At 74.4% G+C, this 54,952-nt stretch carries 54 protein-coding genes and 2 pseudogenes (2 of these 56 cut by a window edge); 26 read left to right on the plus strand and 30 right to left on the minus strand.

Annotation, left to right across the window (positions count from 1 at the left end):
* Window positions 1-160: the 5' end (the start) of a gamma carbonic anhydrase family protein gene (locus ACWDYF_RS25155; RefSeq protein ID WP_381740491.1), read on the minus strand. It extends 398 nt beyond the left edge of the window; 160 of the gene's 558 nt are visible here — the first part of the coding sequence; it begins with the start codon at window positions 158-160; its stop codon lies off the left edge, out of view.
* Between the two features lie 133 nt (window positions 161-293).
* Here ACWDYF_RS25155 and ACWDYF_RS25160 point away from each other — a divergent pair, with 133 nt between their 5' ends.
* From ACWDYF_RS25160 to ACWDYF_RS25170, 3 genes are all read left to right on the plus strand, one after another.
* Window positions 294-1,091, plus strand: coding sequence for an acyltransferase (locus ACWDYF_RS25160; RefSeq protein ID WP_381740489.1), 798 nt, complete (start codon window positions 294-296; stop codon window positions 1,089-1,091).
* 200 nt (window positions 1,092-1,291) lie between these two features.
* Window positions 1,292-1,867, plus strand: a complete 576-nt coding sequence (locus tag ACWDYF_RS25165) for a helix-turn-helix domain-containing protein (RefSeq protein ID WP_037897141.1) — start codon at window positions 1,292-1,294, stop codon at window positions 1,865-1,867.
* Window positions 1,868-1,909: 42 nt separating this feature from the next.
* Window positions 1,910-2,464, plus strand: coding sequence for a YbaK/EbsC family protein (locus ACWDYF_RS25170; protein ID WP_389471858.1), 555 nt, complete (start codon window positions 1,910-1,912; stop codon window positions 2,462-2,464).
* A 69-nt stretch (window positions 2,465-2,533) separates the two neighbouring features.
* On the opposite strand, the gene ACWDYF_RS25175 is transcribed toward ACWDYF_RS25170, so the two are convergent.
* Window positions 2,534-2,950, minus strand: a complete 417-nt coding sequence (locus ACWDYF_RS25175; protein WP_389471861.1) for a CoA-binding protein — start codon at window positions 2,948-2,950, stop codon at window positions 2,534-2,536.
* 180 nt (window positions 2,951-3,130) lie between these two features.
* Between ACWDYF_RS25175 and ACWDYF_RS25180 the strand changes: the two genes are divergently transcribed.
* The 5 genes from ACWDYF_RS25180 (at window position 3,131) to ACWDYF_RS25200 (ending at window position 9,465) form a co-directional block, all read left to right on the plus strand.
* Entirely contained in the window at window positions 3,131-3,862 is a 732-nt protein-coding gene (locus ACWDYF_RS25180; protein ID WP_389471864.1) for a hypothetical protein, read from the plus strand.
* Window positions 3,859-4,401 carry a SixA phosphatase family protein gene (locus ACWDYF_RS25185; RefSeq protein WP_018571143.1) on the plus strand — a complete coding sequence of 181 codons (543 nt, stop codon included), beginning with the start codon at window positions 3,859-3,861 and terminating at the stop codon, window positions 4,399-4,401. The genes ACWDYF_RS25180 and ACWDYF_RS25185 overlap by 4 nt, the downstream gene beginning before the upstream one ends.
* Before the next feature lie 107 nt (window positions 4,402-4,508).
* The gene (locus ACWDYF_RS25190; protein WP_381740483.1) at window positions 4,509-5,135 is read left to right on the plus strand and encodes a YigZ family protein; all 627 of its coding nucleotides are present in this window, start codon (window positions 4,509-4,511) and stop codon (window positions 5,133-5,135) included.
* 120 nt (window positions 5,136-5,255) lie between these two features.
* Window positions 5,256-6,425, plus strand: a complete 1,170-nt coding sequence (locus ACWDYF_RS25195) for an exonuclease SbcCD subunit D (protein ID WP_389471867.1) — start codon at window positions 5,256-5,258, stop codon at window positions 6,423-6,425.
* A gap of 46 nt (window positions 6,426-6,471) precedes the next feature.
* A complete protein-coding gene (locus tag ACWDYF_RS25200; RefSeq protein ID WP_389471870.1) occupies window positions 6,472-9,465 on the plus strand; it encodes an AAA family ATPase in 2,994 nt (997 codons plus the stop codon).
* A gap of 11 nt (window positions 9,466-9,476) precedes the next feature.
* On the opposite strand, the gene ACWDYF_RS25205 is transcribed toward ACWDYF_RS25200, so the two are convergent.
* The gene (locus tag ACWDYF_RS25205; protein WP_064531495.1) at window positions 9,477-9,923 is read right to left on the minus strand and encodes an Lrp/AsnC family transcriptional regulator; all 447 of its coding nucleotides are present in this window, start codon (window positions 9,921-9,923) and stop codon (window positions 9,477-9,479) included.
* A 123-nt stretch (window positions 9,924-10,046) separates the two neighbouring features.
* Here ACWDYF_RS25205 and ACWDYF_RS25210 point away from each other — a divergent pair, with 123 nt between their 5' ends.
* Window positions 10,047-10,535: a rhodanese-like domain-containing protein gene (locus ACWDYF_RS25210; protein ID WP_389471874.1), complete on the plus strand. Its 489-nt coding sequence runs from the start codon at window positions 10,047-10,049 to the stop codon at window positions 10,533-10,535.
* A 171-nt stretch (window positions 10,536-10,706) separates the two neighbouring features.
* Here ACWDYF_RS25210 and ACWDYF_RS25215 read toward each other — a convergent pair whose 3' ends face one another.
* A complete protein-coding gene (locus ACWDYF_RS25215) occupies window positions 10,707-12,398 on the minus strand; it encodes a DUF885 domain-containing protein (RefSeq protein WP_389471878.1) in 1,692 nt (563 codons plus the stop codon).
* 90 nt (window positions 12,399-12,488) lie between these two features.
* On the minus strand, window positions 12,489-12,980 hold the full coding sequence (locus ACWDYF_RS25220) for an Lrp/AsnC family transcriptional regulator (protein ID WP_018571136.1): 492 nt from the start codon (window positions 12,978-12,980) through the stop codon (window positions 12,489-12,491).
* A gap of 71 nt (window positions 12,981-13,051) precedes the next feature.
* On the opposite strand from ACWDYF_RS25220, the gene ACWDYF_RS25225 reads away from it, so the two are divergent.
* Window positions 13,052-14,269 (plus strand): trans-sulfuration enzyme family protein, encoded by a 1,218-nt coding sequence (locus tag ACWDYF_RS25225; protein ID WP_389471971.1) that lies wholly within the window; start codon window positions 13,052-13,054, stop codon window positions 14,267-14,269.
* A gap of 206 nt (window positions 14,270-14,475) precedes the next feature.
* On the opposite strand, the gene ACWDYF_RS25230 is transcribed toward ACWDYF_RS25225, so the two are convergent.
* From ACWDYF_RS25230 to pdxR, 5 genes are all read right to left on the minus strand, one after another.
* A complete protein-coding gene (locus tag ACWDYF_RS25230; RefSeq protein WP_389471882.1) occupies window positions 14,476-15,930 on the minus strand; it encodes a GNAT family N-acetyltransferase in 1,455 nt (484 codons plus the stop codon).
* A 184-nt stretch (window positions 15,931-16,114) separates the two neighbouring features.
* Window positions 16,115-18,778, minus strand: a complete 2,664-nt coding sequence (locus ACWDYF_RS25235; RefSeq protein ID WP_389471885.1) for a DUF7824 domain-containing protein — start codon at window positions 18,776-18,778, stop codon at window positions 16,115-16,117.
* Window positions 18,775-20,184, minus strand: coding sequence for an SWIM zinc finger family protein (locus ACWDYF_RS25240; RefSeq protein WP_389471888.1), 1,410 nt, complete (start codon window positions 20,182-20,184; stop codon window positions 18,775-18,777). The genes ACWDYF_RS25235 and ACWDYF_RS25240 overlap by 4 nt, the downstream gene beginning before the upstream one ends.
* Window positions 20,185-20,353: 169 nt before the next feature.
* Entirely contained in the window at window positions 20,354-21,937 is a 1,584-nt protein-coding gene (locus ACWDYF_RS25245; protein ID WP_389471891.1) for an alkaline phosphatase D family protein, read from the minus strand.
* A gap of 265 nt (window positions 21,938-22,202) precedes the next feature.
* Window positions 22,203-23,765 carry a MocR-like pyridoxine biosynthesis transcription factor PdxR gene (gene pdxR, locus ACWDYF_RS25250; protein ID WP_389471895.1) on the minus strand — a complete coding sequence of 521 codons (1,563 nt, stop codon included), beginning with the start codon at window positions 23,763-23,765 and terminating at the stop codon, window positions 22,203-22,205.
* A gap of 47 nt (window positions 23,766-23,812) precedes the next feature.
* Here pdxR and ACWDYF_RS25255 point away from each other — a divergent pair.
* Window positions 23,813-24,169 (plus strand): annotated as a pseudogene (locus ACWDYF_RS25255) (EamA family transporter); the annotation flags it as partial.
* Between the two features lie 525 nt (window positions 24,170-24,694).
* Here ACWDYF_RS25255 and ACWDYF_RS25260 read toward each other — a convergent pair.
* Window positions 24,695-25,525 (minus strand): alpha/beta fold hydrolase, encoded by an 831-nt coding sequence (locus tag ACWDYF_RS25260; protein ID WP_018571128.1) that lies wholly within the window; start codon window positions 25,523-25,525, stop codon window positions 24,695-24,697.
* 396 nt (window positions 25,526-25,921) lie between these two features.
* Here ACWDYF_RS25260 and ACWDYF_RS25265 point away from each other — a divergent pair, with 396 nt between their 5' ends.
* On the plus strand, window positions 25,922-26,683 hold the full coding sequence (locus ACWDYF_RS25265; protein WP_389471902.1) for a GntR family transcriptional regulator: 762 nt from the start codon (window positions 25,922-25,924) through the stop codon (window positions 26,681-26,683).
* A 108-nt stretch (window positions 26,684-26,791) separates the two neighbouring features.
* Here the strand turns inward: ACWDYF_RS25265 and ACWDYF_RS25270 are convergent, their stop codons facing one another.
* Entirely contained in the window at window positions 26,792-27,952 is a 1,161-nt protein-coding gene (locus ACWDYF_RS25270) for an ROK family transcriptional regulator (RefSeq protein WP_381740459.1), read from the minus strand.
* Between the two features lie 393 nt (window positions 27,953-28,345).
* Here ACWDYF_RS25270 and ACWDYF_RS25275 point away from each other — a divergent pair, with 393 nt between their 5' ends.
* Window positions 28,346-28,789 (plus strand): hypothetical protein, encoded by a 444-nt coding sequence (locus ACWDYF_RS25275; RefSeq protein WP_389471907.1) that lies wholly within the window; start codon window positions 28,346-28,348, stop codon window positions 28,787-28,789.
* A gap of 4 nt (window positions 28,790-28,793) precedes the next feature.
* On the opposite strand, the gene mug is transcribed toward ACWDYF_RS25275, so the two are convergent.
* The 7 genes from mug to ACWDYF_RS25310 all read right to left on the minus strand — a co-directional run bounded on the left by mug (window position 28,794) and on the right by ACWDYF_RS25310 (window position 35,940).
* The gene (gene mug / locus ACWDYF_RS25280; RefSeq protein ID WP_389471976.1) at window positions 28,794-29,360 is read right to left on the minus strand and encodes a G/U mismatch-specific DNA glycosylase; all 567 of its coding nucleotides are present in this window, start codon (window positions 29,358-29,360) and stop codon (window positions 28,794-28,796) included.
* Complete coding sequence (purB, locus tag ACWDYF_RS25285; protein WP_018571123.1) at window positions 29,357-30,799, minus strand: adenylosuccinate lyase; 1,443 nt, start codon at window positions 30,797-30,799, stop codon at window positions 29,357-29,359. The genes mug and purB overlap by 4 nt, the downstream gene beginning before the upstream one ends.
* Before the next feature lie 137 nt (window positions 30,800-30,936).
* Window positions 30,937-31,740, minus strand: a complete 804-nt coding sequence (locus ACWDYF_RS25290) for an SGNH/GDSL hydrolase family protein (protein ID WP_389471911.1) — start codon at window positions 31,738-31,740, stop codon at window positions 30,937-30,939.
* Between the two features lie 131 nt (window positions 31,741-31,871).
* On the minus strand, window positions 31,872-32,885 hold the full coding sequence (locus ACWDYF_RS25295; RefSeq protein ID WP_018571121.1) for a hemolysin family protein: 1,014 nt from the start codon (window positions 32,883-32,885) through the stop codon (window positions 31,872-31,874).
* On the minus strand, window positions 32,882-34,339 hold the full coding sequence (locus tag ACWDYF_RS25300; RefSeq protein ID WP_389471916.1) for a hemolysin family protein: 1,458 nt from the start codon (window positions 34,337-34,339) through the stop codon (window positions 32,882-32,884). Before ACWDYF_RS25300 ends, ACWDYF_RS25295 begins: the two co-directional genes overlap by 4 nt.
* A gap of 167 nt (window positions 34,340-34,506) precedes the next feature.
* The gene (locus tag ACWDYF_RS25305; protein ID WP_381740451.1) at window positions 34,507-34,941 is read right to left on the minus strand and encodes a GNAT family N-acetyltransferase; all 435 of its coding nucleotides are present in this window, start codon (window positions 34,939-34,941) and stop codon (window positions 34,507-34,509) included.
* A 114-nt stretch (window positions 34,942-35,055) separates the two neighbouring features.
* On the minus strand, window positions 35,056-35,940 hold the full coding sequence (locus ACWDYF_RS25310; protein ID WP_389471920.1) for an LLM class F420-dependent oxidoreductase: 885 nt from the start codon (window positions 35,938-35,940) through the stop codon (window positions 35,056-35,058).
* A gap of 185 nt (window positions 35,941-36,125) precedes the next feature.
* Between ACWDYF_RS25310 and ACWDYF_RS25315 the strand changes: the two genes are divergently transcribed.
* Window positions 36,126-36,377 (plus strand): toxin-antitoxin system HicB family antitoxin, encoded by a 252-nt coding sequence (locus ACWDYF_RS25315; protein WP_389471922.1) that lies wholly within the window; start codon window positions 36,126-36,128, stop codon window positions 36,375-36,377.
* Between the two features lie 40 nt (window positions 36,378-36,417).
* Entirely contained in the window at window positions 36,418-36,756 is a 339-nt protein-coding gene (locus tag ACWDYF_RS25320) for a fic family toxin-antitoxin system, toxin component (protein ID WP_381740553.1), read from the plus strand.
* Between the two features lie 153 nt (window positions 36,757-36,909).
* On the opposite strand, the gene bioD is transcribed toward ACWDYF_RS25320, so the two are convergent.
* The 3 genes from bioD to bioB are packed head-to-tail and all read right to left on the minus strand — an operon-like array spanning window position 36,910 to window position 40,187.
* A complete protein-coding gene (bioD, locus tag ACWDYF_RS25325; protein WP_381740447.1) occupies window positions 36,910-37,638 on the minus strand; it encodes a dethiobiotin synthase in 729 nt (242 codons plus the stop codon).
* Window position 37,639: 1 nt separating this feature from the next.
* Window positions 37,640-38,929 (minus strand): adenosylmethionine--8-amino-7-oxononanoate transaminase, encoded by a 1,290-nt coding sequence (locus tag ACWDYF_RS25330; protein ID WP_389471926.1) that lies wholly within the window; start codon window positions 38,927-38,929, stop codon window positions 37,640-37,642.
* The gene (bioB, locus tag ACWDYF_RS25335; RefSeq protein WP_389471929.1) at window positions 38,922-40,187 is read right to left on the minus strand and encodes a biotin synthase BioB; all 1,266 of its coding nucleotides are present in this window, start codon (window positions 40,185-40,187) and stop codon (window positions 38,922-38,924) included. Before bioB ends, ACWDYF_RS25330 begins: the two co-directional genes overlap by 8 nt.
* A 147-nt stretch (window positions 40,188-40,334) precedes the next feature.
* Between bioB and ACWDYF_RS25340 the strand changes: the two genes are divergently transcribed.
* Window positions 40,335-41,462 carry an 8-amino-7-oxononanoate synthase gene (locus ACWDYF_RS25340; protein WP_018571112.1) on the plus strand — a complete coding sequence of 376 codons (1,128 nt, stop codon included), beginning with the start codon at window positions 40,335-40,337 and terminating at the stop codon, window positions 41,460-41,462.
* Between the two features lie 74 nt (window positions 41,463-41,536).
* Here ACWDYF_RS25340 and ACWDYF_RS25345 read toward each other — a convergent pair whose 3' ends face one another.
* Window positions 41,537-41,767, minus strand: a complete 231-nt coding sequence (locus tag ACWDYF_RS25345) for a DUF397 domain-containing protein (protein ID WP_026253097.1) — start codon at window positions 41,765-41,767, stop codon at window positions 41,537-41,539.
* Between the two features lie 28 nt (window positions 41,768-41,795).
* Complete coding sequence (locus ACWDYF_RS25350) at window positions 41,796-42,665, minus strand: helix-turn-helix domain-containing protein (RefSeq protein ID WP_037895859.1); 870 nt, start codon at window positions 42,663-42,665, stop codon at window positions 41,796-41,798.
* Window positions 42,666-42,883: 218 nt separating this feature from the next.
* Between ACWDYF_RS25350 and ACWDYF_RS25355 the strand changes: the two genes are divergently transcribed.
* Complete coding sequence (locus ACWDYF_RS25355) at window positions 42,884-43,336, plus strand: ATP-binding protein (RefSeq protein WP_381740440.1); 453 nt, start codon at window positions 42,884-42,886, stop codon at window positions 43,334-43,336.
* A gap of 88 nt (window positions 43,337-43,424) precedes the next feature.
* On the opposite strand, the gene ACWDYF_RS25360 is transcribed toward ACWDYF_RS25355, so the two are convergent.
* Window positions 43,425-43,898, minus strand: a complete 474-nt coding sequence (locus ACWDYF_RS25360; RefSeq protein ID WP_064531467.1) for a C40 family peptidase — start codon at window positions 43,896-43,898, stop codon at window positions 43,425-43,427.
* 659 nt (window positions 43,899-44,557) lie between these two features.
* Between ACWDYF_RS25360 and ACWDYF_RS25365 the strand changes: the two genes are divergently transcribed.
* Both ACWDYF_RS25365 and ACWDYF_RS25370 read left to right on the plus strand, forming a co-directional pair.
* Window positions 44,558-44,917: an ANTAR domain-containing protein gene (locus ACWDYF_RS25365; RefSeq protein WP_018571107.1), complete on the plus strand. Its 360-nt coding sequence runs from the start codon at window positions 44,558-44,560 to the stop codon at window positions 44,915-44,917.
* A 171-nt stretch (window positions 44,918-45,088) separates the two neighbouring features.
* Window positions 45,089-46,687 carry an alpha/beta hydrolase gene (locus tag ACWDYF_RS25370; protein WP_381740439.1) on the plus strand — a complete coding sequence of 533 codons (1,599 nt, stop codon included), beginning with the start codon at window positions 45,089-45,091 and terminating at the stop codon, window positions 46,685-46,687.
* 86 nt (window positions 46,688-46,773) lie between these two features.
* Here the strand turns inward: ACWDYF_RS25370 and ACWDYF_RS25375 are convergent, their stop codons facing one another.
* Window positions 46,774-47,523 (minus strand): lysophospholipid acyltransferase family protein, encoded by a 750-nt coding sequence (locus tag ACWDYF_RS25375; RefSeq protein WP_381740438.1) that lies wholly within the window; start codon window positions 47,521-47,523, stop codon window positions 46,774-46,776.
* 193 nt (window positions 47,524-47,716) lie between these two features.
* Between ACWDYF_RS25375 and ACWDYF_RS25380 the strand changes: the two genes are divergently transcribed.
* The 4 genes and pseudogenes from ACWDYF_RS25380 to ACWDYF_RS25395 all read left to right on the plus strand — a co-directional run.
* Window positions 47,717-48,355, plus strand: coding sequence for a DedA family protein (locus tag ACWDYF_RS25380; RefSeq protein ID WP_389471937.1), 639 nt, complete (start codon window positions 47,717-47,719; stop codon window positions 48,353-48,355).
* 98 nt (window positions 48,356-48,453) lie between these two features.
* Window positions 48,454-48,888 (plus strand): DUF6153 family protein, encoded by a 435-nt coding sequence (locus tag ACWDYF_RS25385; RefSeq protein WP_389471940.1) that lies wholly within the window; start codon window positions 48,454-48,456, stop codon window positions 48,886-48,888.
* Window positions 48,889-49,012: 124 nt separating this feature from the next.
* Entirely contained in the window at window positions 49,013-49,753 is a 741-nt protein-coding gene (locus ACWDYF_RS25390; protein ID WP_389471981.1) for a DUF305 domain-containing protein, read from the plus strand.
* 221 nt (window positions 49,754-49,974) lie between these two features.
* Window positions 49,975-50,217 (plus strand): annotated as a pseudogene (locus ACWDYF_RS25395) (DUF4396 domain-containing protein); the annotation flags it as partial.
* A gap of 61 nt (window positions 50,218-50,278) precedes the next feature.
* On the opposite strand, the gene ACWDYF_RS25400 reads toward ACWDYF_RS25395, so the two are convergent.
* From ACWDYF_RS25400 to ACWDYF_RS25415, 4 genes are all read right to left on the minus strand, one after another.
* Window positions 50,279-50,584, minus strand: a complete 306-nt coding sequence (locus ACWDYF_RS25400; protein WP_018571100.1) for a hypothetical protein — start codon at window positions 50,582-50,584, stop codon at window positions 50,279-50,281.
* 199 nt (window positions 50,585-50,783) lie between these two features.
* On the minus strand, window positions 50,784-52,007 hold the full coding sequence (gene rocD, locus ACWDYF_RS25405; protein WP_037895866.1) for an ornithine--oxo-acid transaminase: 1,224 nt from the start codon (window positions 52,005-52,007) through the stop codon (window positions 50,784-50,786).
* Entirely contained in the window at window positions 52,004-52,816 is an 813-nt protein-coding gene (gene ddaH / locus ACWDYF_RS25410) for a dimethylargininase (RefSeq protein ID WP_389471944.1), read from the minus strand. The genes rocD and ddaH overlap by 4 nt, the downstream gene beginning before the upstream one ends.
* 124 nt (window positions 52,817-52,940) lie before the next feature.
* Window positions 52,941-53,444 carry an Lrp/AsnC family transcriptional regulator gene (locus ACWDYF_RS25415; RefSeq protein WP_381740429.1) on the minus strand — a complete coding sequence of 168 codons (504 nt, stop codon included), beginning with the start codon at window positions 53,442-53,444 and terminating at the stop codon, window positions 52,941-52,943.
* A gap of 78 nt (window positions 53,445-53,522) precedes the next feature.
* Between ACWDYF_RS25415 and ACWDYF_RS25420 the strand changes: the two genes are divergently transcribed.
* The 3 genes in view from ACWDYF_RS25420 to ACWDYF_RS25430 are tightly spaced (at most 15 nt apart) and all read left to right on the plus strand, a layout consistent with a single transcriptional unit that may run on beyond the window.
* Window positions 53,523-54,278 carry a LytR/AlgR family response regulator transcription factor gene (locus ACWDYF_RS25420; protein WP_389471949.1) on the plus strand — a complete coding sequence of 252 codons (756 nt, stop codon included), beginning with the start codon at window positions 53,523-53,525 and terminating at the stop codon, window positions 54,276-54,278.
* Between the two features lie 15 nt (window positions 54,279-54,293).
* Window positions 54,294-54,653 (plus strand): hypothetical protein, encoded by a 360-nt coding sequence (locus ACWDYF_RS25425; protein WP_018571095.1) that lies wholly within the window; start codon window positions 54,294-54,296, stop codon window positions 54,651-54,653.
* A gap of 13 nt (window positions 54,654-54,666) precedes the next feature.
* A protein-coding gene (locus ACWDYF_RS25430) for a sodium/solute symporter (protein WP_389471953.1) crosses the window boundary here: on the plus strand, window positions 54,667-54,952 show its 5' end (the start). It continues 1,445 nt past the right edge of the window; the window shows 286 of its 1,731 coding nt (coding positions 1-286); the start codon lies at window positions 54,667-54,669; the stop codon falls past the right edge of the window.

Consider the following 54,952-nt stretch of genomic DNA (forward strand, 5'->3'; position numbering starts at 1 on the left):
TCCGCTCCACGTCACCGCGCAGCACCGCGCCGTACCAGACACTCGCCCCCGCGCCGAGCACCACCTCACCGATCACCGACGCCGAAGGTGCCACGAACGCCTCCGCGTCCACCTGCGGCTCCCGGCCGCCGATGCCCATGACCAGCGCCTCGCGCGTCATCCTCGTCCCGCCTTCCGCTGCCGTCCGCGGCCTCCTCGGGGCCGGGTACCCGGGCACCGTACGTCATCCGGTGGGGTGAAGATCACAGGTGTCCGGCCGCGTGCGGGCGATGCGCCCTGAGTACGGTGAGCGGGTGCCTCAGCGCAAGAACACGTTCTCGTCATGGTCATCGTGGTCGTCTCGGTCTTCGTTCTGGTCGCGCCGGATCGCGCAGCGCGCCGTCCACGCGGGCTGGGCCTGGGTGCAGCGCACGGGTTCCGTCACCGCGGAGCACCCCGGCCGGCTCCGCTTCGGCGCGATGGGAACAGGTACCAGACTGGCCTTCCCGCTCGGCACGGTCTTCGGCGAACCCTGGATCCACCTCGGCGCCCACTGCATCGTCGGTGAGCAGGTCACGCTGACGGCCGGCCTGATGCCCGACCTCGACCTGGGTCCGGAGCCGATCCTGCGCATCGGCGACGGTGTCGTCCTCGGCCGCGGCAGCCATGTCATCGCCGACACCACGGTCACCATCGGCAGCGACTGCTACGTCGGCCCCTACGTCTACGTCACCTCCACGAACCACTCCTACGACGACCCGCACCAGCCCATCGGCAGGCAGTGGCCGCGGATGGAGCCGGTGGAGATCGGCCCGGGATGCTGGATCGGCACCGGTGCCGTCGTCCTGCCGGGCGCCCGGATCGGCCGGAACGTGGTGGTCGCCGCCGGGGCGGTGGTCCGCGGCGAGGTGCCCGACCACGCGGTCGTGGCCGGTGCGCCCGCCCGGGTCGTACGCCGCTGGACGCCCGCCGAGGGCTGGCAGCCGCCGCTGCGCACCCCGGCGCCCGTGCCGATACCGGACGGCGTCACTCCGGAACAGCTGCTGGCGCTGGCGTCCCTGGCGGAGGACGGCGCGGCCGGTCCGCTCGCCGGGCTGGACGCGGAGAGCTGACCGGCGGAGCGCAGGCCGGACACCGGAGAGGAGCAGGCCGGACACCGGAGAGGAGAGGGGAGCGGCCGGACGCCGGAGGGAGGCCGGACGGCCGGGAAGTGTCGTCGCGGCGGCCTCGCAGTACAGTTCGGCGGACGAGCGGGTGCACTCCACCGTAGTTCAGTGCGGAAAACCCTGACATTCATCATATTGGACGGAATGTGTCGGACCTCGAACTGCTGACCCAGTCCCTGGCGCGCAACGTCAGACGCTGGCGCGGCGAGCGCGGCTTCACCCTGGACGCCCTCGCCGCCCGCGCGGGCGTCAGTCGCGGCATGCTCATCCAGATCGAGCAGGCCCGCACCAACCCCAGCCTCGGCACCGTCGTCAAGATCGCCGACGCGATCGGGGTCAGCATCACCACCCTGCTCGACTACGAGCGGGGTCCCAAGGTCCGGATCGTCCCCGCCGACCAGGCGGTCCGGCTCTGGCACACCGAGGCGGGCAGCTACAACCGGCTGCTCGCCGGTGCCGAGGCGCCCGGCCCGCTGGAGATGTGGGAGTGGCGGCTGATGCCGGGGGAGTCCAGCGCCTCCGATCCGCATCCCGGCGGCACCGTCGAGATGGTCCATGTCACGGCGGGTGAACTGACGCTCACCGTGGACGGCACGGAGTACCGCGTGCCCGCGGGTGCGAGCGCCTCGTTCGAGGCGGGCGCCCCGCACGCGTACGCCAACACCGGTGCTGTTCCCATGGAGTTGGTGATGGTGGTGTCCGTACCGCCGCCCGCCCACTGAGACGTCCGGCGGACCGTGTCGCGCCCTTGCTAGCGTGCCGCCATGCGTGCACCCATCGGCGATTTCGACCACGCCGTCCCCGCCCCCGACTGCCTCGACGAACTGATCGGCCCTGTCGCCGACGCCGTGCGCCACTGGCGCGGCAGTGTTCCCGCCGACCAGATCGTCCACGTCGACACCGACCCGCAGTGGGCCGACACCGCCGCCTTCGTCGAGCACTACGGACGCGAGCTGCTCGAACAGTCGGCGAACTGCGTCGTGGTCGCGGGCAAACGCGGCGGCACCTCGCGGTTGGCCGCCTGCGTGGTCCTCTCCACCACCCGCGTCGACGTCAACGGCGTGGTGCGTCGTCAGCTCGACGCGCGCAAGGCGTCCTTCGCGCCGATGGACGTCGCCACCGGCGAGACCGGCATGGAGTACGGCGGCATCACCCCGCTCGGCCTGCCCGAGGACTGGCCCGTGCTGGTCGACTCGGCCGTCGTCGACCTGCCGTACGTCCTGGTCGGCAGCGGCCGGCGGCGCGGCAAGCTCCTGGTGCCGGGCAAGGCGTTCACGGAGATCCAGGGGGCCGTGGTCCTGGACGGCCTGGGCGTCTGACCGGCGGAGCCGAGGACGGCGACGGGCCGGTGCCGGGCCGCCGGGCCCGGCGCCGGGCCGCGCACGGTCCTAGCGCGCCTGCTCCAGGCGGGGGATCTCGATGGCCGGGCAGCGGTCCATCACCATCTCCAGGCCCGCGGCCCGGGTGCGCGCGTACGCGTCCTCGTCGACGACACCGAGCTGGAACCACACCGCCCGCGCGCCCTCGGCGACCGCCTCGTCGGCGACCTGCCCGGCCAGCCGGCTGTTGACGAACACATCGACGACGTCCACGTCGAAGGGAATGTCCGCCAGCCGGGCGTAGCCCTGCTCGCCGTGCACGGTCTCCGCCGCCGGGTGCACGGGGACCACCCGTTTGCCGAACCGCCGCAGCACCTCGGCGACGCCGTACGCGGCCCGGTCCCGGTTGTTCGACAGGCCCACGACGGCCCAGGTGTCACCGAGCCCGGTCAGGATCCTGCGCACCGTCTCCGCATCGCCGTACACCACTGTTCTCCTCACACCTCGGGACACCTCGGGAAGGGGCCGCTCCCGTCTCGGGGAGGACGCCACGGACGCGGCAACGCCGCGACCGGGCCGCGGATTCCCCGGCCGGGGGTGCGCCACACCGTCCGCAATGTGGGCCACATGCCTGCGCCCGGCCCCTCGGCCCCTTACGCTCGGCCCGTGCTGCGCATCACCGACGCCCGAACCGGCGAGCCCGTCGACGCCGCCCCGGCCCGCCGCGGCCTGACCCGTATCGAGGCGCACGCGTCCGGCTTCGACGCCACCGGTCTGCGCGTGCTCCTCGTCGCCGACCTGCTCGTCCGCGCCCTGGAGCTGGGCGGGACACCGGTGTGGGCGCTGCTGACCGGCGACCGGGAACAGGCGGAGCTGCGGGCGGGCGCCGCGGCCCTCGGCATCCACCCCTTCGAGGACAGCAGGGGCCTGGGCGCCGCCCTCGGCGAGTCACAGGTGGTACATGTGGCCCGCGAGGACGACCACGGCGCGACCGGCGGCGTACGGCTCGCCGTCGCCCCGGTGGACGCGGCGGTCCCCGTCACCCCCGCCCCCGACGGCGACCCCGCCGCCTGGCGTCTGGCGCTCCTCGCCCAGCCCCGCGCCCGGCGCGTACGCCTGGACGCGGACACGCCGGACGTGGCCGGTACGACCCTCGCGCGCTGGCGCGGCGCCGTCGCGGACTGGGCCCGTCGGCCCTCGCGGCCGATCCCCGACGACGTACGCGCCGAGCTGCGCGCCGCCTGGGAGGACGACCTCGACATCCCGGCGGCGCTCGGCGTACTGGAGCGGGCCGCGTCCCGCCCCGACCTGCCCGACGGCGCCCGCTTCGAGACGTACGCCTACGCCGACCGGCTGCTCGGCCTCGACCTCGCCCTCGACGTGGGGCGCGGCGCGTGATCGTCCGCCCGGCCGCCGGACCGCTGCGCCGACTGGTGGTGCTGCGGCACGCCAAGTCGGCCCGGCCCGAGGGCGTCACCGACCACGAGCGCCCGCTCGCCGCCCGGGGCCGCCGGGACGCACCGGCCGCCGGGCGCGCGCTCGCCGAGGCCGACACGCTGCCGGACCTCGCCCTGTGCTCCACCGCCCTGCGCGCCCGCAGGACCTGGGAGCTGGCCGCCGCCCAGTGGGGCACCCCGCCGCCCGTCCGCTACGACCCGAGGCTCTACGCGGGGGACGCGCCCCGCCTCCTGGAGGTGGTGCGCGAGGTGCCGCCCCATGTCGAGACGCTGCTCCTGGTCGGGCACAACCCGGGCCTGGAGGACCTGGTCCGCGACCTCGCCGGGGACGGGCTCGACGACACGCTCGACCGGCTCCGGGTGAAGTTCCCGACGTCCGCGATCGCCGTACTGTCCTGGCACGGCACGGGCTGGCCCGCGCTCGCCCCCGGAGCGGCCCTGCTGACCGCCCTGCTGGTGCCTCGCGGCACGCGGCCCTAGCCTCGGCGGCGCTCTTGCCTCGGCGGCTCCGGCCTCGGCGGCGCTCAGGCCCCGGCGGCGCTCCGCCCCGTGGCCGGGGGCGGGCGGCGTCCGCATAGGCTGGCCGGATGCAGGACGAGTACCGCACCGTCGCCCGAGCAGGCGTCCACGAGACCGAGATCAACCGCTCGCGCTTCCTGTGCGCGCTCGCCCCGGCCGCCGACGAGCGGGAGGCGCAGGAGTTCGTCGCCGCGGTCCGCAAGGAGCACGCCGACGCCACGCACAACTGCTGGGCCTATGTGATCGGGGCCGACGCCGGCACCCAGCGGGCCAGCGACGACGGCGAACCGGGCGGCACCGCGGGCGTGCCCATGCTCCAGATGCTGCTGCGCCGCGACATGCGGTACGTCGTCGCCGTGGTCACCCGCTACTACGGAGGCGTGAAGCTCGGCGCGGGCGGTCTCATCCGGGCCTACGGCGGCGCGGTGGGGGAGGCGCTGGACACCCTGGGCACCGTGACGCGCCGCCGCTTCCGGCTGGCCACGGTCACCGTCGACCACCAGCGGGCCGGCAAGGTGCAGAACGACCTGCGGGCCACCGGGCGCGCGGTGCGCGACGTGCGCTACGGCGAGGCCGTCACCATCGAGATCGGTCTGCCGGACGCCGACGTGGACGCCTTCCGGGCCTGGCTGGCGGACGCCACGGCCGGGACCGCCGGGTTCGAACTGGGCGGCGAGGCCTACGGCGACGCGTGAAAGCTCACGCGACATGGCGGGCATGTGCGGATAAAAGGGGACGAACGGTACCGGGCGTGGCGGGCCGATACGGGCGTGAGCACCCGTGCTGTCGGACCCGGCGGCTAGTCTTCGAGGATCATGAGGTTCCTGCACACTTCCGACTGGCACCTGGGCCGGGCGTTCCACCGCGTGAACATGCTCGAAGCCCAGGCCGCCTTCGTCGGCCACCTCGTGGCGACCGTGCGCGAGCGCGAGGCCGACGCGGTGGTCGTGTCGGGAGACGTCTACGACCGCGCGGTGCCGCCGCTCGCCGCCGTCGAGCTGTTCGACGACGTCCTGCACCGCCTCGCCGCCCTCGGCGTGCCCACCGTGATGATCAGCGGCAACCACGACTCCGCCCGCAGACTCGGTGTGGGCGCCGGACTGATCGGCCGCGCGGGCATCCACCTGCGCACCGAGCCCGCCGCCTGCGGCACCCCCGTGGTACTGCGGGACGCCCACGGCGACGTCGCCTTCTACGGGCTGCCGTATCTCGAACCCGCCCTGGTCAAGGACGAGTTCGGGGTCGCGAGGCCGAGCCACGAGGCCGTCCTCGCCGCCGCCATGGAGCGGGTGCGCGCCGACCTCGCGGGCCGCGCGCCCGGCACCCGCTCCGTCGTCCTCGCGCACGCCTTCGTCACCGGCGGCGAGGCCAGCGACAGCGAACGGGACATCACCGTGGGCGGCGTCGCCGCCGTCCCCGCGGGCGTCTTCGACGGCGTCGACTACGCGGCCCTCGGGCACCTGCACGGCAGCCAGGCCATCTCCGAGCGGGTGCGCTACTCCGGCTCACCCCTGCCGTACTCCTTCTCGGAGGCGGCGCACCGCAAGAGCATGTGGCTCGTCGACCTGGACGCGGCCGGGACCGTCACCGCCGAGCGTGTCGACTGCCCCGTCCCCCGCCCGCTGGCCCGGATCCGGGGGCCGCTGGAGGACCTGCTCGCCGATCCGGACCTCGCCCGCCACGAGGACTCCTGGGTCGAGGCCACCCTGACCGACGCCGTCCGCCCGGCCGACCCGATGGCCCGGCTCGCCGCGCGCTTCCCGCACACCCTCAGCCTGGTCTTCGCCCCCGAGCGGGCCCCCGACGACCCGGACGTGTCCTACGCCCGCCGCCTCGCGGGCCGCAGCGACGAGCAGATCGCGCGGGACTTCGTCGCCCATGTGCGCGGAGCGGGCCCCGACACGCACGAACAGGCGGTGCTGCGCGACGCGTTCGACGCGATGCGCGCCGACGACGCCGGACGCGAACGCGAGGCGGCACGGTGAGCCCCCGCCGCGCCCCGGGGCGCCCCGCCGGACCGGAGGGGGCCCGATGAGGCTGCACCGGCTCGACATCACCGCCTTCGGCCCCTTCGGCGACACCCAGAGCGTCGACTTCGACGCCCTGTCCGCCGCCGGGCTGTTCCTGCTGCACGGCCCCACCGGCGCCGGGAAGACCTCCGTCCTGGACGCCGTCTGCTACGCGCTGTACGGATCCGTGCCCGGAGCCCGGCAGAGCGCCCAGGGCGCCACCCTGCGCAGCGACCACGCGGCCGCGGGCACCCGCACCCAGGTCACCCTGGACGTCAGCGTCGCCGGGCGGCGCCTGGAGATCACCCGCCTGCCGCCCTGGGAGCGCCCGAAGAAGCGCGGCACCGGCACCACCGTGGACAAGGCGCAGACCTGGCTGCGCGAGTACGACGCGACGGCGGGCGCCTGGAAGGACCTCAGCCGCTCCCACCAGGAGATCGGCGAGGAGATCACCCAGCTGCTCGGCATGAGCCGCGAGCAGTTCTGCCAGGTCGTGCTGCTGCCGCAGGGCGAGTTCGCGCGGTTCCTGCGCGCCGACGCCGAGGCCCGCGGCAAGCTGCTCGGCCGCCTGTTCGACACCCAGCGGTTCGCCGACGTGGAACGGCGCCTCGCCGACCGCAGGCGCGCCACCGAGGCCCAGGTCCGCGAGGGTGACGCCGCGCTGCTCGCGGACGCGCACCGCATGCAGCAGGCGGCCGGCGACGCCATGGAACTGCCCGCACTGGCACCCGGCGACCCGGGCCTGGCCGAGGCCGTCCTGAGTGCCGCGGCCGTCGCCCGCAGCACCGCCCGGGAGCAGGCCACCGTCGCCCACTGCCGGCTCACGGCCGCCGAGACCGCGCGCGCCGCCGCCGCGCGCACCCTGGACGACGTACGCGAACGGGCCCGGCTGCAACGCAGGTTCGCCGAGGCGCGGCAGCGCGCCGAACGGCTCGGCGAGCGGGCCGGTGCCCACCGCGCGGCGCAGGAGCGGATGGAGCGGGGACGCAAGGCGGAGACCGTGGCGCCCGCCCTGGCGCTGCGCGAGGCGGCCGACGCCGAACACCGCCGGGCGACCGCCGCCGACGCACGCGCGCGTGCCCTGCTGCCCGAGGACAGCGCGCAGGCCGGTCCGGCCGGGCTCGCCGCCGCCGCGCGCCGCGCCGCCGAGGAACTGGGCGGCCTGGAGTCGGCCCGCCGCGCCGAGCGCCGCCTGACCCACCTCGCCGCCGAACGGGCCGAGGTGGACCGCCAGGCCCGCGCCGACGAGGACCAGTTGCACGACGCCGAGGGCTGGCTCGCCGGATGGGAGACGGCCCGCGCCGCCCTCCAGGCCCGTATCGAGTCCGCGCAGGAGGCGGCCGGCCGGGCCGAACAGCTCGCCGTGCGCCGGGAGTCCACGCGGACCCGGCTGGAGGCCGCCCGCACCCGCGACCGGCTGACCGGGGAGGCCGCACAGGCGCAGCGGTCCGCCCTGGACTCCGCCGAGCGCGCCGTACGGTCCCGGGACCGCTGGCTCGACCTGAAGGAACAGCGGCTGAACGGCATCGCCGCCGAACTGGCCGCCGGGCTCACCGACGGCGCGCCCTGCGCCGTGTGCGGCGCCACCGAGCACCCCGCGCCCGCGCGCAAGGTCGCCGGGCACGTCGACCGGGCGGCCGAGGAGCGCGCCCAGGCCGCCCACCAGGACGCCGAGGAACAGCGCGCGCGGGACGAGCGCCGCCTCGCCGCCGTACGCGAGGCGCTGGCCGCCGCCACCGCCGAGGCGGGTGACGCGCCCGCCGCCCAGCTCGCCGGGGAGGCCACCGAACTGGAGCGGCTGTTCACGCGTGCGCGGGGCGAGGCGTCCGCGCTGCACGCCGCGCAGGTGGAGCTGCGCACGGCCGAGGAGGAGCACGCCCGGCGCCTGGCCGTGCTGCGGCAGGCCGAGGTCCGCGCCGCCGCCCGGCAGACCCGCAGGGAGAACCTGGACCGCGAACGCGCCGCCCTCGAAGCGGAACTCGCCGAGGCCCGGGGCGGCGCGGGCAGCGTCGCCGCACGCGCCGCCGAACTGGAGCGGCACGCCGCCCGCCTCGCCGACGCCGCCGACGCGGCGCGCGCCGCCGAGGAGAGCGCCGAACGCCTCAAGGACGCCGACGGGCGGCTCGCCGAGGCCGCCTTCCGGGCGGGCTTCGAGACCCCGCGTGCCGCGTCCGACGCCCTCCTCGACGACGCCGCCCACCGCGACCTCCAGCACCGCCTGGACGCCTGGCACGCCGAGGAGGCGGCCGTCCGCGCCGTGCTCGCCGAGGCCGACACGGTGGCCGCCGCCGGACAGCCCGCCGCCGACGTCCCCGCGGCGGAGGCCACCGCGGAGACGGCCGGGCGGCGGCTGCGCGAGGCCGCCTCCGCGCGGGACGCGGCGGCCCGCCGCTGCGCCGAACTCGACCGGCTCTCCGCACGGGCGGCCACCGGCGTACGCCGGCTCGCCCCGCTGCGCACGCAGTACGACCGGGTGGCCCGGCTCGCCGCGCTCACGGCGGGCACCTCCGCCGACAACGAACGCCGGATGCGGCTGGAGTCCTACGTCCTCGCCGCCCGCCTGGAACAGGTGGCCGCCGCCGCCACCGCGCGGCTGGGGCGCATGTCCTCCGGCCGCTACACCCTGGTCCACTCCGACGACCGGGCCGGACGCGGGCGCAGCGGCCTCGGGCTGCACGTCGTGGACGCCTGGACCGGCCGCGAGCGGGACACGGCCACCCTGTCCGGCGGCGAGACGTTCTTCGCGTCCCTCGCCCTCGCCCTCGGCCTCGCCGACGTCGTCACCGACGAGGCGGGCGGGGTCCGGCTGGACACCCTCTTCATCGACGAGGGCTTCGGCAGCCTGGACGACCAGACCCTCGACGAGGTCCTCGACGTCCTCGACTCCCTGCGCGAACGCGACCGCAGCGTCGGCATCGTCAGCCATGTCGCGGACCTGCGCCGTCGCGTCCACGCGCAACTGGAGGTCGTCAAGGGGCGGTCGGGGTCGTCCGTGCGGCAGACCGGCCTCGCCTGAGCCTGCCCGGCTCAGCGGCCCAGCGGGCGGCGCGGCAGCGGCGAGGAGTACACGACGCTCGTGGTCACCGAGCCCAGGGCGCCGATGCGGCCGGTGGTCTCCTCCAGGTGGCGCATGGAGCGGGCGGTGACCTTGATGACGAAGCAGTCGTCGCCGGTCACATGGTGCGCCTCCAGGATCTCGGGGGTGGCGGCGACCAGGTCGTGGAAGGGCTTGTAGTTGCCGTGGGGGTAGCGCAGCCGGACGAAGGCGAGGATCGGCAGGCCCAGGCGCTCCGGGTCGACCACGGCCGCGTAGCCCTGGATGACGCCCGCCTCCTCCAGCCGCCGCACCCGTTCGGTGACGGCGCTCGGGGACATGGAGACGGCTCGGGCCAGCTCGGCGAAACTGGCCCGTCCGTCGCGCTGGAGGGCATCGAGGATGCGCCAGTCGGTGGCGTCCGGGGAAAACACGGTCATGAGGGGTGGATAGCAGGTGGATCCCCGGCGGATCAAGGGGAGCACCGGTGATCGCCACTTCAGGAGAGCGGTCCACGACCGTAGATTTCCGGTCGTCGGAGTGATCTGCGGAAGGACCGGACGATGACCGCCACCACTGCCCACCGGGCGCCGAACCCCGTCCTGCGGGTGCCCCCGGCGGCCCCCGCCGAGGCCGCCGCGCACTTCCGGGCGAGCCTCGCCCTCCATGCCGACGTCTCGGACGTCGCCGCCGCGCTCTTCGCCGGTGGCGACCCGGGGTTCGTGGTGGTCGACTCCCGTTCCACCGAGTCCTGGGACCAGGGCCATGTCCCCGGCGCGGTGCACCTGCCCACGGCGCTGATCCCCGGGCAGGCCCCGGCGCTGCTCGACCCGGCCGTCCCGGTCGTCACCTACTGCTGGGGCCCCGGCTGCGACGGCGCGGCCCGCGCCGCCCTCGCCCTCGCCGAACTCGGCTACGCGGTCAAGGAGATGCTCGGCGGCTTCGAGTACTGGGTGCGCGAGGGCTTCGCCTACGAGACCTGGCAGGGCGGCGAGCGCCGGAACCCCGACCCGCTCACCGCGCCGGTCGCGGGGGACGACTGCGGCTGCTGAGCGGCGGCACGGCCACAGCGGGGGGCAGGAACGCGGGCGGGGGGGGGGGGGGGGGGGGCGGGCCCGGGGGGGGGGGGGGGGGGGGGGGGGGGGGGGGGGGGGGGGGGGGGGCCCCCCCCCCCCCCCCCCCCCCCACCCCCCTTCTTTTCTCTTCTCCGTCTCAGGGACGGGTCACAGCTGGGACAGCTCGTCCAACAGGTCGTCCAGGCCCAGCGAGCCCTGCGAGAGCGCCGCCATGTGCCAGGCCTTGGCGTCGAACGCGTCGCCGTGCCGCTTCCGGGCGTTCTCCCGGCCCAGCAGCCAGGCACGCTCGCCCAGCTTGTAGCCGATGGCCTGGCCGGGCATCGACAGATAGCGGATCAGCTCGCTCGCCACGAAGTCCCGCGGACGGCTGCTGTGCGCGCCGAAGAACTCCAGGGCCAGCTCCGGCGTCCAGCGCTCGCCCGGGTGGAACGGCGAGTCCGCCGGGATCTCCAGCTCCAGGTGCATGCCGATGTCGATGATGACGCGGACGGCGCGCATCATCTGCGCGTCCAGATAGCCGAGCCGCCGCTCCGGGTCGGTGAGGAAACCGAGTTCGTCCATCAGGCGCTCCGCGTACAGCGCCCAGCCCTCGGCGTTGGCGCTGACGATGCCCACGGTCGCCTGGTAGCGCGAGAGGCTGTCCGCCACGTGCGCCCACTGCGCGAGCTGGAGGTGGTGGCCCGGCACACCCTCGTGGTACCAGGTCGAGACCAGGTCGTAGACCGGGAAGCGGCTCTGCCCCATGGTGGGCAGCCAGGTCCGGCCCGGCCGGGAGAAGTCGGCGGACGGCGCCGTGTAGTACGGGGCCGCGGCACCGCCGGGCGGCGCGATGCGGGACTCCACGCGCCGTACCCGCTCGGCGAGTTCGAAGTGGGTGCCGTCGAGCGCCTCGATCGCCTCGTCCATCAGGGCCTGGAGCCAGTCGCGGACCTCGTCGACGCCCTCGATGTGCGTGCCGTGCTCGTCGAGGTGCGCGAGCGCCGTCCAGGGGGTCTCGGCGCCCGGCAGGACCTTCTCGGCCTCCTTCTTCATCTCGCCGAGCAGCCGGTGGAACTCCGACCAGCCGTACGCGTAGGCCTCGTCGAGATTCAGGTCCGTGCCGTTGTAGTAGCGGGAGAAACGCGCGTAGCGTTCGCGGCCGACCGTGTTCGGCGTGCGCTCGACGGCGGGTGCGTAGACGTCCCGCATCCAGTCCCGCAGCGACACGACGGAGGCGGTGGCCGCCCGCGCGGCCTCGTCCAGCTCGCCGCGCAGGGAGTCGGGGCCCGCGGCGGCGAAGTCCTCGAACCAGCCGCGGCCCGAGCCGTCCGTGTCCGACCACTCGGTGAGCTGGCCGATGAAGGTCTCCGTGGGCCGCGGAGCCGCGTACAGCTTGCGCTCCAGACCCAGGGTCAGGGACTCCCGGTAGCCCTCCAGCGCGGCCGGGACCGCGCGCAGCCGCTCGGCGACCGCCGCCCAGTCCTCGTCGGTGTCGGTGGGGGTGATGGTGAACGCCTCGCGCACCGAGTGCACCGGGCTGTGGATGTTGCTCACCGCGCGCAGGCCCTCGTCGGCCTCGTGCACCGCGATCTCCGCGGTCAGCCGCTCGCGCAGCAGGCGCGCGCACCGGCGCTCGGCCTCGGAGTCCGCGCCGGGGCGGCGCTCCGCCTCGGCCAGCCGCGCCAGCGTGGTGCGCGCCAGCTCCGCGACCGTCTCCTGACCCGCGGGCGAGGTGTCGGGCAGCTTGCCCGAACTCTCCTTCACGCCGAGGTAGGTACCGGTGATCGGGTCGAGGGCGATGAGTTCGTCGACGTAGGCGTCGGCGACCTGACGGGGCAGCGGGCTCTTGGTGTCTGACATGCGGCCCATCCTCGTACGAGGACGTGGTCCGCGTCAGCCCGGTTGTCCGCGTGAGCGGCCCGGAACCGCCGGTTACCGGTCCGATTTCGCTCAGAGCGTCGCCGGCCGCTCGCCCGGCGGCAGCAGCGGCCCGCAGTCCCACTGCTGGAAGATCAACCGGGTCTCCACCCGGGCCACCTCGCGCCGTGCCGTGAACTCGTCCAGCACCAGACGCTGAAGATCCGCCATGTCCGCCACCGCCACATGCACCAGGTAGTCGTCGGGCCCGGTCAGATGGAACACCGTCAGCGACTCCGGCAGCGCTCTGATCCGGTCGACGAACGGCCCCACCAGCTCCCGGCGATGCGGCCTGACCTGCACCGACAGCAGCGCCTGGAGACCACGGCCCAGCTTGGCGGGGTCCAGCCGCAGCTGGTGGCCGAGGATCACGCCCGAGCGGCGCAGCCGGGTCACGCGGTCGAGACAGGTCGACGGGGCGACCCCGATCCGCGCGGCGAGATCCCGGTAGGTGGTCCGGGCGTCGTTCTGCAGCAGTCGCAGCAGATGGAGATCCACCGGATCCAGTACGACTGAGGCGGCCATGCGCCGAACGTAGCACGGCCACTCGCCCGGTGACCCCGGCCGGTGTTCACCCTTCGGTCATGGACACGCCCATGGACTCCGCGCGCACGCCCGCGTACGACGACCCGCGTCCCGCACCCCGCGCCCTGGCCACCGAGGCCGTGCACGCCGGGCGCGAGGATCTCGCCCGGCAGGGACTGCACGCCCCGCCGATCGACCTGTCCACCACCTACCCCTCCTACGACACCCGGGCCGAGGCCGCCCGCATCGACGCCTTCGCCGCCGACGGCGCCGAGTTCGAGGGGCCGCCCGTCTACGGGCGCCTCGGCAACCCGACGGTGTCCCGCTTCGAGACCGCCCTCGCCCGGCTGGAGGGCACCGAGGCCGCGGTCGCCTTCGCCAGCGGGATGGCCGCGCTCAGCGCGGTCCTGCTCACCCGGTCCGCGCTGGGCCTGCGGCACGTGGTGGCGGTACGCCCCCTGTACGGATGCAGCGACCATCTGCTGACCGCCGGACTCCTCGGCTCCGAGGTGACCTGGACCGACCCGGCGGGCATCGCCGACGCGCTGCGCCCGGACACCGGCCTGGTGATGGTGGAGTCCCCGGCCAACCCGACGCTGGCCGAGGTGGACCTGCGGGCCGTCGCCCACGCCTGCGGCTCCGTACCGCTGCTCGCCGACAACACCTTCGCCACCCCCGTGCTGCAACGCCCGGCCGGGCAGGGCGCCCGGCTGGTGCTGCACAGCGCCACCAAGTACCTGGGCGGGCACGGCGATGTGATGGCCGGTGTCGTCGCCTGCGACGAGGAACTCGCCGGGCGCCTGCGCCAAGTGCGCTTCGCCACCGGCGGTGTCCTGCACCCGCTCGCCGGATACCTGCTGCTGCGCGGCCTGTCCACGCTGCCCGTGCGGGTACGCGCCGCCTCGGCCACCGCCGCCGAACTGGCCGCCCGGCTTGCGGCCGACCCCCGGATCGCCCGCGTGCACTACCCGCGCATCGGCGGCGCGATGGTCGCCTTCGAGGTGCACGGTGACCCGCACGAGGTCATCGGCCGGGTGCGGCTGATCACGCCCGCCGTGAGTCTGGGCAGCGTGGACACGCTGATCCAGCACCCCGCCTCCATCAGCCATCGCATCGTGGACGCCGAGGACCGGCGCGGCGCCGGGGTCAGCGACCGCTTGCTGCGGATGTCGGTCGGCCTGGAGGACGTCGACGACCTGTGGGCCGACCTGGACGCCGCCCTGGGGGACCGGCAGTCGCAGGACCGGGAGCGCCCGGGGGCGCGGGGACTGCATCCGGCGGTGGGCTGAGCGCCGCCGCCGGGCAGGCCGCCCTCTCCGGAAGTCCCGCCGGGGGATCCGGAGAGGGCGGCTGTCGGTGAGCGGGCCGGTGATGTGTGCGCGGCCCTGGGCACGGCGGCAGGCAGCGGGGCGCGGGGGAGGGCGCGGGGGGCGTGCGCGCGGCGGCCGCGGACCGGTGCTGCTCGTCCGTGGCCGGGCGCGCAGGCCGTCCGCGGTCAGCCGCGCAGGCGGCCCGGCCCGTCGTACTCCTCGCGGCGGCTGTCGTACGCCGCCGGGCGGCCGGAGACCGGCCCCGCGTCCAGCCGGGCCGTGATCACCAAGGTGCCCTCCTCGATCTGGTAGTCCAGCGGCAGGCCGAGGCCCCGCATGGCGCTGACCATGCCGGTGTTCGCGGCCTGGGTGACGGCGTACACGCTGGCGCAGCCCGCCTCGACGGCCAGGGCCACGAGCCGGCCCAGCAGTTCGGCGCCGACACCGCGCCGCTGCCAGGCGTCCTCGACGAGCAGGGCCACCTCCGTCTCGTCGCCGTCCCAGAGCAGATGGCCGAGGCCGATGATCCGGCCGGACGCGGTCTGCGCGGCGAGGGTCCGGCCGAAGCGCGGACTGAGGAGGTGGTTCAGATAGCGGTCGGCGTCCTTCACCGGCCCGTGGTACCGCAGGCCGAGGGTGCGCGCCGAGCAGCGCTCGTGCATCCGCCGGGCCGCCGCGAGGTCGCCCGTGTCGGCGCGGCGCACGGTGATCGCCTCGCCCTCGGGCAGCGTCAGCACGTCCTGGCCGCGCGGCACCCGCGGACCGAGCCGCGTGTCCAGTTCCACCAGCGCGCGGGCCCGCGCGAACTCCGTGGGCGTGAACGGCAGATACGGCCGCTCCACGGTGATGACCCCGCCCTCGGGCGCGCGCAGCCTCAGCACCGTGTCCTCCAGCACGCCCTCGGCCGGCACCTCCGCGTCGGCCCCGGCGCCGCCCGCCGGGCGCCCCGGCAGCGAACGGATGGTGCACCTGCCCAGCAACTGGCGCAGCGCCAGCGGGAGTTCCGCGGTGTCCAGCGCGGTGCGGGCCGCCAGGCCGAGGACCCGCGTCGGCGCGTCCACCAGGTCGTGGGCGTCGGCCCGCTCGATCCAGGTGTCCGTGCCACCGGCCGACCGCGCCGACCGGGTCAGCTCCGACGCCTCGATGCCGCCCGGGGCGCGCAGCAGGAACTCGTCCACCGTGCCCTCCGCCAGCGGATGCGTCTGGAGGCTGAGGATGTCGACGCCCCGTTCGGCCAGGGCCGCGCAGAGCACGGCCAGCGACCCCGGTTCGTCCCGTACCGTCGTCCGCATCCGCCACAGCGTGCTCGCCGCCGCGGCGCGGTCCCCGGCCGCCGGTGCGGACTCGGGCGCGGGCCCGGCCTGCCGTCCCCCGGCGGCGAGCGGCCGGGCGCCGGTATCCTCCGCCGGGGGAGGTGCGTGACCGTGGCGCCGTGCCCACCAGGTGTGGAAGCCCGCCGTCGCGAGCAGCACCAGCGCCGAGGCGACCAGCAGGGCGGGCCCGTCCGGGCCGTGCCCGATCAGGTTCGCCACCGCGTCGGCCACCGCGACGGCCGTGAACAGCGCGGCCAGCTCGACCATGTCCCGGCGCCAGTGGTGCACCGGACGCCCGTGCCGCGTGATCCGTGTCACATCAGACATTTCTCTTCTCATGCCGTCACTGTGGAGGAACCGTGTTGCCTGATCACGAACGCTCTGTGACTTACTGGTAAAGCGCGGTTCTGCGTGTTTTACCGCCTTTCGTGTCGGCCGGTGCTCTTCGGTGGGCTCCCTTCGGCCGATGTCCGCCCGCCGGTCCGCCGCCCCGGGCGGCCGTCGTGCCGCGTCAGGCGGCCAGCCCCGCCGTCAGCGCGCCCCGCAGCCGACGAGCCTCCGTGACCACCCGGGACGAGCCGCGCCGCTCCGCCGCCCCGGCCAGATGGGGCAGCTCGCCCCGTGCCCCCGACCGTTCGGCGCACTCGGCGGCGACCGCCAGCAGCTCCCCGAGCCCGCGCACCGGCGCGGCCGGACCGTCGGTGGCCAGATCGGCGAGCAGCACGGGCAGGGTGTGCCCCAGCAGGTTCCACACGGTGGTGTGCGCCCCGGTGGCGGCGGCCGTCCGCAGCGAGTCCACGAGGCGGAGCGGCTTCACGGCGCCGCGCCGTATCAGCTGCCCCAGGTCCGCGCCGAGCCGGGGCGCGTCCAGCTGCCCGCGCGCCGCCAGCACCAGCAGCGCGTCGACGGCGGCGAGCCGGTCCTCCGGATGCCGCGCCCCCAGCCCGTACGCCACGGCGAGATGCGTCGTCTCGCCCGCCTCCCCGCCGGACTCGGCCAGCAGCGGCAGCACATGGGACATGCCCCGTACGTCGTGCAGGGCGAGGTGGGACAGGTCGCGCAGCATCCGCACCGCCACCAGCTCACGCCGCTCGGGCAGCACGGCCGGCCACTGCGCCTTCAGCGAGTCGTACCAGTGGTAGCAGTCGCGCCCCTCCTGCGACGCGCTCACCGGTCTGCCCAGCGCCCGGAAGGCGGGCGGGAAGTCCTCCTGGAGTTCGAGCAGTTCACCCAACTCGGTCAGGATCGCCGGTCCCGACGTGGTCCGCCGGACCACCGGTGTCCCGGGGCGCTCCCCGGTCAGCCAGCGGGCGAGCCTGGCCCCCTCCGCCGTGCCGAGGGCCGCCGCCCGCCGGGCCGCCGCCTCGGCCGCCGCGCGGTCCTCACGCCGTACCCGCAGGAGAGCCTGCGCGAAGTCGGCCGCCGCCACCCGCGCCCCCAGCCGCCCGTACTCCTCCAGGCGCGTCACCAGCTCGCCGGGCTCCAGCAGGCCCGTGCTCCAGGTGGGCGTCGCCAGCAGGAAGGGCAGCGGCTGAGTCCGTATCCGGTACGCCACTTCCCACATGCGGCTGTCGAAGGCGTGCGACAGCGTGCCGTGCCCGCAGAGGCGCCTGGGCACCTCGGCCTGCGTGGCGCAGTGGAGCCTGGTGACGCTCACCTTCTCGTGCAGCGCGACCAGCAGCAGGTCGAGGGCGTCCGACGTGCCCACCAGGCCCCGGTAGTGCCGGTGGAAGCGGCTCTCGACGCGCCCGGCGGCGTGCTCCTCGGTCTCCGCCCACCAGCGGCGGGCGACCACCGGCTCCAGTGCCTCCCGCAGCGCCGCCGCGTCGCGGAACGCGTGGCGCACCAGCCCGTCCAGGGTCCGCTCGAAGGTGGCGCAGTCGCTCTCCGCCGCCAGGGCGGCCCCCACCTCCTCGGCCAGCTCGGCGGCCGAGGACGGGGCCGGGGCCAGCCGCGCCGGGCGCGGCACCGGCGGCAGGACCTCCTCGTGCACCAGCGCGGACGAGTCCAGCGGCGCAGCGCCCAGGGAACCGGTCGCGCGGGCGCGCAGCGCGGGTCCGAGCTGCTCGGCCGCCGCGACTACCGACGCCCGCGCCCCGGCGGACCGCAGCTTCTTCAGATGCCGCTCCACGAGCTTGAGCGCCCGCTCCTGCACATCCGCGTCCTCGTGCCCGAAGGCCTCGGCGACAGCGGGCAGCAGCACGTCGGCGGCACCGGCGTCCCGGCCGAGCACCTTGCCCAGCAGCACCAGCTGCGTCCGCACCAGCTTGCGTTCCGGACGGAACAGGACCGCGGCGGACAGCTGCGCCAGCGAGCGGTGGGGCAGTACGCCGTCCAGGGCCAGGGCACCGAGCAGCGCCTGCGCGTGGGCGGCCACCGGGGACGCAGCGTCGGAGGTCATCGCCACCCAGTCGGCCACCCGCGCCCGCTCCTCCTCACGGGTCAACTCCAGTGCCTTCAGCACCCGCAGGAACGCCCGGTGGTCTCCGGTGGAGCCGCCGCGCAGCAGCCGGGCCACGCAGGCGTCGACCGTCTCCGCGCGGTCGAGCCTGCCGTCCGCGGTGAGCAGGGCCAGCGCGCCGTGCCAGCTGTGCGGGCCCTCCTCCGAGCCCCAGCCGAGCACTGCGCCGATGTCGTCCGTCGCGAAGAGCGCCCGCACCAGCTCCCTCAGCTGCGGCTCGCCGCGCAGCCGGTCCGTCAGATGGCCACCGCGCTGCCACAGCCCGGCCATGTGCTGCGCCCAGCCCCGCACATAGGCGTCGCTCGTCGGCACCGGGCAGCCGGCCAGCCGCACCAGTCCGGCCATCAGCTCGAACCGCACCCCCGAGGAGGCGGGCCGCTGCGCGAGCCGGTGCACCACGTCGGCCAGCCAGGCCGGATCCCGGTCGCCCAGCAGATGGAGGAAGACCGCGGGGGCGGCCCCCGGCCAGCGCATGTCGGCGGCCGCGATCCAGGTCGCCACGCCCGCCGCGCCGGTCTGGCACGCTGCGCCCGCCGCGTGCAGCGCCGGGTAGGCACGGCGGGACTCCGCGCCCCACCGCGCGGCCCGCAGCTCCTTGCGCAGCTCCTTCAGCGCGGGGAACTCCGCCCGCCGTTCGGCGTCGGTCATCCCGTCGAGCAGGGCGACCGTCTCGGCCGTCCGTCCGGCCCGTACCGCGTCCATCAGCCCGCTCATCGCACACCCCCGTCGACCGTCGCGCCACCGCGCGTCCCGTTCTGTGTCCCACCGGTACGGCCGCGCCGCACCATGCTCACCGCGAGCGCGTGCTTGCACGGTCCGCGTCCGCCCCGGTACTTCGCCCACCACAGGCAACTGCAACTGAGCGCCCCGTGCTCGCCCCGCACCCGGTGGGTGTGGCCGTCCTCGGCCGTGACCGTCGCCAGGGCGCCGTCCAGCGCCACCGCGCCCGCGTCGACCAGTGCCCGCGCGGCCCGCAGCCGCGGGTTGTGCCGCTCGGCGCGCCCGGCGTCGTAGGGCAGCTCCCGGTGGAAGTACGCGGCCTCGGCCGTGTCGTAGCCGACGCGGCCCGAGGTGCCGAGCCGCACCAGCGCGGCGCGCACACGCTCGGGGGTCAGCCCGGAGGAGGCGGCCAGGTCGGCGATGTCGACGCGGGGCTCCCAGGCCAGCAGCACCGAGATCAGCTCGGCGTCCTCGGCGGCCTCCTCACCGGCCAGCGCCTCCAGGACACCGCCCTCGCCGGAGAAGCCGCGCGCGGCGTCCGGGGACAGGGTCAGCGTCAGCCGCATACCGGGCAGGACGGCCTCCCAGGCGCCGGCCGCCGCGGCGTCGCCGCCCACCGCCGGGCCGTAGATCCGCAGGGCCGTCGCATGGCGCAGCACCCGCTGGAGCGAGGCCAGCCGCTCCGGTCCCGGCAGGCACACCGCGCCGGGCACCGGCCGCGTCGTGGGCCGCAGCGAGCGCCCCGCGGGCACCACCCAGCGCGGGCCGCCGCCTCGGCTGCCGCGCGGCAGCGACCGCAGGAAGCGCACCGCCTCGGCCGCGGTCAGCTCGGCCCGCAGATCGAAGGCGGACGCTATGACCTGGGCCTCGGCGAAGCCGCGCAGCCACCGGTCGGGCAGCGGGACCTTCTTCTCCACCACCGGCCCGTCCAGCGTGGTCACCGCCAGCTCCTCCGGGCCGACCCGCAGATGCAGCGGATCGTCCGCGCCGATCCGGGACAGCGCCTCGCGCAGCGGGTTGTTGACGTCGACATTGGTCGTGCCGTGCCCGACGTCGCCGCCGTCGAGACCGGAGCGCAGGACGTCCAGACGCGCGTACACCCCGCAGCAGCCGGAGAAGGACTCGAAGCGCAGCCGGTCGCCGTTGCCCGTCACCACCGGATCGAGGGAGGCGCGCAACTGCGGCTGGTAGTAGCGCGCGGCGGCCACGTCCGCCACCGCCAGCAGCCCCGCCGCCGCCGTCTGCGGCCGCGTCAGGAAGCCCGCGAAGAAGCGCGGATGGTCCTCGGCGCCCGCCGGGGTGGCGCCCCGGGAGGTCTCCAGTCCCAGGCGCCGGCCGCCCTCGGCCGACTCCAGCACCGAGGGTCGCCGATAGGTCACGTTCTGCAAAGATCGCGTCATGGGAAAACCGTAGAGGCGACCACTGACAATCGGCCCTGACCTGCGAAGACACCCGCTCGCAAGGCCAGTTGGAGCCGGGCGGGGACACCGCCGCGCACCAGCGGAGCCCGGCCGGTGCGCGGCGGTGGGCAAGGACGTCCGTGAACCGGCCGAGGACGTCCGGGGCCGGTTACTGCCCGACCCGGCCCGGCTGGAGCACCTTGGTGAACAGCACACTGCCGTCCTGCTCCCGCAGCCGGACCGTCAGCTCCCCGCTGCCGCCGTCGATGTCGACCTCGCCGAAGAACTGGTAGCCCTCGGCGGGCGAGACGTTGGCGACGGCGGGTGCCTTGACGAACACCCGGTCGGGGCCGAACGTGCCGTCCAGCTCACTGGCCGGGAAGGCGCCCGCGTTGAGCGGACCGGAGACGAACTCCCAGAACGGCGCGAAGTCCTTGAACGCCGCCCGCGACGGGTCGTAGTGCTGCGCCGAGGTGTGGTGGACGTCTGCGGTCAGCCACACCGTGCCGGTGATCCGCCGGTGCTTGACGAACCGCAGCAGCTCGGCGATCTGTAGTTCGCGGCCGAGCGGCGCGCCCGGGTCGCCCTGCGCGACCGCCTCGAAGTTCGGCTTGCCCTCGACCCCGTCCGGCACGACGAGACCCAGCGGCATGTCCGCGGCGATCACCTTCCACACCGCCCGGGACCGGGACAGCTCCCGCTTGAGCCACCGCAGCTGCTCCTCGCCGAGGATGCCCTGCGGGTCGTGCTTCTGGTCGTCGGGCGAGTTGGCGTTGCGGTAGGTCCGCATGTCCAGCACGAACACGTCGAGCAGCGGGCCGTGGTGGTGGACGCGGTAGATCCGGCCGTCCGGACGGCCGCTGACCGTGGAGATCGGGAAGTACTCGGAGAAGGCCCGCCGCGCCCGTACCGCCAGGTCGTCCAGCCGGGTGCCGGCCGGGTAGGGCGTGCCGCCGCCGATGACCTCGCCCGGGTACCAGTTGTTGCGCACCTCGTGGTCGTCCCACTGGATGATGCCGGGCACCTGGGCGTTGAACCGGCGCAGCGCCCCGTCCAGCAGGTTGTAGCGGAAGTTGCCCCGGTAGTCGGCCAGGGAGACGGCGACGTGCGACTTCTCCTCGGTGGTGACGTTCCGGTAGACGCTGCCGTCCGGAAGCGCGGCGGTGGCCTCGATCGGGCCGTCGGCGTAGATGTTGTCGCCGCTGCACAGGAAGAAGTCCGGGTCCAGCCCGGCCATCGCGTCGAAGATGCGGTAGCCGCCGATCGACTCGTTGATGCCCCAGCCCTGCCCGGCGATGTCGCCCGACCACACGAACCGCACACCCTGGCGGCGCCGCGCGGGAGCGGTGCGGAAGGTGCCGTGGACCGGCTCGCCGGTGCGGCGCGGGTCGTGCGGGTCGGCGAGCAGTACGCGGTAGTGGATCTGCTCGCCGGACGGCAGCCCGTGCAGCCGGGCCGTTCCGGTGAAGTCGGAGCCGGGGCCGAGCAGCGGGCCGTGCCATCTGCGGGGGTTGCGGAAGGACTCCGTGGCGGATGTCTCGACGATCATCCGGGCCGGGCGGTCGGAGCGCACCCAGACCAGGCCCGAGTCGGCGGTCACGTCGCCCGCCTGCACGCCCCAGCCCGCCCGGGGGCGGCCGGACAGGGCGAGCGCCGGTGCCGCGCCGAGCGCGCCGGGCAGGGTCAGGGCCGCCGACGCGGCCAGTGAGCCGCGCAGCACGCTGCGACGGCCGGGGAGCGGACGAGGGGACATGCGGACGCCTCCAGGGACGAGATCCGGCCAGTGTTCGCAGCCACACCTACTGGTGCAGTGAGGCGAGGACGGAAACCGCGGGTGAACAGCCATCCGCGCGGAGACCGCCCGGGTGGCGCCCCCCGGCGTGCCGCCCCGGTGAGACGGTTGCCGTCTGCGGGTCTGCGGGTCTGCGGGTCTGCGGGTCTGCGGGTCTGCGGGTCTGCGGGTCTGCGGGTCTACGGGGTACGGGTCCACGGGCTTGCGGGCCTGTGCGCCTACCGGCCTATGCGCGGGCCGCCTCCGCCATCAGCCGCACCCCGGCACGGATCCGGGCGGGCGGCAGATACGCGTACCCGAGGACGAGACGCACACCCGCGTCACTTTCGGCCCGCGATGCCCGCGCGCTCCCGTCCGCGCCCCCGTCCGCGCCCCCACCGTCCGCGCCCGCGCAGTCTGCGTCCGGGCCGCCCTCGTGCGCGGGACGCTCCCGCTCCCCGGTGTCCGGCACCGCACCGGCACGCGCGTGCGCGTACGACGCCAGGGAGCGGACCGCGACACCGGCGCCGCCCACGCGCGCGAGGAACCGCTCCTCGGGCCCGTACCGCCGGGGCAGGGCGGCGATCAGGTGCAGCCCCGCCGCGATCCCCGACAGCCGTACACCGGGGAAGTGCTCCTCCAGAGCGGCGGCGAGCGTGTCCCGGCGCTCCCGGTAGGCGCGCTGGCAGCGGCGCAGCTGGCGGTCGTAGTCGCCCCGCTCGACGAAGCGGGCGAACAGTGCCTGGTCGACGGTCGGGTGGCCGAGGTCCATGGTCCGCTTGCGCTCGACGACGTCGTCGGCGAGCGAGTCGGGCACCAGCAGCCAGCCCAGCCGCAGCCCCGGCGCCAGGGACTTGCTGACCGAGCCCGCGTAGACGACGCGTTCGGGGTCCAGGCCCTGGAGGGCACCCACCGGGGCACGGTCGTAGCGGAAGTCGCCGTCGTAGTCGTCCTCGAAGACGATGCCGTCCACCGACCGCGCCCAGTCCAGCAGTCCGGCGCGGCGCCGGGCGGAGCACGCGATCCCGGTGGGGAACTGGTGGGACGGAGTCGTCACCACGGCCCGCACCCCCGACTCGTGCAGCGGGCCGAGGGCCGGGCCCTCCCCGTCCAGGGGCAGAGGCACGGTGCCGACACCGACGGAGGCGTACAGGGAGGTGTGCTGCGGGCTGCCCGGGTCCTCGACGCCGACCGCCCGCGTCCCGCGCGCGTGCAGCACGGATCCGAGCAGACAGGTGGCCTGCGCCACGCCCGAGACGACCACGAGGCGCTCGGGGTCGGCGACGACGCCGCGGCGGCGGGCGAGGAGTTCGGCCAGGGCCGCGCGCAGGTGGGGCAGACCGCGTGGATCGGGATAGCCGAGGGCCTGGTGGGGGAGGTCCGCCAGCACCGCGCGGTGCGCGGCCGCCCACGCGGCACGCGGGAACAGCGACAGGTCGGGGGTGCCCGCCACGAAGTCGGCGCGGGTCCCGGGCGTACCCGGAGCGAGGTCACGCGCGCGCGTGCGGGCCGCCCGGACCGAGCCGCCCACCCAGGTACCCGCGCCGCGCCCGCTGCGCAGGTACCCCTCCGCCGTCAACTGCTCGTACGCCTCGGTCACCAGCCCGCGGGACACGCCGAGGTCCGCCGCGAGGTCGCGGCTGGAGGGCAGCCGCGTACCCGGGGAGAGCCGGCCGGAACGGACGGCCTCGCGCAGCGCGGCCTGGAGCGTGCGGCCGCGCGCGCGGGCCGGCGCCGACGCGGCGGGCAGCAGCAGTTCCCAGGCGGCGGTACCGGCGGCCGTACCTGGATTGGTCCCCGATGACGTCATGGAAGTGGACCTTAAACCGGACCGCCGCGCTGCCTAGCGTCGCCGTCATGAACGCCACCACCTCGCGCGGTGCCCTGCTCGCCGCGCTCGCCTGCGTCCTCGTCGGAGGATCCTTCACCGCCAACAGCGTCCTCGGCCACTACCCCTACGCGGGCGGCCAGTTCCTGCGCTACGGCCTGGCCTGCCTGCTGCTCCTGCCGCTCGCCGGACGCGGCGCGCGGGCGCGGCTGCGGGTGCTCGCGCCGCGGCAGTGGGCCCGGCTGGCGCTGCTCGCCGCGGTGGGCATGGTCGGCTTCAACCTGGCCGTCATCGCCGCCGAGCGCTCCGCCGAACCGGCGGTGCCCGGTGTCCTCGTGGGCTGCGCCCCGGTGGTCGTCGCCGTCCTCGTCCCTCTCCTGGAGGGACGCCGTCCGCAGCGGGCCGTGCTGTACGGGGCGTCGCTGGTCGCCGCCGGGGCCCTGACGGTGCAGGGCTGGGGGCGGACCGACGGCGCCGGGATCGCCTTCTCCGCCGGGGCGCTGGCCGGGGAGGTGGGCTTCGCGGTCCTCGCCGTGCCGGTGCTGGCTCCGCTCGGGCCGCGGCTGCTGTCGGCCGTGGTGTGCGGCGTCGCCGCCGTGGAGGCGGCCGCCGTGGGGGTGGTGCTCGACGGCACGGCGTGGCTGCGGCGCCCGGACACGGGCGAGACCGCCGCGCTGCTGTGGCAGGCGGCGGTCGTGACGGTCGTCGGCTTCGTGTGCTGGTACATGGGCATGCAGCGGCTCGGCGCCGAGCGCGCCACCCTCTTCTCCGGGCTCATCCCGGTCGCCGCCGCCTGCTCCGCGCCCCTCGTCGGCACCGGTTCCTACGGGGCGGCCCAGGCGGCGGGCAGCGCCCTCGTGGGCGCGGGGGTCGCCATGGGGTCCGGGGCGCTGCGACGGGCCGGGCGGCGCTCAGCGGCTGCCGTCGAGCAGCACGCGCGCGACGAGCGCCGGGTCGTCGTTCATCGGGACGTGCCCGCAGCCGGGCAGCCGCACCAGCCGGGCCCGCGTGACGGTCTGCTTGGCGCGCACGCCCTGCCGGGGGATCAGCAGGCGGTCCTTGCTGCCCCAGGCCACGGTGACGGGGATGTCCGGGATGTCGTCAGCGAAGCGGACCCCGATGCCCGCACGGAGGGTCTCCTCGAACCCGGTGGCCCGCGCCAGGGCCAGCGTCTCGGCGACCACCGACTCGGGTGACCGGCGGCCCGGACGGGCGTAGATGGTGCTCGTCAGGACGGTGCGTCCGGCCGCGGTGCGGGAGAGCCGTTCGACCAGCGGCAGCGGTGTGCGCCGTGCGACGGCCCGCATCCCCTGGAGGACGCCGAAGGCGTAGCGGCGCTCGGCCTCGGTCCAGAACCCGGCGGGGGAGAGGGCCGTGACGGACCGCGCGAGCTTCTCGCGGCCCATCTCCAGGGCGAGCAGACCGCCCAGGGAGTTGCCCGCCACATGGGGCCGGTCGATCTCCAGGGTCTCGCACAGGGCCCCGAGGGCGGCGTTCATCGTCGGCAGGTCGTGCCGCAGCCCGTCCGGCAGGGCGGGCGAGGCGCCGAAGCCGGGCAGGTCCACGGAGACGACGTCCCGCTCGCCCGCCAGCAGGTGGATCACCGGGTCCCACGCCTGGCGGTGGTGGCCTATGCCGTGCAGCAGGAGCAGCGGCTCACCGTCGCCCACGCGCGCGTAGGACAGGGTCACGGTCCGCGGGCCGTGCGGGGAGGGGACCGGGAAGGAGACGGTGGCGGACATGGGTGCTCCTCGTCGGGAATCTCGGCAATCGCCGGCGGACGCTGGGTAGACAGCTTGTCAGCAATTACTACCGGCGGGTAGCCCCTGGTGTGCGGTTCCTGGTCGCCGCGCCGACAGTGCCCCCTCGGCGGCGGCACCCCTGTGAAGAGCCCTGTGTGGCACGCCCCTGGTGACCCCCGTCCCTGCGACGGGGGTTTTGCCGTCATGTCACGAATGACGGCTTGTGCGAACGTCACATGAACGCTTACCGCGTGACAGCCGTCTTCTCCATAAGCGGCCGATGATTGGTCTTGACCAAGGATCGGCGGCAGCCCTATGGTCGCAGAGAAGTACAACAACCTTTAATAAACAAGGGCGCTAAAACGCCGCCGGACCACGGCGATTGCGGAGGACAGGGTGGGGACCACGCAGCTGGAATCGGTGCCGGAGCCGAAGTACTGGCACCTGAGGACCGTCCTCAGTGAGGCACTGGACTCCGAGTTCTCGGTCGGCGAGATCCTGCCCAACGAACGGGAGCTGGCAGCCCGTTTCGGCGTGGCCCGCGCGACCCTGCGCCAGGCTCTGGAACAGCTGGAGCTGGAAGGCAGGCTCCAGCGCCGCCGCGGTGTCGGCACCACCGTCGCGCCGCCCCGCGTGGGCGTGGCCGTGGGCACCGAGCAGCACGCCTGGCCCGGCGCGGCGGACGACGCCTGGCACCCCGTGGACTGCGTCCAGGCGGCACCGCCCGCGGCCGTCGCCGACGCCCTGGAGACCGACCGCGACCAGCCCGTGCACACGGTGCGCCGGTCCCGGGTGAGCCAGGGCCAGCCGGTCGCCGCCGAGCTGCTCTACATCCCGGCGTCCTCGATGCCCGGCCTGACCGCGATCGACGCGCCCTCCGGGGCGGCACGCGCGCGTGCGGTGCTGCGCGAGCTCCAGCACCTGGAGCTGGAGGGCCAGGAGCAGGCCGTCGAGCTGGGCTCAGCCCGCGCCGACGACGCCAAGGAGCTGGACCGGCTGCCCGGTGCCCCGGTGCTCGTCGTCACCACGCGTTTCATCGCCGAGGGCCGCACCGCCGCGCTCTCCGTGGCCACCTACCGGGCCGACACCTGCCGCCTCACCTTCGGGGACTCCGGCGGTGTGGAGATCCACCACAGGCCCGAGCGCCAGGCCTCCTGACCCCGGCCGGCCCGGCGCCGGCCGACAGATCCGCGGGCGCGGGCCTGCCCCGGCCCCGCCCGGCCGAATCGCGGTGCGCGGGGCGGCGGCCGCCGCCCGCGTCCGTCCTCAGTGCCGGGCCGCCGCCACCTTGCTCTCCACCGCGAACAGCTCCTCCTCGACATGGTCGAGGGCCAGCCGCAGGGCGCCCGTCGCCACGGCCGCCTCACCGAGCATCGACAGGGTCACCTGCGGCGTACGCAGGCAGTAGCGGGCCAGCTCGCCGCGCAGCGGCTCCAGCACACCGTCCAGTCCGGCCGCCCAGCCGCCGACGACCACCAGCTCCGGGTCCAGCGCCAGCACCAGCGCCGCCACGTCGTGGACCAGCCGCTGGATGAAGCGGTCCATGGCCGCCACCGCCTGCTGGTCGCCCTTGCGGGCCTGGGCGAACACCGCCGCCACCGCCTGCTCGTCCAGGGGGTGCAGCGGCTGGTCCGTGGTCGACAGCAGCGTCTCGGGCGTGACGCCCCGGCCCAGCAGGTGCAGCGCGCCGATCTCGCCGGCCGCGCCGCCGAACCCGCGGTGCAGTCGGCCGCCGATCAGCGAACCGGCGCCCGGACTCAGCCCGGCCAGCACGAACACCACGTCGTCGGAGTCGGTGGCGGCGCCCTTCCAGTGCTCGGCGACCGCCGCGGCGTTGGCGTCGTTCTCGACCAGCACCGGGCACCGGAAGGAGCGGCTGAGCCGCTCGCCCAGGTTCAGCCCCGTCCAGCCGGGCAGCGCGGTGCCCAGCCGGACGATGCCGCCCGCCTCGACGATCCCGGGCGTGCCCACCCCCACGGCCCGCAGGGAGCTGCGCGGGACACCGGCCCGGCGCAGCAGCTCGGCGACCGCGGTGCGCAGCCGCTCCAGGCGCTCGTCCGCGTCCGCCGTCTCGCCGACCTCCTTGGCCTGGGCGCCGAGCACCCGCCCGTCGAGGTCGGACAGGAGCGCCGCCACGCGGTGGGGGCCGATCTCCAGGCCGAGCAGATGCCCCGCCTCGGCACGGAACCGGTAGCGCCGCGCGGGCCGTCCCTGACGGCGTGCGGCGCCCTCCTCGGCGGCCTTCTCGGCGACGAGTCCCGCCTCCATGAGGTCCTCGACGACGCCTTCGACCGTGGGCCGGGACAGCCCGGTCACCCGGGTGATCTCCGTGAGCGTCGCGCAGTCCGCGGCACGCAGCGCGTGCAGCACCACCGCGGAATTGATCCTTCGCAGCAGCGAGGGATCCCCGCCGGTCAGCCGCCCCAACGTCCTTCCTCCCAGCTCGTGCGCGTGTTGGGCGGATCGTACTCGGCGCGGGCCGGGGCAGCGAGTGCCGGGGACGACGGGCGCGCTGCGCCCGGCCGGACGGCCCGCCCGTGCCGCGCCGGAAGCCGCCTCCGGCCCCCAAAAATCCGGACCGCGTCCCCGCCCGCGACGCCCCCGACACCCGCCGTCCGTCACCCGGACCACGGTCTTGTCACCCGTCACCCGTCACCCGCTACCCGCACCCGCGACGCCCCACCCGTCACTCGCACCGCGGCGCCGACCGCTGCCCCGCCGCCGTCCCGCCCCTCCTCACGGGCCGTCGACGCCCGTCCCGCGGCCGGCCTCACCCTGACGCCCCGCCAGTTGTCAGTGGTGCCCGCTTTACTGGAACGCATGGACATCGCGAAGGCTCTCGCCGTGATCGACCGGCTGTGCTCCGGGGAGTTCCCCGCCGAGCCCGGCCGGACGGACGCCGGTCCGGCCGGACCCGGCTTCCTGACGGCCGAGTTGGAGACGAGCGACGACTTCTGGGAGGACGACAGCACCCGCTGGGAGGAGACGGCGGAGCAGTTCGCGTGCGAGCTGGACGGGTTGGGGGAGCGGTTGACCGAGCGGTGGGGCGCCCCGCAGGAGTTCAGCCTCTACGGTGTCTTCGAGCGGACCGTGCGGGGCGAGGCGCCGGGGGAGCCGTGGGCCTCGCTCAGCGGACATGTGCCGGACGTCCGGCTGTGGTGGTCCCACGAGACCGGCCGGTGGATAGCCCTCGGCGTGTCCCAGTGGGACCGCGAACTGCCGTTCCAACTGCTCGCGGTCGTCACCGACCGGGACCCGCCGTGATCCGTCAGGCGGTCCCCGCGACCTCGGAGCTCCCGGCGGCCTCCCGCAGCCTGGCGTACTCCTCGGCCATCGTCTCCGCCGTCCAGTGCGCGTTCAGACCGCTGGGATTGGGCAGCACCCAGACGCGCGCGGAGCTGATCGTCCGCTCCTGTGGCCCGATGCGCGCGCCCCGGTCGGCGAAGGCCGCGCGGTACGCGGTGACGCCGACCACGGCCAGCCAGCGGGGTCGCAGCCGGGCCACCTTCCGCTCCAGCAGCCGCCCGCCCTCGCGGTACTCCTCGGCGGTCAGCTCGTCCGCCCGCGCCGTGGGCCGGGCGACCACGTTGGTGATGCCGAGCCGGTACGTGAGCAGCTCGGCCTGCTCGGCGGGGGCCAGCAGCCGCGGGGTGAAACCGGAGCGGTGCAGCACCGGCCAGAACCGGTTGCCGGGGCGGGCGAAGTGGTGCCCCGTGACGGCGGTGGTGAGGCCGGGGTTGATGCCGCAGAAGAGCACACTGAGGCCGTCCGCGACCACGTCCGGTACGAGGCGGTCGCGGGCGGCCTCCAGCTGGGCCGGGGTGGGGCGGGTCAGAGGATCGCCCCCGGGGCGTAGGCGGCGGCCTCCGGGTGCTTCTCGACGATCTCCCCGATCCGGGCGACGACCGCGCCGACCTGGTCGGCGGCGGCACCGGTGAAGGACAGCTTGTCCGCCATCAGCTCGTCGAGCCGGGCGCGGTCCAGCGGCAGGCGCTCGTCGGCGGCCAGCTTGTCGAGCAGGTCGTTGCGCTCGGCGCCCTGCTCGCGCATGGCGAGCGCGGTGGCGACGGCGTTCTCCTTGATGGCCTCGTGGGCGACCTCGCGGCCGACACCGGCCCGCACCGCGCCCATCAGCACCTTGGTGGTGGCCAGGAACGGAAGGTAGCGGTCCAGCTCCCGGGCGACCACCGCGGGGAAGGCGCCGAACTCGTCGAGCACCGTCAGGAAGGTCTCCAGCAGCCCGTCCAGCGCGAAGAACGCGTCCGGCAGGGCGACCCGGCGCACCACGGAGCAGGAGACGTCGCCCTCGTTCCACTGGTCGCCCGCCAGCTCGCCGGTCATCGACGCGTAGCCGCGCAGGATCACCATGAGGCCGTTGACGCGCTCGCAGGAGCGGGTGTTCATCTTGTGCGGCATCGCCGAAGAACCGACCTGGCCGGGCTTGAAGCCCTCGGTGACCAGCTCGTGCCCGGCCATCAGCCGGATCGTCTTCGCCAGCGAGGACGGCGCCGCCGCGAGCTGCACCAGCGCGGTGACGACCTCGTAGTCCAGGGAGCGCGGGTAGACCTGGCCGACCGAGGTGAAGGCCCGGCCGAAGCCCAGGTGGGCGGCGATCCGCTGCTCCAGCTCCGCCAGCTTCGAGGCGTCGCCGCCGAGCAGGTCCAGCATGTCCTGGGCGGTGCCCACCGGGCCCTTGATGCCGCGCAGCGGGTAGCGGCCGAGCAGTTCCTCGATCCGTCCGTGCGCCACCAGCAGCTCGTCGGCCGCGGTGGCGAACCGCTTGCCGAGCGTGGTGGCCTGCGCGGCGACGTTGTGCGAGCGGCCGGCCATGACCAGCTCCCCGTACTCGGCCGCCAGCTTGCCCAGCCGCGCGAGCACCGCCACCGTACGGTCGCGCACCAGCTCGAGGGAGAGCCGGATCTGTAGCTGCTCCACGTTCTCCGTGAGGTCGCGGGAGGTCATGCCCTTGTGCACGTGCTCGTGCCCGGCGAGGTCGTTGAACTCCTCGATGCGGGCCTTCACGTCGTGCCGGGTGACCTTCTCGCGCTCGGCGATCGACGCCAGGTCGACCTGGTCCAGGACGCGCTCGTAGTCGGCGACGGCCGCGTCCGGCACCTCGATGCCGAGGTCCTTCTGGGCGCGCAGCACGGCGAGCCAGAGCTGCCGCTCCAGCCTCACCTTCTGCTCGGGCGACCAGAGCGTGGCGAGCTCGGCGGAGGCGTAACGTCCGGCGAGGACGTTCGGAATGCGGGGCTTGGCGGGAGCGGAAGTCACGTGTACGGATTCTACTGGCGGTTCGTGCAGGCCAGCGCCACAGGGGTGTTCGTCGGAACCTACGAAAGCACGAAACACGGTGCGGGACGGTGCGGGACGATACGACGCGGGCCGGGAGCGGCGCGGCCGTCCGCCGACTACGCGTCCGCCGGGGGCCGGGCCGGGGCAAGCTCCGGCCAGGGCAGCAGCTCGGGGCGCTTGGCCGGGCGGCCGTCACCGGAGGAGCGGCCGGTCAGCCGCCTGCCTATCCAGGGCAGCAGGTGCTCCCGGGTGAAGCGGGCGTCCGCGATCCGGCGGTCCAGCCAGCCCGGCGGCGCGGTCGCCGGTGGCGGCGTGTGCCACTCGGGGTCCTCCGGTTCGTGGCCGAGCGCCTGCCACACCGCCTCCGCGACCCGGCGATGCCCCTCGCCGGTCAGGTGCAGCCGGTCCACGCCCCACAGCCGCGGATCGGCCAGGGAGGGGGCGCCGTACAGGTCGACGACGACCGCGCCGTGCCGCGCCGCCAGCTCGTCGACGCAGGCGTACAGCTCCTCCATGCGCGGCCGGAACCGCTCCAGGACGGGACCCCGGCGGCCGGGGCTGCGCATCAGCACCAGCCGCTCGCACGACGGCGCCAGCCGCTCCACCGCCTCCGTGAGCAGGCCCCGCACCCGGCCCATGTCGCACTTGGGCCGCAGGGTGTCGTTGAGCCCGCCGACCAGGGTGACCACGTCCGCCCGCATGGCGGCGGCCACCTCGACCTGCTCGTCGACGATCTGCCCGATGAGCTTGCCCCGCACGGCGAGGTTGGCGTACCGGAAGCCGGGGGTGCGGGCCGCCATCCGGGCCGCCAGGAGGTCGGCCCAGCCCCGGTAGGAACCGTCGGGCAGCAGGTCCGACATGCCCTCGGTGAAGGAGTCGCCGACCGCGACCAGACTGGAGTACGTGGGATTCGTCTGCATGGCGTCAGCGATGGTATCCCGCCGGACCGGCCGCATACCAAGCGGTCGGTCCGGCCCCGGCACCCCCCCGGCCGTGACCTCCCCGCGGCCCGGGTGTGGCCGTCCGGTGCCGGGCCGGACGGGGCGGCCGCTCAGGCAGGCTGCCCGAACAGTTCCCGCAGCACGTCCTCCATCGTCACCAGACCGGCCAGCCGCCCGTCCGAGCCGAGCACGGCAGCCAGGTGCGTCCGGCTGCCGCGCATCGCCGTGAGCACGTCGTCCAGCGGGGTGCTCTCCCTGACCCGGGCGATGGGCCGCATGTCACCCGGCCGGAACGGCTCGGAGCGCGGCGAGGCGTCCAGCGCGTCCTTCACATGCAGATAACCGATGATCCGGCGGCCCTCGTCGACCACCGGGAAACGCGAGAACCCGGACTCCGCCGTCAGCCGCTCCAACTGCTCCGGGGTGACCCCCACCCGCGCGTAGACGACCTGCTCCAGCGGCAGCACGACGTCGCGCACCGGCCGGCTGCCCAGCTCCAGCGCGTCGTGCAGGCGCTCCTGCGCCCGGTCGTCGATGAGACCGGCCTGCCCGGCGTCTTTGACGATCTGGGCCAGCTCCGCGTCCGTGAAGGTCGCCGAGACCTCGTTCTTGGCCTCCACCCGCAACAGCTTGAGCAGGACGTTGGCGAACGTGTTCACCGTGAAGATCACCGGGCGCAGGGCGCGGGACAGCGCGACCAGCGGCGGGCCGAGCAGCAGCGCGCTGCGCACCGGCTCTGCGAGGGCGACGTTCTTCGGCACCATCTCGCCGAGCAGCATGTGCAGATAGGTGGCCAGCGCCAGCGCGATCACGAAGGACACGGCGTGTCCCGCGCCGGCCGGTACACCCACCGCGTGGAACACGGGCTCCAGCAGATGCGCGATGGCGGGCTCGGCGACCACACCGAGGACCAGCGTGCACAGGGTGATGCCGAGCTGGGCCGCCGCGAGCAGCGCGGACACGTGCTCCAGGCCCCACAGCACGCTCCTGGCGCGCCGGTCGCCCTGCTCGGCGTACGGCTCGACCTGGCTGCGGCGCACCGAGATCAGCGCGAACTCGGCGCCCACGAAGAAGGCGTTGACGACGAGGGTCGCCAGACCGATCAGAATCTGTACGGCGGTCACCGGCTGGCCCTCTTCCCGTCCTGCTCGTCCTGCTCGTCCTGCCTGTCCTGCACGTCCTGTGTGTCCCGCGCGCTCCTCGTGTCCGGCCCGTCGCCGCGCCGGACGGCCCGGCGCCCGGCGCGCTCCGGGGCCGTGTCGAGGTCCGCGTCGTCGAGCGGCGCGTGCAGCAGCACCCGGGCCGCCCGCCGCCCGCTCGCGTCCGTCACCTCCAGCCTCCACCCGGCGACCTCCAGGACGTCACCGGTCTCCGGTATCCGGCCCAGTTCCGCGGCGACGAGACCGGCGAGGGTCTCGTAGGGCCCGTCGGGCGCGCGCCAGCCGACGCGGGCCAGTTGGTCCACGCGCGCGGAGCCGTCGGCCGAGTACAGGGCGCGGCCCTCCTCGTCGGCCCCGGCGGGGGCGAGGTCGGGCGTCTCGTGCGGGTCGTGCTCGTCGCGCACCTCGCCGACGACCTCCTCGACGATGTCCTCCAGCGTGGCCACGCCCGCCGTGCCGCCGTACTCGTCGATGACGACCGCCATCGTCCGCCGCCCCGACAGCCGGTCCAGCAGCCGGTCCACGGTCAGCGACTCGGGCACGAGCATCGGCTCGCGCATGATCTCGGAGACCCGTACGCGGGTCCGCCGCTCGGCGGGCACCGCGAGGACGTCCTTGACGTGGGCCGTGCCCACCACGGAGTCGAGGTTGCCGCGGTAGACGGGGAAGCGGGACAGGCCGGTGGCCCGGGTCGCGTTCGCCACGTCCTCGCAGGTGGCCCGGGACTCCAGGGCGACGACCTGGACGCGCGGTGTCATCACGTTCTCCGCGGTGAGGTCGGCGAGGTTGAGGGTGCGGACGAACAGCTCGGCGGTGTCCGCCTCCAGGGCGCCCTCCTTGGCCGAGTGCCGGGCCAGCGCCGCCAGTTCCTGCGGGCCGCGCGCGGAGGCCAGCTCCTCGGCGGGCTCCACCCCGAACCGGCGCACCACGCGGTTGGCCGTGTTGTTGAGGTGGGTGATGAACGGGCGGAAGGCGGCGCTGAACCAGCGCTGCGGGGTCGCGACGTGCCGGGCCACGGTGAGCGGCGCGGAGATCGCCCAGTTCTTGGGCACCAGCTCGCCGACGACCATCAGGAACACCGTGGACAGCGCGGTGCCCACGACCAGCGCCACCGAGGTCGCCACCGACCGCGACACGCCGAGCGACTGGAACGGACCGGCCAGCAGTGCGGCGATCGACGGCTCGGCGAGCATGCCGACCACCAGGTTGGTGACGGTGATGCCGAGCTGGGCGCCGGACAGCTGGAAGGTCAGGTTCCGTACGGCCTTGAGCGCACTGGCGGCGCCGCGCTCACCGCGCTCCGCCGCCCGCTCCAGCGCGCCGCGCTCGACGGTGGTGAGCGAGAACTCGGCGGCGACGAAGGCACCGCAGGCCAGGGACAGCAGGACCGCCACGAGCAGAAGCAGCACTTCGGTCATCGGGTCACCCCCCTCCCATGGTCGGACAGGGCGCGGGGGACCGCTCGGTGGTGCGCGATGCTACTGGGAGGCTCGCCCATGGACGGACGCTCACAACCTTTCATGGAGGAACGAGTGTCCCTCCATGGTAAAGGACGGGCAAAAATACCTTCTCCGTGCCGGTCGTATCACTTTTCGTGACCGTCCAGCGGCTTCACCCAGCGCCGCCAGTGCTCCTCCGGCGCGTAGCCGGCCGCACGCCAGGCGTGGTGCGCGCGCTCGTTGCCGGTGAGCACCATCGCGTCGGCGCGCCGACCGCCGAGCCGGGCGAACCGTTCCTCGGCGGCGGCGAGCAGCGCCGAGCCGATGCCCCGGCGCCGCCGGTCGGGACGCACCGCGAGCCGGTACAGATGGCAGCGCCAGCCGTCGAAGCCCGCGATCACGGTGCCGACCAGCTCGCCGGAGTCCTCCGCCAGCAGCAGCGCCTCGGGGTCGCGGCCGATCAGCCGGGCCACGCCGTCCCGGTCGTCGCTGATGCTGGTGCCCTCCGCGGCCGTCCGCCAGAAGTCCAGGACGGCGGTGAGGTCGTCGGCGGTCGCGGGGCGTATGCGCAGCTCGTTCATGGCGTGATCACATCACGGCCCCGCCCGCACGGCCCCGCCCCGCCCCGCAGTCCCGTCCCGCAGTCCCGACGCCCCGCGCCTTCACTGCCGTCGCAGCCCCGGCGCCCCGCGCCCTCACTGCCCTCGCAGCGCCTCCAGCACCGGCGCGAACGCCTCCATGTGCGGTTCGAGCACGGTCAGATAGGAGAAGCCGAACCGCTCGCGTTGCGCGTGCACCCGCGCGACGATCTCGTCCAGCGTGCCCACCAGCACGATCGGCAGCGCCAGGGCCCCGTCCCGGGTCAACTGCGGCTGCCGCCCCAGCAGCGGCGCGAGGACCGGCCCGGGGTCGTCGGTGACGGCGACGAGCTGGATGAGCAGGTTCAGCTCGGCCGGTTCCGCGCGCCCCGCCGCGTGGGTGCGGTACAGCGCCACCCGCTCGTCCAGTTCCTCGGCCGTCAGCGGGGTCAGCTTGTCGCCGTTCGTGGACGGCCGGGCGCCTGTGAACGCCGCGATGTCGGCGTGCTCGGCGGCCAGCCGCAGCATCCGGTCGCCGTTGGCGCCGATCAGCAGCGGGACCCGGGGCCGCTGCACCGCTCGCGGCAGGTGGTCCGGGGAGCCGAGCAGCCGGTCCAGCTCCTCGACGGTGTGCCGCAGGTGGGCGACGCGCTCGCCCGGCGTGCCCCAGGGCAGCCCGGCCCGCTCGTGCTCCTCGCGCACGTATCCCGTGCCGAGCCCGAGTTCGAGACGGCCGTCCGTGAGCGCGTCCGTCGTGGCCACCTCGCGGGCCAGCAGCGCGGGGTTGGAGAAGCCCGCGTTGAGCACGAAGGTGCCGAGCCGGGGCCGCTCGGTCGCCTCGGCCGCCGCCACCAGGGCCGGGAACGGCGCGACCCAGCCGAGATGGTCCGGGACGAGGATCACGTCGTACCCGAGTTCTTCGGCCCTGCGGCACTTGGCGCGCCACTCACCGGCGGACGCCGGATCGAGCAGGTTGACCCCGAAGCGGAACGGACGCGGCATGAACTCTCCTCAGCTGGACGGGACATGAGCCGGGCGTGAGATGAAGTGAGAGGGACCGGACGGGGCGGCGTACGCCCGCCGCGATTCCATCATCCGTACGCGCCCGCCGCCAGCGGCTTGTGCCGACGGGCACGGACCAGGGACCGCGCTTGCCGCTGCTAGCGGTTCGGCGCTAGCGTCGAGGTATGGCGAAGACCCAGCTGAACGTACGGGTGGACGAGGGCACGGCCCGCGCCGCCCGCGAACGCGCCCTCGCCCGCGGCATGAGCGTCAACCGCTACATCGAGGAACTGGTCCGCCAGGACACGGGAGAGGTGGGCCGCACCTTCGTGGAGGCCGCCGCCGACTTCATGAAGAGTTACGAGGCCGTCTTCGCCGAGGAGTCCGACGGGGCGGGCACGCCGCCCCGGGCGACGACCGGCGAAGACCGGCGCTGAGCCCTTGAGCGGCATCACCGTCGACCTCGCCTGGCTGCTCATGCTCGCCGAACGCATGACACCGGGCGATCCGCAGGTCACCGACTGGGGCGCCCTCGTCGCCGCGGTGGCACGGCACCGCGCCGAGATCTTCGACGTCCCCGTCTACGACTCGCCGCAGGCGCGGGCCGCCGCGCTGCTGCAACTCCTCGTCCACGTGCCCGCGCTGGAGCGCTCCAACGCCCTGTTCGCCTCCGCCGTGGCGTACGCCTACCTGGTCGCCAGCGGTCTGAAGGTCGCCACCTCTCCCGAACAGGTGCGCGACCTGGCCCGGCTGGTCAAGAGCGGTGACGCGTCGGTGCAGGAGATAGCGCGGGAACTGCGCCGGTGGAGCGTGTGACCCCGTGTGACCCACCGCCCCCGTGACCCACTACCCCCCCGTGACCCGCTGACCGGGAACCGTGGGCAGACCCGGCAGACCCGGCAGACCCGGCGGCCGCGGACGGCCACCGGCCCCACGGAGCCGCGCACCGGCGCGGCGGCCGCGGCCGTACTACCCGAGCGGCGCCGGTGCCTCCCGCGCGCCGAAGGCCGCCGCCTCCCAGCGGCCGAGGAGCCGGGGGGCGAGCCAGTGCGGCGCACCCGTGCGGAAATCGGCGGGGGCGAGCGCCCCGGCACCCTCGGGCAGGGCGCCGAGCAGCGGCGCGCCGGCCACCTCGGGCAGGTCGGCGACGTTGCAGCGGGAGGCGAGATCGGGGTGCGCGGGCCAGCTGCCGATCACCACGCCGAGCAGATCGAGCCCGCGTCGGCGCAGCTCACGGGCGGTCAGCTCGGTGGTGTTGAGCGTGCCGAGCCCCGCGGAGGCGACGAGCAGGACCGGAGCGCGCAGCAGCCCGGCGGCGTCCGCGAGGGTCCCGCCCGCGGCGTCGAACCGTACGAGCAGGCCGCCGGCCCCCTCCACCAGCACCAGGTCGTGCTCGGTCGCCAGCTTGGCGGCGGCCTCGGCCACCTCCTCGGGCCGCACCGGCGCCCGCCCGGCCCGCAGCGCGGCGGTCCCGGGAGCCAGCGGCTCCGGATAGCGGGCCACCTCGCGCGCCGTCACCGCACCGGCGAGCCGGACGACCTCGTCGGCGTCCCCGCGCTCGTCCGGGGCCACCCCCGTCTGCGCGGCCTTCAGCACGGCCACCGACCGGCCGGCCGCCAGCGCCGCCGCCGCGACGGCCGCCGTGGTGACCGTCTTGCCGACCTCCGTGCCTGTGCCCGTGATCACCAGTACCGGCATCTCATCCCTCCCGCGCCGCCGCGCACACCGCGCGGCCGATCCGTGCCAGGTCCGCGTCGTCCGTGACGTACGGCGGCATCGTGTACACCAGGTCCCGGAACGGCCGCAGCCACACGCCCTCGCGCACCGCGGCCCGGGTCGCCGCCGCCATGTCCACCGGGTGGTCGAGCTGGACGACCCCGATCGCGCCCAGGACGCGCACGTCCCGCACGCCCGGGAGCTCCGCGGCCGGTGCGAGACCGTCGCGCAGCCCCGCCTCGATCCGCTTGACCCCGGCGCGCCAGTCCTGGCCGAGCAGCAGCTCGATCGAGGCGCACGCCACGGCGGCGGCCAGCGGATTGCCCATGAACGTCGGCCCGTGCGCCAGCACCGGGACCTCGCCCCGCGAGATCCCGTCGGCCACCCGCGCGGTGCACAGCGTCGCGGCCATCGTCAGATAACCGCCGGTGAGCGCCTTGCCCAGGCACATTACGTCCGGGGTCACCGCCGCGTGCTCCGCCGCGAAGAGCGCGCCGGTGCGGCCGAACCCGGTCGCGATCTCGTCGAACACCAGCAGCACCCCGTGCGCGTCGCACGCCTCGCGCAGCACCCGCAGATAGGCGGGGGAGTGGAACCGCATCCCGCCCGCGCCCTGCACCACCGGCTCGACGATCACGGCGGCCAGTTCCCCGGCGTGCCGCTCGATCATCTCGCGCAGCCGCGCGGCGTACGCCTCCTCGTAGACGGCCGGGGGCGGGTCGGCGAAGAGCTGGCGCGGCAGCGCACCGGCCCACAGCTCGTGCATCCCGCCCTCGGGGTCGCACACGGACATCGGCTGCCAGGTGTCCCCGTGGTAGCCGCCCCGCCAGGTCATCAGCCGCCGCTTCTCGGGGCGGCCGAGCGAACGCCAGTACTGGAGGCACATCTTGACGGCGACCTCGACCGACACGGAGCCCGAGTCGGCCAGGAAGACATGTTCCAGTCCCTCGGGCGACATGTCGACAAGGAGCTTCGCCAGCCGGACGGCGGGCTCGTGCGTGAGCCCGCCGAACATCACATGGCTCATCCGCGCCAACTGCCCGCGCACGGCCTCGTCGAGCACCGGGTGGCCGTAGCCGTGGATCGCCGCCCACCACGAGGACATCCCGTCGACCAGCTCGCCCGAGCCGTCGGCGAGCCGCAGCCGCACCCCGCTCGCCGACTCCACGACGAGCGGTTCCTGACGGCCGGGCATCGGTCCGTACGGGTGCCACACGTGCCGCCGGTCGAGAGCGAGCAGCGCGGACACGTCCGGTCCGGACAGATCAGGCATTGGGCGCGAGATCCGTACCGGCGCCGCGGTGGCGCAGCGCGACCAGGTCGGTGCGCGGCTCGGCCGGGGCCGCCGACGCCGCCGGGGCGACCGGAGCCGCCGTGCCGCAGACCCCGCCGCCCTCGTGCGACCCGCACCCCGCTCCCGCGTGCGGCCCGCGGCCGGCCTCCTCGGCCGCACCGCACCCGCCGCCCTCGTGGGAGCCGCAGCCCGCGCCCTCGTGCGAGCCGCAGCCGCCCTCGGACCCGCCCGCGCGCCGGTGCTCCGGCAGGGTCACCTGGTCGGTGCCCTCCACCTCGAAGCCCGCGTCCGCGATCATCTCCAGGTCGGCCTTGCCCGCCTGGCCCTCGGTGGTCAGATAGTCGCCGAGGAAGATCGAGTTGGCCAGGTGCAGGGCGAGCGGCTGCATGGTCCGCAGATGGACCTCGCGGCCACCGGCGATGCGGACCTCGATGTCCGGGCAGACGAACCGGACCATCGCGAGGATCCGCAGGCACCGCTGCGGGGTGAGGTTCCACTCCTTGGCCAGCGGGGTGCCCTCGACCGGGATCAGGAAGTTGACCGGCACCGAGTCCGGGTCCAGCGCGCGCAGCGCGTAGACCACGTCGACCAGGTCCTCGTCGCTCTCGCCCATGCCCGCGATGAGCCCCGAGCACGCGGAAAGCCCCGCCGCGTGCGCCTTGTTCACCGTGTCCACCCGGTCGGCGTACGTGTGCGTCGTGGTGATCTCGCCGTACGTCGACTCGGAGGTGTTGAGGTTGTGGTTGTACGCGTCGGCACCGGCCGCGCGCAGCCGCTCGGCCTGGCCGTCGGAGAGCAGCCCGAGGCAGGCGCACACCTCGACGCCCTCGTTCTCGTCCTTGATCGCTCTGATGGTCTCCGAGACCCGGTCCACGTCGCGGTCGGTCGGGCCGCGCCCGCTGGCCACCAGGCAGACCCGCTTGGCCCCGCCGGCCAGCCCGGCCGCCGCGGCCCGGGACGCGTCACCGGGCTTGAGCCAGGTGTACTTGAGGATGTCCGCCTTCGAGCCGAGCCGCTGCGAGCAGTACGAGCAGTCCTCGGGGCACAGGCCGGACTTGAGGTTGACGAGATAGTTGAGTTTCACCCGTCGGCCGAACCAGTGACGCCGCACCTTCCCCGCGGCCGCCACCACATCGAGCAGATCGTCGTCGGAGGTGGCCAGCACGGCCAGAGCTTCCCCGCGGGTCGGCGTCTCGCGCCGAAGCCCCTTGTCCACCAGCGTGTTCAGCAGGTCCATGAGAGCCGATCCTGTCCTACGGGGCCGCCCGGGGCCAAGGAGACTGTGCACAACAGAGGCCGTCGCACGTGTGGGTATCCCCACACCGTGCGTGACGTGTCGTGCGGCTAGTGTCTGTCCACTGCCTACAAAAGTCCCGGAGGAGCCATGGCGTTCGGCTGGATCGACGAGCAGGCGGACGCGCGCCGCCGCGCCGGACTCGTCCGGACGCTGCGGCCCCGCCCGGCCGACTCGCCCCTGCTCGACCTGGCGAGCAACGACTACCTGGGCCTGGCCCGCCACCCGGAGGTCACCGAGGGCGCGGCGGCGGCGGCCCGCACCTGGGGCGGAGGAGCCACCGGCTCCCGGCTGGTCACGGGCACCACCGCGCTCCACCGCGAACTGGAGGAGGAACTCGCCCGGTTCTGCGGCTTCGAGGCGGCCCTCGTCCTCTCCTCCGGCTACGCGGCCAACCTCGCCGCGGTCACCGCGCTCGCCCCGCACGGCTCGCTGCTCGTCTCGGACGCGGGCAACCACGCCTCGCTCATCGACGGCTGCCGGCTGGCCCGCGCCGCCACCCAGGTCGTCGCCCACGCGGACCCGGACGCGGTGCGCAAGGCGCTCGGCACGCACGGCGGGCAGGCCGTCCTCGTCTCCGACACGGTCTTCTCCGTCGACGGCGACGCGGCACCGCTCGCCCGGCACGCCGAGGTCTGCCGGGAACACGGCGCGGGGCTCGTCCTCGACGACGCCCACGGTCTGGGCGTCCTCGGGGACGGCGGGCGCGGCGCCCCGCACGCGGCGGGCCTCGCGGGCGCCGACGACGTGGTCGTGACCGTCACCCTGTCCAAGTCGCTGGGCAGCCAGGGCGGAGCGGTGCTCGGGCCCGCCCGGGTCATCGATCACCTGGTCAACACCGCCCGGACGTTCATCTTCGACACCGGGCTCGCCCCCGCGGCGGCGGGGGCGGCCCTGGCCGCGCTGCGGCTGCTGCGCCGCGAGCCGGAGCGCGCGGCGCGGGCGCGGGCGGTGGCGGCGGAACTGCACGCCCGCCTGAGCGGCGCGGGACTGCGCGCGGTGCGCCCGGACGCGGCGGTCGTCTCGGTGTGCGCGCCGTCCCCGGAGCAGGCCGTGCGCTGGGCGGCGGACTGCCGTGCGGCGGGCCTGGCCGTGGGGTGTTTCCGGCCTCCTTCCGTGCCCGACGGCATCTCACGGCTCCGGCTGACCGCCCGCGCGGACCTGTCCGGGGCGCAGATCGAACGCGCTGTACGAGTGATCGGCGAGACGCGGCCATGAGTCGGCGGACGCGGCCGTGAGTCGCCGGTGGACGGGAGGGTCCGGGGCGGGCCCGGTGGGTGCCCCGGCGGTGCTCAGATCCGGTGTGCCGCTGCCGTGAACCGCGCCCAGCTCGTGCGGGAGAAGAGCAGCGCGGGCCCGGCCGGAGCCTTGGAGTCGCGCACGGCGAGGAGTCCGGCGTAGGGCTGCGCGGCCGGACGGGCCGTCTCGACGCAGTTGTTCGCCCCCGTGCTGTAGCTGCTGCGCAGCCAGCGCACACCGTGCAGATCGGTCGTGGAGGATAAGTTCCGAGGGGGAGCAGACATGGTGCCTCCTTGATGCGGTCGCCCGCCGTCACCTGTCCTGGTGTATCCCGGCGATCCCGGCGATGAAGTCCAATGAGTCCTCGGTCGAAAGCGCGTGGGACCGAAGCGTGTCGAAGGCCTCGGAGTAGGCCTCCAGGTCTTCTTTCCGTTCGAGGTGGAGGCTACTCGTCAAGTTGTCGAGAACGACCACATCCAGATCAGAAGTGTTCGAAAAAGAGAAGATAACGAAAGGGCCGGTGATGCCGATGTGCGCACCGGCCGTGAACGGCAGGACCTGCAAGGACACCTGGGGCAGCCGCGCCGCCTCGGCCAGCCGCTCCAGCTGGTGCGCCATGACCTCCGGGCCGCCGACCTCGCGGCGCAGAACCGCCTCGTCCAGCACCACCTTCAGGGCCGGTGGCGGCACCGCCCGCAGCACGCCCTGCCGGGCCAGCCGCACCTCCACCAGCGCGTCCAGCCGCTCGTCGTCGAGCCCGTCCACCGCGGCCCGGGTCACCGCGCGGGCGTACGCGGGGGTCTGGAGCAGCCCGGGGACGACCGAGGTCTCCAGGGTGCGCATCGCGCTGGCCTGGGACTCCAGGCTGATGAAGTCGCGGTACGTCGGCGGCAGTACCCCGCGGTAGGCGTGCCACCAGTGCGGCCGGTCCTGGCCGTCGTCGGCGCCCGACAGCAGCAGGAGCAGCTCGCGCAGTTGGGCGTCCTGGACCGCGTACGCGTCGAGCAGCGTGCGCACATCGGCCGGTTTCACCCCGCTGGCGCCCGTCTCGATCCGGCTCACCTTCGACTGGTGCCAGCCCACGAGCCGGGCCGCCTCGCCACTGGTGAGCCCCACGCCGGTGCGCAGCGCGCGCAGTTCCGCACCGAGCTTGCGGCGGCGCACCGCGGGACCGTGCTGCATGGGACGCGCTCCTGACTTCTCCCGGGACCGACGGCGCATACGGTCGCCCGTCGCAGAGTTCACCGCTTCGAGCGACAGATATATGCATATCTTGGTGGATCGCCACCCGTGACCGGTCCGGTGGTGGCAACCTGACGGCGAAGCACCAGTCCGGGACCGTACTCGAAACCCTCCGCTCCTGTCGGACCGCGGCCCCGTGGGAAAGGGACGACGTCGTCATGGCAGACCATCTGGAAGCATCCGTCACGCTGCCGAGCGATCCCGCCTCGGTCGCGGCCGCCCGTGCCTACGCGGTCGGCACGCTGACGGAGTGGGGCCTGCCCGCGGACGCGGACGCCGCCGATACCGTACGGCTCATCGTCTCCGAACTCGCCACCAACGCCGTGGAGCACACCCTCGGCCGGTCGCCCACCTTCACCGTGCACCTCGCCCTCGACCACGACGAGCGGGTGCGCATCGGCGTCACCGACAGCCACCCGCGCTTCCCCAGACGGCTCCCGGCCGCCGTTCAGCAGGACAACGGCCGGGGCATGGTGATCATCCGGTGGCTCAGCGCGGAGTACGGCGGCAGGGTGCGCGTGCGGCCCACCCGGGAAGGCGGCAAGACGGTCAGCGTGGAACTGCCGTGGCCGGTCCGCGCCGCGTCGGCCACGGACCGGGACGAGCCGTAGCCGACGGACCGTCGCCGGTCCGCCGGTCCGCCCGTTCGCGGGTGCACCGGTCCGCCGTCCCGTCCCGTCGCGCCGCGACCCGGGCGGGTCAGCCGATGCGGCCGTACCAGACGTTCCTGGTCCAGATCTTCTCCAGTTTCACCACGTCCCCGGTCTTCGGGGCGTGCCAGATCTTGCCCGAGCCGGCGTAGATCCCGACGTGGTAGACGTACGAACCGGAGTGGAAGAACACCAGGTCACCGGCGCGACGGCTCTTCGAGGAGATGTGGTGCGACTTGTTGTACTGCTGTGCGGCCGTACGCGGCAGGCTCTTGCCGGCCTTCTTGAAGGAGTACAGCGTGAGCCCGGAGCAGTCGAACCTCCTCGGCCCCGTCGCTCCCCACTGGTAGGGGGCGCCCTTCTTGGACGCCGCGATGTTCAGGGCCTTCGTCGCCATGGTGGCGGCCGAGGCGTCGGAGGCGACACCGGGCACCACGATCGAGCCGCCGACGGCGGCGAGCGTCAGGGCCGAGGCGGTTCCGGCCCGGACCATGAGCGACGGGACACGATTGAGCGCAGTCATGCGCAACCCTTCGTCAGCCGCCTGTGAAGGATGACCTGTCGGATTCGGGCTGGCGAAGTTGCCCGGCCGCCTGCTGGCGGCTTCACCCCAAGGGCTGCTCGGCCCGGCCGTGGCGCGACCGTTCCGGCGACCCGTCTTGCTCGGGTCCTCCACTCCTGCCGATCCACTTCCGTCGACCGGGCATCCGGGCGGTGGCAGGACTCGGCGTCCGCCCGGACCGCCCCGCCGCTGCGGCGGGGGCTTGTCGTCAGACAGGGATCTTCACCTACGGCTGTCCGAAAATCCCAACGGAACCTGTGCTTTGTGTTGTTACTCACCACTCGTCCGTTCGAGTGGATGCCGTTCCGTTCGAACCGCTTCCTCCCGCCCGGCCGAGCCCCGGACCAGGAGCGGAAGAATTCGTTCCGCCATCCGGGCGGACACGCGCCGCAACCCGAACGGCCCTGGAAAAAAGTGGTGTGCCTACGCCGAAAGGCGGTACCCCGTTCGGTCCGTTTCGGTCCGATCCGATCCCGCGCGGGCGCCGTGCCGAAGACGCCGCCCGTCCGCCCGTCCGCCCGCCACGGAGGTCCGTCGCCGCCCGGCTCCGGTCGTGCGCGCGACCCGCAGGGAGCAAGCTGGAGGAGGACTCCGGCCGTTCGACGACCCAGGGGATCTCCATGGCGTTCTTCGCGATGTCCAGGTGGCATCCGCTCCAGCCGCTGTCCGTCACCGACCTGGTGGCGGAGCACGAGCGGCTGCACGAGGAGATCGCCCAGCTCCAGCGCGGCCTGACCTCGCACGCCGTCATCGACCAGGCCATCGGAGCCCTGGTGGCCGTGGGCCGCATCCCTCCGGACAGCGCCTGGCGGGTGCTGCGCGAGGTCTCCCAGCGGACGAACACGAAGGTGCGCACGGTCGCCGAGCACATCCTGAAGTTCGCGCAGGGCGGCGCCCTGTCCGACACCGAGCTGGAGGAGCTGCGGCGGGCGCTCGGCCGGCACGCCGCGCGCCGCGCCCCGGACCGCTGCGACTCCTGAGGCGGCGCCCGCGCCCTGTCGCGCGGGCGCTCGGGCGCGTCTCCGCTGAGCGGAACATCCGACGCCGGTTATCGGATTGGCAAAGAAGGTCAACGACCCCTGTCCTCAGGCGCCTCACAGCCGGAAGGATCCCCCGTACTCGATTCGCAACGATGTACGGGGAGGTCCCACTTGAGGGTCATCAGACCGAAGAACCGGACGGTGGCGCTCGGTTCGGCCGGCGCGCTCGTCACGGCGACCCTGATAGCCGGCGCCGTGGCGGCACCCGCGGCCAGCGCGGACAGCCGCCACGGCCAGGACCGCGAGGCCATCGGCGCGGCGATCGCCGCCGACCGTGCCGCCCACGCCGGTATCCAGTGGCAGGACTGCCCCGCCGACTGGGGGCTGGCCAAGCCCATCCAGTGCGGGTACGTCTCGGTGCCGCTCGACTACGCGCACCCGTACGGCAAGCAGATCAAGCTCGCCGTCGACCGCATCGGCAACACCGGCACCCGGCAGGACCGCCAGGGCGCCCTCATCTACAACCCGGGCGGACCGGGCGGTTCCGGCCTGCGCTTCCCGACCCGGGTCACCGCCAAGAACCCCGTCTGGGCGAACGTGGCGAAGGCGTACGACTTCGTCGGCTTCGACCCGCGCGGCGTCGGCCACTCCACGCCGATCTCCTGCGCCGACCCGCAGGAGTACGTCAAGGCTCCCAAGGCCGACCCGGTGCCCGGCTCCGAGGCCGACAAGCGCGCCCAGCGCAAGCTGGCCCGCGAGTACGCCGAGGGCTGCCTGGAGCGCACCGGCCGCGCCATGCTCCAGCAGATGACCACGCCGAACACCGCGCGCGACCTCGACGTCATCCGCGCCGCGCTCGGTGAGAAGAAGATCAACTACCTGGGCGTCTCCTACGGCACCTACCTCGGCGCCGTCTACGGCACGCTGTTCCCGGGCCATGTGCGCCGGATCGTCGTCGACAGCGTCGTCGACCCGTCGCGCGACAACATCTGGTACGAGGCCAACCTCAACCAGGACATCGCCTTCGAGGGCCGCTGGAAGGACTGGCAGGACTGGGTCGCGAAGAACGACGCCAGCTTCCACCTCGGCACCACCCGCGCCGCCGTCCAGGCCAAGTGGCTCCAGCTGCGCGCCACCGCCAAGGAGCACCCCCTCGGCGGCGTCGTCGGCCCGTCCGAGCTGCTCGGCTTCTTCCAGTCCGCGCCGTACTACGACTCCTCCTGGGTGCCGGTGGCGACGGCGTTCAGCAAGTACTTCGCCGGTGACCCCCAGCCGCTGATCGACGCCGCCGCCCCCGACATGTCCGACATCGCGGGCAACATCTCCACGGAGAACGGCAACGCCGTCTACACGGCCGTCGAGTGCACCGACGCCAAGTGGCCGACCAGCTGGCACAAGTGGGACCGGGACAACACCCGGCTCAACGCCCAGTACCCGTTCCTGACCTGGTCCAACGCATGGATGAACCTGCCGTGCGCCACCTGGCCGGTCAAGCAGCAGACCCCGGTGAACGTCAAGACCGGCAAGGGGCTGCCGCCGGTCCTGATCGTCCAGTCCACGCGGGACGCCGCCACGCCGTACCCCGGCGCCGTCGACCTGCACCAGCGCTTCAAGGGCTCCCGTCTGATCACCGAGAAGGACGCGGGCTCCCACGGTGTCACCGGTCTGGTCAACCCGTGCATCAACGAGCGGGTGGACACCTACCTGCTCACCGGCAAGGTGGACCGGGCGGACGTGACCTGCGGTCCGCACGCCACGCCGAAGCCGTAGCACCCGGCCGTACGCGGTGAGGGGCGGTCGGGATCCCCGGCCGCCCCTTCGCCGTGCCCGGCCCCGGAGGGAGCCCCGCCGCGCTCTCAGGTGAGCGGGGAGCGGGGGAACCTGCGCTCCCCGCGGGCCCGTGACCCGTCCCGCGCGGACGCGGGCGCCGCGGACGGCCCGGCCTTGGCCACGGCCGCGTACTGGTCGACGTACTCCTGCCCGGACAGCGACAGGATGGCGTACATGATCTCGTCGGTGACGGCCCGCAGGACCGCCTTCTCCTCCTCCATCCCGGCATAGCGGGAGAAGTCCAGGGGACGGCCGAAGCGGATCACGACGCGGCGCGGCCGGGGGACCAGCCGGCCCGGGGGCTGGGCCTCGAAGGTGCCGATCATCGCGCAGGGGATCACCGGCACGCCCGCTTCGAGCGCCATCACCGCGACGCCCACCTTGCCCTTGTAGAGGCGGCCGTCGTGCGAGCGGGTGCCCTCCGGATAGATGCCGAGGAGCTCGCCCCTGCCGAGCACCCCGAGGCCCTCGCGGATGGCGGCCCGGCCCGCCTCCTTGCCCGACCGGTCCACCGGGATCTGCCCGGCGCTGCGGAAGAAGGCGGCGGTCAGCCGGCCCCTCAGCCCGGGGCCGGTGAAGTACTCGGCCTTGGCCAGGAAGGTGATGCGCCGCTTGAGGATCGCGGGCATCAGGAAGTGGTCCGAGAACGACAGATGGTTGCCCGCGACGATGGCCGCACCGGTCTCCGGCACCTGATCGAGACCCTCGATGCGCGGCCGGAAGGCCAGTCTCAGCAGCGGACCCAGCAGGACGTACTTGAGCAGCTGGTAGAACACGGCTCGCCCCTCACTCGCAGGTCCCACGCGCGGCCGCGGGTGCCCCGGACCGCGTCCGGCCGGAGTCGTCCCGGCCTCTCGACTTTACTGACACACGGTCAGTCCGGCGCCCCTCGCGGACGCGCGGATCGGCGTACGGGCCGGACGCGGTGTCTGCCGGGCTCCGTGCGCCGGGCGACGTACGGTGGACGGTATGGCTCCTCCGCTGCCCGGTCCGCTGGAGCATCTGGCCCCGCTGCTCAGCCAGTACGGTTATCTGGCCGTGGGCGGTGTCGTCCTCGTGGAGGACTTCGGGATCCCCGCCCCCGGCGAGACGATCCTGCTCGCGGCCGGTGTGTACGCCGGGGCGGGCGAGCTGAACGTCCTGGCCGTCGGCCTCATCGCGTTCGCCGCCGCGGTGATCGGGGACAACATCGGCTATCTGATCGGACATTTCGGCGGGCGGGCCTTCGTCCACCGGTGGGGCAGGTACATCTTCCTGACGCCCAAGCGGTTCGAGACCGCCGAGCGGTTCTTCACCCGGCACGGCGGCAAGATCGTCACGGTGGCGCGCTTCGTCGAGGGACTGCGCCAGGCCAACGGCATCATCGCCGGCACCACCGGGATGCACTGGCTGCGCTTCCTGGCCTTCAACGCGCTCGGCGCGGCGCTGTGGGTGGGCCTGTGGGTGTCCGTCGCCTACTTCGCGGGCACGCACATCGACACCGTCTACGACACGATCAAGCGGTACGAGGTCTGGGTGCTGGTGGCCGTCGCCGTCCTCGTCGCCGCGCTGGTCGTCCGGCATCTGCTGCGCCGCCGCGCGGAACGGGGGAAGCCGGAGGCGGAGTGAGGGGCGCGCGGTGTACCCGGGGCCGGGTGCCCGGTGTCGCCGACGTCCGGCGGCGGGGGCGGCGTACCGCGCGGCCGACCGCTCCGTACGATGTGACCATGACGTCCGGCACCCGCGCCCGCACCCGCTCGGCGGCGCGCCGTGCCCGCCGGGCGCTGCTGGTCCTGGCCGTACTGGCCGGGGTGCTCGCGATGCACGGCTTCGCCGCCGCCGGGACGCCCGCGCCGGGCCGTCACGGGACGACGGCGGCGCCCGGGAGACCGGCCGCCCACGAAGCCGCCGCGCCCGTGCACCGGGCCGGGGACTCCTGCCGTCACCTCTCCGACCCGGACTCGGACGGCATGCCCATGCAGCACGCGGACGGCACCTGCGCCGCCGCCGGTGCGGCGACGGGCTACGCGCCGTCCGCCCCGCCGCCCGCGCCGTTCTCCGCCGTCGCGCCCCCGGTGATGCTCCCCGCGGGGCCGCTCACCCCCTCTGCCGACGGCCGGGCCCCGCCCGATCTCGCCGAACTCCAGCTCCTGCGGATCTAGAGGCACCCGCACGGCATCCGGACCTCACCGCGTCCGGTGCGCCGTGCTCCGGTCCCGACCTGATCCGCCGGTTCCGCGCGCCCGCGCGCGGGCTTCTCCGAGGAGCTGTACCTTCATGACCTTCATGACCTTCATGGCGATCCGCCGCACCGGCCGACGCGTCCCGCGCACCGGCCGTACCTTCCCTGCCCTCCCTACCTTCCGTCTCCGTCACGCCGCCCTGCCGGGCGCGGTCCTCGCCGCCGCGCTGGCGCTCACCGCCTGCGGCGGCGGCAGCGGTGACACCTCGTCGGCGGGCCACTCCGCCCACGGCAACGGGTCCACCGGCCGCCCCTCGGCCACCGCCCCGGCCGGACCGGGGAAGCACAACGCGCAGGACGTCACGTTCGCGCAGGAGATGATCCCGCACCACCGGCAGGCCGTGGAGATGGCCGCCCTGGCACCGAGCCGGGCCCGGTCCCCGCAGGTCAAGGACCTCGCCGCGCAGATCAGGCAGGCGCAGGACCCGGAGATCGAGACCATGACCGGCTGGCTGAAGGCGTGGGGCGCCGGTGTCCCGTCCGCCGGTCCCTCCGGCATGCCGGGCATGCCCGGCATGGACCACTCGGCCTCCGGGCACTCCGCCTCCCCGATGCCCGGCATGATGACGGACACCGACATGGACGAGCTGACCGGGCTGTCCGGTGACGCCTTCGACCGGGCGTTCCTGCGCATGATGATCGGCCACCACGAGGGCGCCGTCGCCATGGCCCGCACGGAGCAGGCCGAGGGGTCCGACCGGGCCGCCGTCGCCCTGGCGAAGTCGGTCACCACCTCGCAGTCGGCCGAGATCGACCGGATGAGGAAGCTGCTCGGCGGCCGGTAGGCCCGCCCCCGTTCCGGGACGGCCGACCCGCGTCCGCCGTCCCGGAACGACTTCCGGACGCGCTTCGGAATACCCCTGGGGGGTATGTGGTTCCCCGGTGTGCACGACCACCTCACACATCGACAAGGGAGCGACGATGGAACACGTGGACCACGGGCACGCGCACGCGCACGCGCACGAGCACCACCACGGCGCCCCCGAAGGAACCTCCTGGCGCACGGCCGCGCAGGCGGGCGCTCAAGGTCGCCCTGGCCGCCGACACCCTGTCCATCGCGGTCATGGAGCTGATCGACAACACCGTCATGGTGGGCGTGCCCGGCGCCATGGACGCGGGGCTCGCCGACGCGCTGTTCTGGGTCTCGCTGGTGCTCTCCCTCGCCCTGGCGTTCCTGCTGACCACTCCCGTCAACCGGTGGATGATCGGCCGGGGCAAGGGGCACGCCGTCGTGCACGCCTACCACTGACCGGCCGCGCGGGGCCGGTCCGTCCGCGGGCCGGTCCGGCTGCGGGCCGGGGCGGCGGAAGTCAGGGGTAGCGGCGGTCGTCCGGCTGTGTCGTCCCGCCGCCCGTCGGGCGGGTGTCCGTCCCGCCGTACCGCGCCACCCGGTGGTGCCGGTGGTGTGTCGCGGCGCCGGCCAGCATGGACAGGCCGAGGCAGAAGAGCAGGGCGAGCGCGAGCCCCGCGCTGAAGATCGCGAGGGTGTTCAGCGTGACGATGTCGTTGCCGAGGATCGACACCGTGTACTGGGGTCCGCCGGACAGGTTGCCGGCGATGGCCAGACCGGTGAAGGCGCCCGTGGCCGCGAGGAGCAGCAGGCCGATGAGCAGCATGGGAGTCATCTCCTCAGGAAGTCCCTCAGGGAGTGCCGTCATCCGCTCGGGTACCCGTATCCTCCGGGCGCCAACGAAGGGCCGGGGGAGTGGCGCGGCCGGGCGAGCGGGCGCCGCGGGACGCGCGTACCGGGGGCGCCCCCAGCGGGAGCGCCCCCGGCACATGCCGTACTGCGCAGGACCGGGCGGTCCGGCGGGCTCAGCCGGTCAGCACCCGCTCCAGCGAACCCAGCGCGGAGCGCAGTTCGGTCTCGGTGACGGTCAGCGGCGGCGCGAGACGGATCGTCGACCCGTGGGTGTCCTTGACCAGGATCCCCTCCCGCATCAGCCGCTCGCTGATCTCCCGGCCGGTGCCGATGGCCGGGTCCACGTCGACGCCCGCCCACAGCCCGCGCGAGCGGAAGCCGACCACGCCCCTGCCGGTCAGCGCGGTGAGGCCCTCGCGCAGGACGACGCCCAGTCCGGCGGCCCTGCGCTGGAACTCGCCGGTCTCCAGCAGTTCCACCACCGCCGTGCCGACCGCCGCGGCCAGCGGGTTGCCGCCGAACGTCGACCCGTGCTCGCCCGGCCGCAGCACGCCCAGCACCTCGCGGCTGCCGACCACCGCCGACACCGGCACGATGCCGCCGCCCAGCGCCTTGCCGAGCAGCACGAGGTCCGGCACCACGCCCTCGTGCTCCACGGCGAGGGTGTGCCCGGTGCGGCCCAGACCCGACTGGATCTCGTCCGCGACGAACAGGCAGCCCGCCCGGCGGGTCAGCTCGCGCACCCCGGCGAGATAGCCGTCGTCGGGCACGATGACGCCCGCCTCGCCCTGGATCGGCTCGATCAGCACGGCGGCCGTGGTCTCGTCGACCGCCGCCTCCAGGGCCGCCAGGTCGTTGTAGGGGACGATGCGGAAGCCGGGCGTGAACGGCCCGAACCCGGCCCGTGCCGTCTCGTCCGTGGAGAAGCCGACGATCGTCGTCGTCCGGCCGTGGAAGTTCTCCGCGGCCACCACGATCGTGGCCCGGTCGGCGGGGACGCCCTTGACCTCGTAGGCCCACTTGCGGGCGACCTTGATGCCGCTCTCCACCGCCTCGGCGCCCGTGTTCATGGGCAGCACCATCTCCTGCCCGGTCAGCGCCGCCAGGCGCGTCGCGAAACCGGCCAGCCGGTCGTTGTGGAAGGCCCGCGAGGTGAGGGTGAGCCGGTCGAGCTGGTCGCGGGCCGCCTCGATCAGCGCGGGATGGCGGTGGCCGAAGTTCAGGGCGGAGTACCCGGCCAGCATGTCGAGGTAGCGGCGGCCCTCGACGTCCTCGACCCAGGCGCCCTCGGCCCGCGCCACGACCACCGGCAGCGGGTGGTAGTTGTGCGCGAGCACCGGCTCCTCCGCCCGGATCAGCTCGTCGGAGGTGGTACGGGTGTCTGCGGGTGCGGTCATGAGCGGATCTCCTGGGTGCAGCACTTGATCCCGCCGCCGGCCTTGCGGAACTCCGACAGGTCGACGGGGACGGGCAGATAGCCGAGGTCGGTGAGGCGGTCGGCGAGGTCCGTCGCGCCGGGCGACATGAACACGTGCAGGCCGTCCGAGACGGAGTTGAGCCCGAAGGCCTCCGCGTCCTTGCGGGTGGCGGTCACCGCGTCCGGGTACAGCCGGGCGAGCACCTCGCGGCTGCCCGGGGAGAACGCCTCGGGGTAGTACGCGATGTTCTCCTCGTCGAGGACGAACAGGGCCGTGTCCAGATGGTAGAAGTACGGGTCCACCAGGGTCAGCCCGATCACCGGGACGCCCAGGAACTCCTGGGCCTCGCGGTGGGCCTCCCGGGTGGTGCGGAAGCCGGTGCCGGCCAGCAGCCAGCGCCCGGCCGGGACGAAGTCGCCCTCGCCCTCGCACACCGACTCGGGCCGGTACACGTCGAACCCGGCCGACTTGAACCAGGTGTCGTAGGGCAGGGACTCCGGGCGCCGCTCGGGCGCCTTGAACAGGGAGCCGAAGACACGGCCGCCGACGACCACCGCCGCGTTGGCGGCGAAGACCATGTCCGGCAGCGAGGGGACGGGTTCCAGGGTCTCGACGGTATGACCGTGGGCGCGGTAGGCGTCGGTCAGCGCCTGCCACTGGGCCTGGGCGCGTCCGGTGTCGACGGGACGGTCCGGATGCATCCAGGGGTTGATCGCGTACTGCACGGCGAAGTGTCTGGGTTCGCAGACGAGAAAGCGCCGCCGGCGCGGCACACGGGATCCGGGCACAGAGGGGTTCCTCCGCTTCCTGGGGTGTCGACTGAGGGTTGACACCACGGTAGGAAGCGGGCGATACGGCCGACAAGGAACGAAACCTGCGTGTTCACGCAGTGATGCTGCGTCTTCAGAGGATTCAGCGCACGTCTGCTGCGTCCTCGGGGACGGGCTGGCTGGCCCCCGCCTCCGGGCTGTCCGGCAGCAGATGGGAGAGCACCATCACGCTGATCGTCTTGCGGATGAACGGCTCCACCCGGATCCGCTCCAGCACCTCCTCGAAGTGCTCCACATCCCGTGCCCGCACGTGCAGCAGCGCGTCCGCGCCCCCGGTCACCGTCATCGCCGCCGTGATCTCCGGATGGTTGCGCACCACCTCGGCCAGCCGCCTCGGCGGCGCCGCGCCCTCGCAGTACACCTCGACGTACGCCTCCGTGCGCCAGCCCAGCGCCGCGGGCTTCACCGTGGCCGTGAACCCGGTGATCACCCCCGAGTCGCGCAGCCGGTCCACCCTCCGTTTGACGGCGGTGGAGGAGAGCCCGACGACCGCGCCGATCTCCGCGAAACTCGTACGGGCGTTCGCCATGAGAGCGGTGAGGATCTTCCGGTCGAGATCGTCGAACGGCGTGGGCCTGCTGTTCATGCCCGCACTGTATCCAGCGCCCCCGGCCCGCGCCCGGCACATGTCCAGCGCCGCCGTTCGCCCCTACACTCCACGTTCATGCTGCGCGCCCTCGCCGTCGACGACGAACGCCCCTCGCTGGAGGAGCTGCTCTATCTGCTGAGCGCCGACCCCCGCGTCGAGGGCGTCGAGGGCGCCTCGGACGCCACCGAGGCGCTGCGCCGCATCAACCGGGCGCTGGAGTCCGGACCGGGCGGGCCCGACGCGATCGACGTCGTCTTCCTCGACATCCACATGCCCGGCCTCGACGGCCTCGACCTGGCCAGGCTGCTGACCGGGTTCGCCGCACCGCCGCTGATCGTGTTCGTCACCGCCCACGAGGACTTCGCCGTGCAGGCGTTCGACCTCAAGGCCGTCGACTACGTCCTCAAACCCGTCCGCCGGGAACGGCTCGCGGAGGCCGTCCGCCGCGCCGCCGCGCTGCGCGAGACGGCCGTACGGATCCCGGTGAGCGAACCCGACCCCGACCAGCTGCCCGTCGAACTCGGCGGCGTCACCCGGTTCGTCGCCGTCGACGACATCACCCATGTCGAGGCCCGGGGCGACTACGCCCGGCTGCACACCGCCCGGGGCAGCCACCTCGTCCGCATCCCGCTGTCCACACTGGAGGAGCGCTGGCGCGCCCGTGGCTTCGTCCGCATCCACCGCCGCCATCTCGTCGCGCTGCGCCACATCGGTGAACTCCGCCTGGACGCGGGCTCGGTGAGCGTCCTGATCGGCACCGAGGAACTCCAGGTCAGCCGTCGGCACGCCCGCGAACTGCGGGTTCTGCTGATGCGCCGGACCGGACGCTAGAGGGGGGCGCACACCATGCCGCAGGACCCCGCCGAGCGCCGCGTCGTCGTCACCGGACCGCCCCGCCGCACCCGCCGCGCCACCGGCCACTACCGCCCGCGCACCGAGATCGACGAGCAGACCACGCTCGGCCACACCTACGTCCGCTCCCTGATGCGCACCCAACTGCGCACCGCGCTCACCGTGTCCGGCGTGCTCGTCCTGCTCGTCGGCCCGCTGCCGCTGGTGTTCGCCGCCGCGCCCGACGCGCGCCGCCTGAAGTGGGCCGTCCTCGGCTTCGGCCTCTACCTCCCGCTCGTCCTGCTCGCCCGCTGGTACGTGCGCCGCGCCGAACGCAACGAACGCGACTTCGCCCGCCTCACCGAGGACCGCTGAGGACCGCGCCCCGGTGAACTCCGCCTACACCGTCCCCGCCGTCGCCCTCGTCGTCGTCGCCACCGTCCTCGTCGGCGCCTTCGGACTGCGCATATCCCGGACCACCTCCGACTTCTACGTCGCCTCCCGCACCGTGGGCCCGCGCCTGAACGCCGCCGCGATCAGCGGCGAGTACCTCTCCGCCGCCTCCTTCCTCGGCATCGCCGGACTGGTCCTCGTCCAGGGCCCCGACATGCTGTGGTACCCGGTCGGCTACACCGCCGGATACCTCGTCCTGCTGCTGTTCGTCGCCGCCCCGC

Source organism: Streptomyces sp. NPDC003284 (genome assembly GCF_053589675.1).

Bases quoted from the DNA above. Each gene is read 5' to 3' on its own strand.
- ACWDYF_RS25170 (WP_389471858.1), top strand. From the start codon at position 1,910: ATGCGTGCACCCATCGGCGATTTCGACCACGCCGTCCCCGCCCCCGAC.
- ACWDYF_RS25190 (WP_381740483.1), top strand. From the start codon at position 4,509: ATGCAGGACGAGTACCGCACCGTCGCCCGAGCAGGCGTCCACGAGACC.
- ACWDYF_RS25195 (WP_389471867.1), top strand. From the start codon at position 5,256: ATGAGGTTCCTGCACACTTCCGACTGGCACCTGGGCCGGGCGTTCCAC.
- ACWDYF_RS25200 (WP_389471870.1), top strand. From the start codon at position 6,472: ATGAGGCTGCACCGGCTCGACATCACCGCCTTCGGCCCCTTCGGCGAC.
- ACWDYF_RS25205 (WP_064531495.1), bottom strand. From the start codon at position 9,923: ATGACCGTGTTTTCCCCGGACGCCACCGACTGGCGCATCCTCGATGCC.
- ACWDYF_RS25210 (WP_389471874.1), top strand. From the start codon at position 10,047: ATGACCGCCACCACTGCCCACCGGGCGCCGAACCCCGTCCTGCGGGTG.
- ACWDYF_RS25215 (WP_389471878.1), bottom strand. From the start codon at position 12,398: ATGTCAGACACCAAGAGCCCGCTGCCCCGTCAGGTCGCCGACGCCTAC.
- ACWDYF_RS25220 (WP_018571136.1), bottom strand. From the start codon at position 12,980: ATGGCCGCCTCAGTCGTACTGGATCCGGTGGATCTCCATCTGCTGCGA.
- ACWDYF_RS25225 (WP_389471971.1), top strand. From the start codon at position 13,052: ATGGACTCCGCGCGCACGCCCGCGTACGACGACCCGCGTCCCGCACCC.
- ACWDYF_RS25230 (WP_389471882.1), bottom strand. From the start codon at position 15,930: ATGTCTGATGTGACACGGATCACGCGGCACGGGCGTCCGGTGCACCAC.
- ACWDYF_RS25235 (WP_389471885.1), bottom strand. From the start codon at position 18,778: ATGAGCGGGCTGATGGACGCGGTACGGGCCGGACGGACGGCCGAGACG.
- ACWDYF_RS25240 (WP_389471888.1), bottom strand. From the start codon at position 20,184: ATGACGCGATCTTTGCAGAACGTGACCTATCGGCGACCCTCGGTGCTG.
- ACWDYF_RS25245 (WP_389471891.1), bottom strand. From the start codon at position 21,937: ATGTCCCCTCGTCCGCTCCCCGGCCGTCGCAGCGTGCTGCGCGGCTCA.
- pdxR (WP_389471895.1), bottom strand. From the start codon at position 23,765: ATGACGTCATCGGGGACCAATCCAGGTACGGCCGCCGGTACCGCCGCC.
- ACWDYF_RS25260 (WP_018571128.1), bottom strand. From the start codon at position 25,525: ATGTCCGCCACCGTCTCCTTCCCGGTCCCCTCCCCGCACGGCCCGCGG.
- ACWDYF_RS25275 (WP_389471907.1), top strand. From the start codon at position 28,346: ATGGACATCGCGAAGGCTCTCGCCGTGATCGACCGGCTGTGCTCCGGG.
- ACWDYF_RS25290 (WP_389471911.1), bottom strand. From the start codon at position 31,740: ATGCAGACGAATCCCACGTACTCCAGTCTGGTCGCGGTCGGCGACTCC.
- ACWDYF_RS25300 (WP_389471916.1), bottom strand. From the start codon at position 34,339: ATGACCGAAGTGCTGCTTCTGCTCGTGGCGGTCCTGCTGTCCCTGGCC.
- ACWDYF_RS25305 (WP_381740451.1), bottom strand. From the start codon at position 34,941: ATGAACGAGCTGCGCATACGCCCCGCGACCGCCGACGACCTCACCGCC.
- ACWDYF_RS25310 (WP_389471920.1), bottom strand. From the start codon at position 35,940: ATGCCGCGTCCGTTCCGCTTCGGGGTCAACCTGCTCGATCCGGCGTCC.
- ACWDYF_RS25315 (WP_389471922.1), top strand. From the start codon at position 36,126: ATGGCGAAGACCCAGCTGAACGTACGGGTGGACGAGGGCACGGCCCGC.
- ACWDYF_RS25320 (WP_381740553.1), top strand. From the start codon at position 36,418: ATGCTCGCCGAACGCATGACACCGGGCGATCCGCAGGTCACCGACTGG.
- bioD (WP_381740447.1), bottom strand. From the start codon at position 37,638: ATGCCGGTACTGGTGATCACGGGCACAGGCACGGAGGTCGGCAAGACG.
- ACWDYF_RS25330 (WP_389471926.1), bottom strand. From the start codon at position 38,929: ATGCCTGATCTGTCCGGACCGGACGTGTCCGCGCTGCTCGCTCTCGAC.
- bioB (WP_389471929.1), bottom strand. From the start codon at position 40,187: ATGGACCTGCTGAACACGCTGGTGGACAAGGGGCTTCGGCGCGAGACG.
- ACWDYF_RS25340 (WP_018571112.1), top strand. From the start codon at position 40,335: ATGGCGTTCGGCTGGATCGACGAGCAGGCGGACGCGCGCCGCCGCGCC.
- ACWDYF_RS25345 (WP_026253097.1), bottom strand. From the start codon at position 41,767: ATGTCTGCTCCCCCTCGGAACTTATCCTCCACGACCGATCTGCACGGT.
- ACWDYF_RS25350 (WP_037895859.1), bottom strand. From the start codon at position 42,665: ATGCAGCACGGTCCCGCGGTGCGCCGCCGCAAGCTCGGTGCGGAACTG.
- ACWDYF_RS25355 (WP_381740440.1), top strand. From the start codon at position 42,884: ATGGCAGACCATCTGGAAGCATCCGTCACGCTGCCGAGCGATCCCGCC.
- ACWDYF_RS25360 (WP_064531467.1), bottom strand. From the start codon at position 43,898: ATGACTGCGCTCAATCGTGTCCCGTCGCTCATGGTCCGGGCCGGAACC.
- ACWDYF_RS25365 (WP_018571107.1), top strand. From the start codon at position 44,558: ATGGCGTTCTTCGCGATGTCCAGGTGGCATCCGCTCCAGCCGCTGTCC.
- ACWDYF_RS25380 (WP_389471937.1), top strand. From the start codon at position 47,717: ATGGCTCCTCCGCTGCCCGGTCCGCTGGAGCATCTGGCCCCGCTGCTC.
- ACWDYF_RS25385 (WP_389471940.1), top strand. From the start codon at position 48,454: ATGACGTCCGGCACCCGCGCCCGCACCCGCTCGGCGGCGCGCCGTGCC.
- ACWDYF_RS25390 (WP_389471981.1), top strand. From the start codon at position 49,013: ATGACCTTCATGGCGATCCGCCGCACCGGCCGACGCGTCCCGCGCACC.
- ACWDYF_RS25400 (WP_018571100.1), bottom strand. From the start codon at position 50,584: ATGCTGCTCATCGGCCTGCTGCTCCTCGCGGCCACGGGCGCCTTCACC.
- rocD (WP_037895866.1), bottom strand. From the start codon at position 52,007: ATGACCGCACCCGCAGACACCCGTACCACCTCCGACGAGCTGATCCGG.
- ACWDYF_RS25415 (WP_381740429.1), bottom strand. From the start codon at position 53,444: ATGAACAGCAGGCCCACGCCGTTCGACGATCTCGACCGGAAGATCCTC.
- ACWDYF_RS25420 (WP_389471949.1), top strand. From the start codon at position 53,523: ATGCTGCGCGCCCTCGCCGTCGACGACGAACGCCCCTCGCTGGAGGAG.
- ACWDYF_RS25425 (WP_018571095.1), top strand. From the start codon at position 54,294: ATGCCGCAGGACCCCGCCGAGCGCCGCGTCGTCGTCACCGGACCGCCC.